This window comes from Epilithonimonas tenax DSM 16811 (assembly GCF_000428485.1).
Taxonomy (GTDB): Bacteria; Bacteroidota; Bacteroidia; order Flavobacteriales; family Weeksellaceae; genus Epilithonimonas; species Epilithonimonas tenax.
In genome coordinates this window covers 1-42,546 of the sequence record NZ_AUAA01000029.1, presented here as the reverse complement: position 1 = coordinate 42,546, position 42,546 = coordinate 1, and the positions used below count along the sequence as shown (strand labels likewise).

Here is a 42,546-nt window from a genome sequence, read left to right as displayed (position 1 = left end):
TTTACAATAGTATCCAATATTTTTAACTTCCCATCCCTCAGGAATTTCCCTTTTCAAAACCTCATTCCAAACCATTTTGCCACCACTTGATTTATAAGGCTTTCCGTTTTCATCGGGGAAATCAAATTGCACAAACCAATAATCATAAATCGTTTTTGCCATCTGCTCTAAATTATCATTTATCCGATTATTGAGCTCAATTTTATCATCTAATGCAGAAAGTACTGACGCTATTTTTTGTTGGGTTAGTAAATTTGGAAAACTAAATCTTAGGTTTCCAATTGCTTCTGGTTTTATTGACGGATAAGCAGAAACTGAATTTTCAGCAATACCTTGAAGATATTTTGTAAGAAATGGTTGTGTCAATTTATAATACAAATACTTTGGATTAATCTTATTTGAAACAATATCAATAGTCGTAAAACCGGTAGAAGCAATTAAATTATCTGCAATTTGATTTTCAATAATTCCAAAATGTTCCTGATTTGGACGAACAGTGGAATAAAGAATAGTATTAGTTTTCACTTTTCTTTTCGCCCTACTTGGAAATTCAGATTCTAAATATTGTAAAGAATCTAATTTGTTTTTAGTTAGATTGCTTGTATCTAAATAATTAATAAAATTAAAGCTATCTTTAGCTGTAATAGTACTTTTGTTAAGGTCAGCAATTTCATAAATACTTAAAACTTCACTCATTCTTCAATCTTTTTCACGTTCCTTTTTACCATATTTCATTAATCTGTAATTCTTTCTTTTTAAATTTACATCAAATTAATAATCAGAAAGTTATATAATTAAAACAAAATATTAACATTCTAAATAATATTGTTAAAAATTTTGTTTGTACATTTGCAGTGTTCTTTACCATTGGTCTGGAATCTACAAAGGTCTTAAACGTTGAACCCGATAATCAACGTTTTTTTTGTGCCTAAAAATAATCTTCTGTCTTCTCGAAATTTGGCGCACTCATAATATTTGATATATCCTCTTTCTCATAAGCAGTAACTAATTTGGCGGTAAGTTTCTTTGTAAAACGGATGATGACAACATAATTCCCTTTAACTATTGCCACTCTTCTGTCTTTGAAATATTTTTTTTGCTCTCTGTCCCAACCTTTTTTTAGTATTGCTTCTGGATCTTCGAGCGTGTCTTTTATCCAGTAAATTTTTTCTAATCTATTATACGATAATATAGATTTATCTTTGATTTTTCTATCATCGCTTTCAAAAAAAATATGATCAAACATTTCAACATAGCAGGCTACTTTTACACCATCAAAAGTTGTAATTCTATTTCTACAATATTCCGTATCCCATATTTCCCGCAATTCTGATTCTGTCATTTCTTGCGGTTTTATTTTTTTGTACCGCATTACCAACCGCCTTGTAAATTAATTTTAAAAATATTGAGCTTTTCTTCTGTTTTAGACGTTGCTTGTATGGTATTACCTATATGAGATTCTACATATTGTATCAGTTGCGATTTGGCTTCACTGGTTGTTTTATTATTAAATTTTGCGGTTACTAATCCTGTAAGTACATCGGCTAATTGGATGCCTAAACTTTGATTAGATGGTAACCCTTGCACCATTTGAACATCTGAAAAAAAATTAGCTTTGTCTAAAAATTTTTCCAATTCTTTTAATCTTCCTTTGTCTCTGTTCTTTTTTAAATCTACAAATACATCATACAAATTAAAATCATAAATCCAGGTTTTTATCATTTGATAATAGAATTTATAGAAGCTTAACTCTGCATCGCTATTATGAAACTGCACTAGGTTTACCTTATTAGACTCAACCAAAATCACCCTAAACCGCAAAAATTTTGAGTCGAAAAAATAATCTATCACTTCTTTATACAACGGTAAAAACTTTGGTGAAACTTTGTTCCATTTCAGTTCACCATGCACATTGTATTTTAATTTGATAGATTGGATGTCCGTTTTGAATTTGTCTCGCATTTCAGATGGCATCCAAATACCTCCGATTCCCGTATAAAAATGCTCGTCTTTATTATTCAATGCTTCTAAACAGCTTTCGTCGCAATATATTTCAAAATTCATAGCCTAAGAATTAAATCGTAAGGTTTTCAAATTCTCCTGTATCTTCTTTTCCAACTCCGCACTTTCTGCAAACATTGCTGTGAGATTATTTTCAAAAGTGGTCATTTTATTTTGAAATTCTTCTGCCGTGATTTCTACATATTCAATTTTTACTTCAAAATATTGCCCGGCGCTGAAGCTGTAATTCTTTTCTTTGATTTGTTCCGCTGAAATAACAACCGAAAAATCTTCTTCCTGCAATTTTAGATTCATTGCATTGATGATGCCTTCTTCCTCTTCTCTCGTTAAAACGGTTCTTTGGTTTTTACCTTCTTTGATCGTTTTCCCCAATTTCGAAGAATCTACCAAAACAATATGCTCATTATCGGCTTCTTTGTCAATAAAAATCACGGAAACATTGGTTCCTGTACTGGCAAAAATATTACTTGGCATACTTACAACACCTCGCAACCAACCACGGTTGATTAATGCTTCACGTATTTTTTTCTCAATCCCACTTTGTGCTGTGATAAAGCCTGTAGGAACAACTATTGCCGCCTTTCCCGTTGCACTCAAACTGTGCATAATATGCTGAATAAAAAGCAAATAAATAGCCATCGAATCTTTTTTCGCTTTCGGAATATTAGGAATTCCTGCAAAAAATCGGTCTTTAAAACTGTCTTTTTCCAAATCGCTTCTGAAATCAGAAAAATCTAATTTGAAAGGCGGATTGGAAACGATATAATCAAATTTTTCTTTTAAATAAGATGGTTCAGAAATCGTATTTCCTTTGATAATATTGGGGATAGAATGAGAAAGATTGTTGAGAATCAAATTCAATCTCAGCATATTGCTCGACTTTTGGGAAATGTCTTCGGAATAAATTGAACAGTTTCTTTCGCCAATTGCGTGAGCAATGTTCATCAAAAGCGTACCCGAACCCGCACTTGGATCATAGACTTTTACATTACTAACTGTATCGGTTACTAAAATGGATGCCATAATTCTGGCAACTGCGTGAGGTGTATAATATTCGGCATATTTTCCGCCACTGTCGCTATTGTAATCTTTAATTAAATATTCAAAAATAGTTGCAAAGAAATCATATTTTTCCTCGAACATTTTCTCAAAACTAAAATTCACTAATTTATTAACCAACGCTCTTGCGAAAGCATCTCTTTGTGAAGAATCTGTAATAAATTGGCTCAGGTCATCAAACATTTTATCTTTTACACCACTCGCTGTTTTAATTGAAAACAGATTGGAATTATCAAGACTGATGTTTCGCAAAGTTCCATCAAAATAAGTTTCTGCAAAGTTGGCTTTCGTAGAATTATTGAAAAGATATGAAATCAGATGTTCCGGTTGAAGTTTTGGTGCTTTGTTACCAATTCGGGCAATCAGAAATTTTCTTTCTTCGTCGGATAGTGATTCGTAAGCTTTTTGAAAGTCTTTTGCGTTTGATAATGTATCATTGATTTTCTTTGCTTCATAACTGAACTTATCGTTCATATATTTGTAAAGAAATGTTTGCGAAATAATTTTAAACTCGTTTCCGTCGTTTCCTAAACCGTAATTGGCACATACACTTTTAAGATCATCAATAAGCTTTTTTGTGTTTGATATAAATTCTAAATCTGTCATTAGTTGATATAAGATTGTTGTCTGTATTCGTTCACCACCAAATGGTTAATGTTTTGGGTGGTTTCAAAATCCAGCTTCATTTTTTTGTTGTCTATAAATTTTTGGATAATAATGCTCAAAACTTCATCATTAAAATAGTCGTTTCCTTCTTTCAAAATATTGGCATTGTTTAGAACGAGTAAATCGACCATTGTTTTGGTATCCATCAAAGCTTCGTGGATTTGTGATTCTTGGGCAAAAATACTTCCTTTTTCCATCAGCCTTTTATGGATTCTTGTAAATTTTTCGTCGTGATCGTATTTAGAATTGAGATTGGAATTTCTGTTATTAAGATCTCTGACTTGGGCATACACAGAATTAAGTAGCTGAATATTGTTTCTCATATCTTCCTGTGAAACTTCGTCTAAATTTTTCTTTTTGAAAATTCTTTCTAATTCTTCTCTAAGAGTAATAAATTCAGGATCTTTTTGGTCAATATTCCTTTGCAATTCTTCTCTGGTCTTGCGAAGATCATTTCTGAGTTGATCTGCAATAATCATTTCTTCTTCAGAAACTTTTACAAACTGAAAATAAATATCTTCCAAAGCAGCATTTAGAAGGTTGTTGTTTTCGTCTTCATTATCAAGATTTTCTACAAAATTGATACTTGCCAATCGCTCTTGCACGACTTTCAGAAGTTGGTTTAGTTTAAAGAAGTCAATTCCGTTTAGCAAGTCATCATCGCCTTGCAAACGAATGATATTTCTTAATTCTTTGGCTGTACTCAGTACATTAATAATATCCTGTAACCTTTTCTTATCGGAAATCTGAATGATTTGGTCAGAAAAATTCTCGGCATTACTAATATCGAATTGAAAAAGAAATTCTTTAATTCTTGCTTTATCTTCCTGTATTTCTTCCCGTGTTTTGAAGAGATTGCTGTAATTCTGCATTTCATCGCCCAATTCATTTTGCAACTCTTGGAAATAATTATCATTGGTGATTTTGAATTCTTTAGAAATATCCGCAAAGTCAACCACATAACCGAATTTATAATTTTTGTAAGGTCGATTAACACGAGTTAAAGTTTGCAGTAAATTTTGATGTTTTACGACTCTCGCCAAATATAATTTCTTTAATCTTTTGGCATCAAAACCAGTTAAAAGCATATTGTAAACAAAGAGAATATCAATATCACCTGCTTTGAATGATTTTACATCTTTTTTCCTGTATTCTTTATCATTAATGTCGTGCAAAATTAATGAAGCTTTCAAAGAATCATTATTGCCATATTTTGCTTTTTCTTCAGCTACATTCAGATAATCTTGGGTTTGCTTACCGTAGATTTTTTCAAACTCGGTAAAAAGAGCTTTTGCTTGGTCTGAACTGTCGCAAACCACCATTGCACCTAAAGAATCGTCTTGATGGGTTTTTCTGAAAGCCTTTAAATCCTTCAAAATATAATCCAACATTGGTTCGGCAAATTTTGGATGTGCAAAAATATCACTTTTGCTTATAGTTCCTTTCTTCAAAATCTCATCCATAATATCCTGCATTTGCAGTTTGTATTGCGTGTTAATCCCTTCACGAATCAATCGTAAAGTGTAGCCATCTGCAATAGATTTATTGTAATAATATTTATGAATGTAATCTCCGAAAATTGCCTTAGAATCATAATCTTTGGCAACTTCTTTTAAAAGCGGAGTTCCTGTTAATGCAATCTTAATGGCATTTTCATCAGATTTTAAAAGATTAAGAAGATAATTTCCTTTTGGGTTATAGCTTCTGTGCGCCTCATCAATGAAGTAAATTCTTTGGATATTCAAATCATAATCCAACTCTTTTTCTACGGTACTTTCTTCTGTAAATTTCTGAATGTTGATCACAGAAATCTCCGGCTCTCCTGTACTGTTTTGTATAGCACTAATGGTTTTTATGTCATTTAGAAATTCCGATCTGGAGTTGACTCTTTTTACAATTAATCCTCTCATTCCAAATTCGGAAGCCGCCTGATTGGCTAAATCTAAACGATCTACGACAAAATAAAATTTGGGAATGATGTTCTTCTTCTGATAAAAATCAGTCAAAAACTTAACATTATAATACGCCAAAGCCGTTTTGCCACTTCCTTGCGTATGCCAGATAATTCCTTTTTTTACGCCATTTTCTAAACTTGTTTTAATCGCTTTAGTTGCAAATATTTGAGGATAACGCATAATGTGTTTCTGAATTACATTAACTCCGTCAATCTCCTCTTCCAAATACGCTAACCCAAATTGCAGAATAAAAGCCAATCTGTCTTTTGATAAAAGTGAAGTTAAAATTCTGTTTGTTGGTTTGTTGTAATCTTTATTGGTCAGAAATTCATCTGTATTTTTTATCGCAACAATATTGTTATCCTTTAGAATAAAGTCTTCTAATTCTGTGCTTTCTGGTTTTAGTAAGTGGGTAAGATTGAGATTTTCTTCCTCTCTGAAATAATTAAAATGTAGATTTCCATTAGCAGAAGTAGCATAAAAAGCACCATAAACAGGGTCAATCACGCCATCCTCATATTCCATATTATTGGAGAAAATCATTAGTTGGGTAATATTCGAGAAAGTTTTAAAAGCTGGATTGGTAAAGCGTCTATTGATTCGGTTTCTTTCATCGATTACGCCTTGTTTATTGTTTGGCTTTTTAACTTCAATAAAAACCAATGGCATTCCATTTACTAAAACTGTGATATCCGGACGAAATTCTTCTTCCCCGTTTTTACAAGTCAATTCAGTAGTAACATGAAAAGAATTGTTATCAAAATTATCAAAGTCAACTAATTTAACTCCTGAAGTATTAATTAATTGTTTAAAAAAACCTCTTCCCAAATCGTCATCTGTTAACTTGAAACAGAGATCTTCTAAAAGAGTATCCATTTCTTTCGATGAAAGGTCAGGATTTATGCGAGATATACTTTCTTTAAAAATATCCGAAAAAATATTATTCTCTTCCAATCGGAATTGTTTGGATCTTGGAATATAAGTGTAACCCAATCGTGCCAAGTGCAATAATGCAGGAATTTTAACTCGTGAGTCTTCGATGAATTTCATAGTAAATCTTAGGTTTCTGTAAATATAACAAATTCAAATAAAGCAAAAAAAAGGATAACCGTAAAAGCACTGATGCAGAAACATCGTCTTTTCACTCAAATTCAATGTGGAACGAGCGATTCCCGCTCTTTTCAGAAATACGAACAGCTGTGAGTTTCTACGTTTTCTTGCGAGTTTATATTTTTTTTCCATTTGCTGTAACAGTTGTTTGAGCTTCGGAAGGTTTATCTGTAGTTTAATAATACGAATGATTGCTATTCCATACAAAAACATCTATTTTGATTGAAACAACGCACATTTAAAACCTTCATATGTTCAATTTCATTTCCTGCTTGCTTCATACCCATCCCTAAACCGAAGAAAATCTTCTGCTTTTTTAGGATTATTTTTTATCCATAATTGCATTACTTGAGTGTTTTCGCTCAAGATTTCAATCTCATTTTTATCATAGATTTTTTTCCCTTCACCAGCAATTTCATTTAAAATATCTTGGCGCAGTTCACTTTTTGCTTTGATGCTTTCTTTGTACCAATTTGTTGCGAAATTGATGGAAAAAATCAAAGTAAAAATCCCTAAAATCAAAGTTCCGAATCCACTCCAAATAACTTTTTCTTTCCTTTTCATTTTCTTTTCAAAATTCTCATAAAAATCAATGGTTTCTTGCGAGAGAATGGTTTCTGTTTTGGTAGGAATATTGGCAAGAAATTCATCTCTTTTAATTTGCTCCAGTTCATAAAATTTCTTGAAATTATCATACTTTGCATTCACATCGTGCAAACCAGTCTGGATATGTTTTGACGAATTGATAAAATCTTCCACAGCAAATTCAACTTTTACACATTGTTCGATGTTTGCTTCGTTTGAAGCAATGTTTTTCTTGTTCGATTGTATCACATTTTCCAGCAATTCTATTCCGTTGCTTTTCGTTTCTTCGTTTTGTTTTTGTTTTTGATTTTCCATTTTATTAATTTTTTTTATTGTTATCTCGATTTCCACTTCTTTTTCTTTAATAATTCGTCGTCGATTGCGATGTAAGTTGGTTGTAAAAATTCCTCAATTATTTTCCCAACTTCGCTGATTACCGAGTTACTTTTTTGTTCATTTCCAAAGTTTTCTTCATTTGAATTTTCATAAAAAACAGTTTCATCATCCAATTTTTTCTCTCTATTTTCATTGAGAATTGCTTTGATGTCGGAAATTTTCAACTTGCTGGTAATTTCAGACAATTTGTAACCTGTTTTATAAATTCTGTCTGTATTGGGATTTTTGTCTTTCTCAATCACAATTCGCATTCCCGAAACGCCGTCTTTCACATTCGTAGATAATTGAACTTCAAAACCTTTCATTTTCATTTTAAAAATAAGTTCATAAAAGTTTTTTGCTGTTTTTAATGTTTCCGTTAAATTTCTCAACATTTCAGCTTTTTTCTGAATTCCAATTTCCACATCGGTTAGCAATCCTTTCTCCTTACAGACTTCCCGAACAGCTTCTCCGAATCTTCTCCCGATGTCGTGTGATTTTACCATACATTTTCCCGAAATATCAATCCTGTTCACGATAAAATGAATGTGTTTTTGTTTCGTACTGTTATGAACATCCAATCGAAATTGATTCTTTTCTGTCACTCCAATTTTTTCTAAAGCTCTTGTGGCAATTTCTTCAAATTCTTTATCCGTCAACTTTCTACCAATTTCGTCGGGTTGAGAAATATAGCCCGTTAAAGCCCATTTTTTCACTTTAGAATTTCTCTCTGCAACAGTTTTCATTTCCAAAAACTGACCTTCAGAAGTTGAACTCAAAAGACAATTTGAAGCCACCATTTTCGCTGTTCCTTTATCATTTCCGTTATATTCTAAAGCAATTTTGGTGATGGTTCTTGTGGTTGCCGAATTATTCATTTTTCTGAATTTTTGAGTATAAATATTGATGAATCAAATCAACCGTAATTTCAATTTTCGTTAAAATTTCTTTCTTATTTTCAAAAACAGTCCATTCTCGATTTCGCAATAAATTAGTTATTTTTTTGAAGTTGTTTCCAAATTGAAGCAAGGTTTCATCAGTTTTAAATTCATTGATTTTTAATTCTTTTTCGAACAAAACATTTCGGATATACGTTGATAATTTGAGCGGATATTTTTCTTGTTTTTGAATCAATAATTCATATTCAGAATGGGTCATTCTTATCGAAATCACTTTATCTAATGTCTTATTTTCTTTGGTTTTCAAACCACCTTTTCTACCCAAATCTTGGAAATGTTTTTTCCTTTTTTCCTGGGCAATTTTATCTTCATTTTCTTTGGTGGCTTGGTTTATAAATTCTTGTAAAAAGTCGTTTTCCATTTCATTAAATTTTGTGTATTTAAAACATTTCTGACGATAGGAAGAAATCAAAAATCCCAATTTTGCAATCAGCGGACACGCTTATTGTAAACTTTGGGTACTTTTTGCACTAAAGACCCACCGAGTTTTTCTTCCATTTTTGTAGAAGACATCGCCCATTCATTCAAATCCTTGAAATCCGAATACAATTCCCGACAATCTTCTACGTTTTCCATTTCATTTTTCAGCATTTCAACGGCTCTGTTTCCCGCTTCGTCATTGTCAAAATAGAGGTCAATTTTTTCATAATTTTTGAGTGAGTTTTTAATTTTTGAAACCATTGAAACAGAATTTAAAATCACATAATCTGAACTTTCATTTTCTAATGATTTTTCAATATTTTTAAAGGAAAGAAAATCAAAAAAGCCTTCGAATATATTCACATTTTCAGAACGATTTTTTATCGTAGAAACATCTTTTTTGCCCAAACAAATTTTTGAATATTTATTGCGAATTTCGTAACCGCCAGAATCATTTTTAAACCCAATTCCGAAGTAATTTTTATCGTTAATTCGATAATGTATTTCTTGTAAAAATTCAAGTTGATTTTCTACTTTTCTTGTTTTTAAATATTCCATTAAAGCTGGATGTTGAATTTCTTTTACTTCAATTATTTCGTAATTTTTTGAACCATTTTCTATCTCTTGGTTTGAAAAATTTTGATTTTGAAAAGAAGAAAATTTTTGACTTTCTGCCCATTCTAAAACTTCTTTTACTGAAGCATTTAGATATTTTTTCATAAAATTGACATTGTTTCCGCCGATTCCTTCAGAGTGCAAATACCAATAGTTTAGATTTTTATTAATTTTAAAAGAGGCGTGATTTTCTTTGGCAAATGGATTGAGAAACCACGCTTCTTTTTCCGTTTGTTTTGTTGGATGGTGTCCGAGAATTTGAAGGACTTCTTCCAACGATACTGTATTAAATTGTTTGCAATTCATCTAGTTGATTTTTCGGGTATTAATTATTGTAATTTTCTGTAGAATTGTTGAGAAAACATATTAAATAATTGATTTATAAATAGTTAATTACTCAACAAAAGCTCAACAATTCAACAAACTTGAATTTTTATGCTCAACAAACATTCAACAAAAAAGTGGGTTTAAAAGTTTGTTGAGGATTTTGTAGAGAACTAATTATTTGATTTTCTTTTTGTTATGAATCAATTCAACAATTCAACATATTTTTGAAAAACAAAATCTTTTTTAACGGTAAAAAATCGTCCGACTGAATTGTTTTGATAGAAAATTCCGGCAAAATCAATGTCGTATCTGATGTAAGTTAAACCATTGTTTTGCGGATTAAGCTTCCAAGTTTCTTTTAAAATTGTTCGAATATCATTTCTCGTCCAATACGTTGGTCGAAACATTCGGTTCATCATATTGAGAATATCTTGCGGAACGACATTGATTTCTTCATCGTTGTTGCTTTCAAAAAACTCGTACAACAGCTCAATCATTTTAGATTCTAACTTATTATTGTTTTTGAAAACCAGTTTTTGAAGTGCTTTTGTTCTTATTTCATCAGCTGAAAACCACATTCTTGTTTTCTTCTCAGTCGCAAAAGGTCTCTCAATTAAAAACCGAAGAAAATGGGGTATTTCGGAGATAAGATTGTCGAGAAACTCTGTGTTTTCAACTTTTATAGGATTAATTTTGAGAATCCAAAACCGAATTTCGTTTTCATCAATTTGAATAAAATTTTCTTCGTTATTGGAACACAAAATAAACTTGGCGAAAAAATCAATTTCTTCTCGGTCTTTTCCTTTGGCTTCCAACTTATCTTTATTGGTTGTCGATAAATATTTTAATCTTTCCGTAATTTCTTTTTTATCAAAAAATACTTCATCAATGGCAACAACGAGCATTGCCGCCCAATCGGAATTGAATTGACTTCCGAAAGAATCGCCTTTAATGTAAGTCATATTTAACCCGAAAATTTCTTTCAACCATTTGATGAAAGTTGATTTTCCAGTAGCTCTTTCTTTGGAAACCAAACATAAAATTGGTAGAATTTGCGTGGGATATTGCAATAAAATTTTCAAATAATCCAAACCCATTTCCAATTGTTCACCGAAAATATGCTTTACAAAATTCAAAGAAAATGGAATATTATTTTTGAAATTTTCCTTTTCAGATGAAGGCTCAAATGGAATTTCGCTGTAAATATTATAGAAACCTCGAACGATTTGTTGATACTCTAAATGCTCCGGAATACAGCAAAATCCGTCATATTTGGGAATCGAGGAAAGAAAAGCTTTTCCGTGATCGCTAATGATTGTTTCACGATTCCAACGAACCAAAACCGAGGTTGTGTCGCCCGAAATTAGTGGTTTTTCTATGATTTTGTAGTAAGTTGTTCCGACTCGGATGTAGGTGATTTTTTGGCTCATCACAGAGAATTTTTATTAAACTCACTATTAGATTTCCTAAAATTTTTCTTGAAATTACTGTCGGCTTCAGACTGAATTTCCTGTAAGGTTTTCTTTTTTCCTTTAGAAATCCAATCCAATAATTCATCTTCAAAAAAATAGAGTTTCTTGCCATTTTTGTAACAAGGAATTTTTCGGGTTCTGACTAAAGTGTAAACCGTTGGTTTTGCCTTTCCAATTAATTGGCAAGCGGCTTCAATGTCGATCGGGATTCTTTTTTGAGGAATTGTAGTTGTTTCTTTTCTTTCTACAAGAAATTTAATTTCGGCGATTTCGCTCGCCAAATGTGCGACTGCTCGTGGCAGGTTTTCGAATGAAATTTCGTTGCTGTCCATAACTATTGTTTTTGATTGTTATGGTGCAATGATAATTTATGTTCTACGTCTGTTTGTTGTATGATTAAAAATGATTAAATCATACCGAAATAATAACGATTTTCTACTTTATATTAACTTTTATTGAAGCAGATTTTTTTCGATTTTAATTATTCCTTGCTCTTTTCTTGAGGTAAGCAATTTTTCGATTGTAATGATTTCATCTATTTCAGTAAAACTTTGAGAAAATACAGTCTTTAAGAATTTTGCAACATCTATCCTTTGATTATTTCCTCTATAATGATTCCATACATTCCAGCCAAAATGCATTAAATCAGTTGTGCCAAGAACTGTGATCTTAATTGGATTTACATTTTCAATTTTACCATCTCGAAGAAAAACTACCAGATAATCGCAAAGTTTGTATAAATCTTCATCTGTAATATATAAAGCTAATTTTTCTTTTGTGTATTGCACAATAAGATCCAATTTTTCTTGAATAAGTTCTTCCTCTCTGGCTTTGGCTCGAATTCTGATTTTATCCAGATCTGAAAGGTCTTTGGGATTTTCAATTTCCAATGATGTATCTGATATTTGATTTACAATTTCTCTGGTCGATTTATCCTCCTTTAATTTATTTTTTTCATCTTTCAAAATAGGAATAATTTCATTAAAAATCTGATCGTCATTTGACGAAGGCTGAATATCACTTTCTACAGTCTCAGCATCTTCTAAATTTTCTTCATTTTCTTTTTGTTCAGTAAAAGTGTTTATATTTTTAGCAAACCTCCCAATATTCAATTTCGGAATAATCTCATTTAAAATAACTACGATGATGGAATATAGTATAAATGCACTGCCAGAAGTAATTAAAAAGACTATGTTTCCTGAAATATTAGGATTGTTCTTCGAATAAGCTTCTTGAACGAAAACACCAATAATTGCACAGCAAATGATAACGGTAAAATATTTCAGGACAGAATCGAAGAATTTGATGTTCATAATTATATTTTGAAATTAATTTTTTAACGAATTTAATTGAATGGCTTCCGCCGCTTTATTCTTCTTGTCATCCACAACTTTTGCGTAAACCTGCGTAGTTTTTACGTTTGTATGACCAAGCATTTTACTTACTGTGTAAATATCAGTTCCGCTCGAAAGTTGAAGCGTTGCAAAAGTGTGTCTAAAATTATGAAAGGTTATTTTTTTAGTAATTCCAGCATTTTCAATCCACTTCTTGAGTGGTCGGGAAATCCAAGCCGGATTAGTCAGATTTTTAAAAATCAAATCATTTGGAAGCCCTATTTCACCACAAAGTTGTAATGCTTGTTTAGACATCGGCATATATCCTACACCTTTTGTCTTTTTTTGAGTAAAATTTATTCTGGCTTGATCGTTTTCAGTACTTATTTCCTTCCACGTAAGTTTCTGAATATCGGAATGTCGTAAACCTGTTAAAGCTGAAAAAAGTGCTGCTCGTTTAAGAACTTCAAGTTCGCAAGGCGTTTCAACTAAAGTATTAAGTTCATCAAGTGTTAAATATTCTCGTCTTGATTCCTCGTGCGGAATCGCTTTTATTTTCGCAGAAATATCAGTCGTAAAATATCCTTCAATAAAAGCTTGTTTTAATGCGGCTTTGAATACAGAAAAATAAGTTGAAGCCGTATTTTGAGAAATAATCTCTTCCTTATTGCTGCCACTTTTTGCAGTCAACAAATATGATTTAAAGTGTTCACAGAATTTTGTGTTGATCTGCGAAAACATAATTTTTTCGCCTCCAAAATCTTTTAGAAATTCTATCGAACGATACCAATTTATTTGAATAGATTCGGAATTGTTTTTATGTCTTTTATTAACCAACAAATCAAAATATCTTACAAAATTCTCCTGCGATTTTTCTTTTTGCTCTACTTGAATTTTGTCGAGTTCGCTGTAAAGTTCTATATTATCATATTCTCTCTGACGTAATTTACGCATAGAATCTGCATAGAACATTGTTTCCCGATCATTTTCGCTTTTGCAAACGATAATACCATTGTCATCTCTTTTAGGTTTAAATGAAACGGATTCTTGGGTTGTTCTTGCAGGTCTTTTCTTATCAAAATCTACGGTTGTGACGCTTCGGTTCAAATATTCCCGGATTCTCTGAACTTTATCTTTACCAGGAATCATCACAGGATAACTTTCCAAATAAATAAACCATTCTTTTCGGAATTCGGATTTTCGCAATCGTACGGTAACTTTGGTTTTCAATAACTCTTTCATTTTCCGTCAAAAATTTTATCAATTAAATTTTTAGGAACATACAAGAAACTCCCAACTTTCTTTGTCGGAATTTTGTTTCTCTTAATCAAATTAGTCACAGTTCCTGGATCCGCATAGAATTTTGAACTAATTTCGGAAATTGTGTAGCAATTACCAACTTCAAAATTGGGTTTCTCAGGAATTTCTTTCGACTTATCTGGCATTTCAACTGCTGAAAATAAGTCTTCCAAATCTGATCGCTTAACGCGAGTTAATCTTGAGCCTAGATTAATTCCAGTAATAATTCCTCGTTTTATATATCTGTGCACTGTATCTCTTGAAAGCCCAAACATAACAGTAGCTTCAGCAACTGAAATAAATTCTCTATTCTGAACTTCGGCAATCTTGTTCTTATATTTTTGTAAAAGAGTATCTTTTTCTACTTTATCTTTTTCAAGTTTCTTCCTTGCTTTTAATGCTTTATTGTTACAAGAAGTAGAGCAAAAACGACTTGTAACTGTCTTTGCTTCAAAGGGTTTTGAACACTGTTCGCATACCCTTGGTATTTTTAATTTACTAAATCCCATTCTGAAATAACATCCTGAACATTCTCTGTTTTTTGGCTTCTAAAATAAAATAAGGCGCATAAGACGCACATTACATCCAAATAGCGCGCGGTACAATTGAGATACAAAAATACAATAAAAATCGATTAAAATCAACTATTAATAAAAAATGCAAAAACAAAAAAATCGCTGTAAACATTACATTTACAGCGATTTGCTAATTTATTTTGATCGATTTTAATCGATGATAATTGCTACTTATTTGACTTCTTCAAAATCAGCATCCTGAACATCTTCTGCTCCGTTTGCTTGACCTTGAGTTTGTTGAGCGCCTGCTTCAGCACCTTGTCCTTGTGCGTACATTTCTTCTGAAGCCGCCATCCAAGCTGCATCTAGAGCTTCGGTTTTGGTTTTTACGCTGTCCATATCTTTTGCTTCGAAAGCGGTTTTCAATTCTGTATGAGCAGTTTCGATTGCTGCTTTTTTGTCTGCAGATAATTTATCACCAAATTCTTTCAGTTGCTTTTCAGTTTGGAAAATCAATCCGTCTGCTTTGTTGAAAATTTCAACTTCTTCTTTTCTTTTAGCATCAGAAGAAGCGTTTTCTTCAGCTTCACGTTTCATTCTTTGGATTTCATCATCTGAAAGTCCTGAACTTGCCTGAATTTTGATAGATTGTTCTTTTCCTGTTCCTTTATCTTTTGCAGAAACGCTCAAGATTCCGTTAGCATCAATATCGAAAGTTACTTCAATTTGTGGAACTCCTCTTTGAGCCGGTGGAATATCTGTAAGGTCGAATCTACCGATTTCTTTGTTATCGTTGAACATTGGTCTTTCACCTTGTCCTACTCTGATGCTTACTGCAGGCTGGTTGTCAGACGCTGTAGAGAATACTTCAGATTTTTTAGTTGGAATTGTAGTGTTGGCATCAATTAATTTCGTGAAAACAGAACCCATAGTTTCGATACCTAAAGAAAGTGGTGTAACGTCTAATAAAAGTACGTCTGTAACATCTCCAGTTAAAACTCCACCTTGAATTGCTGCACCGATTGCTACAACCTCATCTGGGTTAACACCTTTCGAAGGTTTTTTACCGAAGAATTTCTCAACTTCTTCCTGGATGATTGGGATTCTTGTAGAACCACCTACCAAGATTACTTCGTCGATATCGCTGATAGAAAGACCTGCATCAGAAAGCGCTTTTTTACAAGGCTCCATAGATCTTCTTACCAAGTCAGCAGATAATTGCTCGAATTTAGCTTTCGTTAAAGTCTTCACCAAGTGCTTAGGACCTGTAGCTGTAGCTGTGATATACGGAAGGTTGATTTCAGTTTGAGGAGAAGAAGACAATTCTATTTTTGCTTTTTCAGCTGCTTCTTTCAATCTTTGTAATGCGATTGCATCAGATTTTAAATCTACACCATCTTCAGCTTTAAACTCGTCTGCCATCCAGTTGATAATCACATCATCAAAGTCATCACCACCTAGGTGTGTATCTCCATTTGTAGACAATACTTCGAAAACACCGTCTCCTAAATCAAGGATAGAAACGTCAAAAGTACCACCACCTAAATCGTAAACTGCAATTTTTTGGTCTTTGTGTGCTTTATCCATACCATAAGCCAAAGCTGCTGCAGTAGGCTCGTTGATAATTCTTTCTACTGTAAGACCAGCGATTTCACCCGCTTCTTTGGTAGCTTGTCTTTGAGCGTCATTAAAGTAAGCCGGAACAGTGATTACCGCTCTTGTTACTTCTTGTCCAAGATAATCTTCAGCCGTTTTCTTCATTTTCTGAAGAATCATTGCAGAAACCTCTTGTGGTGTATATTCTCTGTCGTCAATTTTTACTTTTACAGTATCATTTGGTCCACTTACTACTTTGTAAGGTACTCTAGACACTTCAGAAGCATCATCTTTGAAATGTGTACCGATGAATCTTTTGATAGAGTATACAGTTTTTGTAGGGTTTGTTACCGCCTGTCTTTTTGCAGGATCACCTACTTTTCTTTCACCATCTTCTGTAAACGCTACGATAGAAGGCGTTGTTCTTTTTCCTTCTGCATTAGGGATTACTACAGCATCTTTACCTTCCATTACGGCAACGCAAGAGTTGGTTGTACCTAAGTCAATTCCGATTATTTTACTCATTTTTTTATATGTTATTTTTTGTTATTATCAATTGTTACAGTGACCAATTCTCAATATTTGTACCATGACAAAAAAAGTGACAAATTGTCATTTACAATATTTAAAATTTAATTGATAATGAGGAAACATCCCAGAACACTTTAAGATTGTAGTTTGGCGTACATTTTTAATTCCCATGAATTTTACTACTTTTGAGATCATCAAAAACCCAATAATGCCACAAGAATTTAATCCACGAGACGTCACCTGGCTTGGTTTCAATGCCAGAGTCCTACAGGAAGCTATGGACAAAAGTGTCCCTATCCATCTAAGAATAAGATTTTTAGGCATTTTTTCTAATAATCTGGATGAATTTTTCCGTGTGAGAGTAGCTGGACTGAAACGCGCCATGGACTTCAAACAGAAGGTTTTGAGCGAATCTTTTTATGATGCGCCTTCCAAAATTCTTCAAAAAATCAATAAGCTGGTAATCCACCAGCAGGAAGATTTTGACAGAACCTGGAAAGATGTTCAGCGCGAAATGGCAAAAGAAAAGGTTTTTATTAAAGACCATAAACACCTGACTGCTGCACAAAAGGAATTTGTAGTCAAATATTTTGACGAAGAAGTGGAGTCCAATGTGATCCCAATCCTTCTTCACGACAACAAACCAATGCCTTACATCCGTGAAAAAAGTCTTTTTATAGGTGTTGCAATGCGCAGGAAAGAATGGCAGTACGAAAGCCAATACGCGATCATTGAGGTTCCTGTGACGGCCAACGGAAGATTTGTCCTACTTCCTACAGAAGATCCGCAACAGAAAGATGTGATGCTGCTGGAAGATGTCATCATTTATAACCTGCCGCATATCTTCTCCTATTTTGGATATGATGAGTTTACAGCACACTGTTTCAAGGTGACAAAAGATGCAGAATTCGATTTGGATAATGACATCAAAACGACCTTGGCAGACAAAATCGAAAAAGGGATCAAAAGCAGACGGAAAGGCAAACCCACGCGTTTCGTATTTGATAAAGAAATAGACAAAGCCTTGCTAGAGTTTCTGATCAAAAAGCTAAATCTCACCAAAAAAGACAGCATCATACCGGGGCAGAAGATCCACAACTTCAGGCACTTTATGGATTTTCCTGAGGTGTTCAAAGCTTATGAAAAACCTGTAGAGCGTACATCCTTTATCCATCCGGAATTTGCGAACAAACAGAGAGTGACTGATGTGATCATCAAAAAAGATGTGTTACTCACTTTCCCATACCATTCATACGATTCCGTCATAGATCTACTAAGAGAAGCCGCAATGGATCCTGATGTAAAATCGATCCAAATCACCGCTTACAGACTGGCATCTAGTTCCAAGATCGTCAATGCCCTGATCAATGCGGTAAGAAACGGAAAAGAAGTGACCATCATGTTGGAACTCCGCGCAAGATTTGACGAAGAGTCCAACCTGATGTGGAAAGACAAGCTGGAAATGGAAGGCGTAAAAGTTCTTCTAGGGATTCCCAACAGAAAAGTACACGCCAAATTGTGCGTCATCAAAAAACGTGTTCATAATAAAACGATCCAATACGGATTTGTCAGCACCGGGAACTTCAACGAAAAAACAGCCAAGATCTATGGAGATCATCTTGTGATGACTTCAAACAGAGCAATAATGGCAGATATTAATAAAATATTTTCCGCACTCAACAAACCGAAAGTTGACCCTACGATCACGTTGAAAAGCTGTAAAAGTCTGATGGTCTGTCCAGAGTTTATGCGGGAGAAAATCATCGCTCACATCGACAAAGAAATTGAGGAAGCCAAAGCCGGACGCAAGGCTGAAATGATTATCAAAGTCAATTCTCTCAGCGACAAAACTTTGATCCTAAAACTTTACGAAGCTGCACAAGCTGGCGTAACGGTGAAAATGATTGTTCGTGGCATCTATTGTGCTATCAATCAGAAAGAATTCAAGAAAAAGATCTACGCCATCAGTATTGTGGATGAATATCTGGAACATGCCAGGGTGATGTATTTCTATAACAAAGGCGTAGAGAATATGTACATCTCTTCCGCAGACTGGATGACGAGAAACCTGGATTACAGAATAGAAGCCGCAACGCCTATCTTACAAAAGAATCTGAAAAAGGAACTGAAAACACTTCTGGATATTCAGCTGGATGACAATGTGAAAGCACGGATCCTCGACAAGAATATAAGAAACGAATATGTGGAAACAGACAAAACCGATCAAAAAAGATCACAAATAGAAACCTATCATTATCTCAAAAACCAGAAATACTAAAATTTAGTTTAAATTTAATCTTTAATTACGCCAAATCAATGATAATCGCCGCTATAGACATAGGAAGTAATGCCGCCCGTTTGCTCATCAACGAAGTAAAGAAAACGAACGACAAAACAGAATTCACGAAACTGAATCTTCTAAGAATCCCACTTAGACTGGGTTTTGATGTTTTCAGCAATGGTGAGATTGGCGCAGAAAGAAAGCAGATGGTCATCAACACAATGAAGATCTTCAGCCAGTTGATGACGATGTACAAAGTGGAACATTACCGCGCCTGCGCAACCAGTGCCATGCGTGACGCAAAAAACGGACAGGAAATCATTGACATTGTAAAAGAACAGGCTGACATCAATATAGAGATCATTACTGGTGACGAAGAAGCCACCCTCATCTACGAAAACCACGTAGCCGAAGGACTGGACAAAGACTTCGCTTACCTTTATGTGGATGTGGGCGGCGGTTCTACGGAACTTACTTTCTATGAAAACAGTGAGATGCAGTACGAGCACTCATTCAACATTGGTACCATCCGCTTGCTTAACGGATTGGTAACACCTACCATTTGGGATGAGATGAAAGATGAGATCAAAGACAAGATCAAAAGCAAAAAAACGATAGTTGCCATTGGTTCTGGCGGGAATATCAATAAGATCTTCTCTATGAGCAAAACCAAAGATGGCAAACCAATGCCGGTTTCTGTGATCAAGAAATACCTCAAGGAAATGGAAAGGCTTTCTGTAGAAGAAAGGATGCAGGAGTACCACATCCGGGAAGACCGCGCAGATGTAATCGTTCCAGCTTTGACGATCTTTAATAACGTGATGACATGGGCAGACATCAAACACATCTATGTCCCAAAGATCTCTGTGGCAGATGGTTTGATCCACAGCATTTATACCCAAGTTACAGATCACCATTAAGGACTTGCAAGATGCGTACATTACAGGCCCAAATCAACTATTTTAAAAATAACCGCTGATCTGCTTTCGCTTCAAATCTTCTGAAAAAGCTTGTTATAAAAAGTTTTATTAAACATTAACCTATCATCAAAGAACTATCGACAGATATTGCTAATTACCCTACATCAATGTCAATAAAATTTGCAACCTGTAAATTTGTTGTATCAAAAAAAATACGACAATTATGGAATTAGGAATAGGCATGTTCGGAGACGTTTCTCTAGACACAAAAACCGGAAAATACAGAGACGCCAGCGTAAAACTAAACGAGATCTTGGAGCAGGTAAAACTGATGGATCAAGTTGGCCTGGATGTTTTCGCTATGGGCGAGCACCACCGTGAAGATTACGCCGTGTCATCTCCAGAAATTCTTTTGGCAGCAGCAGCAAGCGTTACTCAAAATATAAAATTGGCAAGCGGTGTAACGGTACTAAGTTCATCAGAACCAGTGAAAGTCTACCAGGACTTCTCTATGATCGATCTGATCTCAAAAGGAAGAGCCGAGATCATCGTAGGCAGAGGAAGTTTCATAGAATCTTTTCCTTTGTTGGGTTATGACCTATCAGATTACAGTCAACTCTTTGAGGAGAAACTTGACCTGTTGTTAAAAATCAATAATGGGGAAAATGTAAGCTGGAGCGGCAAACTACGCGCACCTATGCAAAACCAGACCGCCTACCCAAGAGCTTACAACGGAGGCAAATTGCCAATCTGGATTGCTGTGGGCGGTACACCGGAATCTGTGCTGAGAGCTGCAAAACTGGGCTTACCTTTAATAGTTGCCATCATTGGAGGAATGCCGAAACAGTTCAAAAACCTCATCGATTTTTACAAGCAGGAATATCTGAAAGCAGGCCACGACGAGGACACAATGCAGATCGCAATCCATTCCCACACTTTTGTGAGTGATGACCAAAAAGACATTGATCAATACTTCTTCAATTACAAATCTCAAATGGACAGAATCGGCAGAAGCCGCGGATGGGCGCCGTACAGTAAAGACCAATACGAAGGTGGAAGAAGCAAAGACGGCGCACTCTTCATCGGAAACGCCAATGAAGTAGCAGATAAAATTTCTGAAATGAAAGAATTGTTCGGTTTAACGAGATTTATCGGACATATGGACGTGGGCGATCCTGCGCACCATGTGATGATGAAATCTATAGAATTATTCGGAGAGGGAGTAGCACCGATTGTGAAATAATGATCCGAGATTACACATTAGAGATTAGAAGTTAGCATTTGATGGCACTTCATAGAACTCAGTTTAAGTTTTACTAAAATCATTAAAAAAGAAATCCTGAACCAAGACATTCAGGATTTCTTTTTGTTTTTATTCCAATGACTGTCCTCTGGTAAGTCTCATGAATAAAGCGTTTGCAGTGAGGAATGAAAAGCAGCGTGCGTTTTCATAAAAACATCACGGATTTTTTTCAGAAGGTGATATCAGCAAGCAACAACATTTTGTCAGGAGCAGCTTGCAGATCATTTCAAATGATATTTTGTACCTTCAAAAACAAAAGCATCGGCATCATCTGGATAATATTTGATTTCGTAATTTGAAATCCGTCTTGAAACCAAGTAAGGATTGACCACAAAATCTATCATTTTTTCCTGATTCCTTTGTTCCTTCAGCCAGAAAACAATTTGGTCCTTGTTTTTTACACTGATGATCTTCTCTTTGTAAAAATGATGCACCAGAACTTCACTTTTCTCATAGTTATAAATATTAAAACCGATTCTCAATCCAAAAAACAGCAAAAGACAAACGCTGAGACGAAGCACATATTTGATATTAAAAAAATCCTTGATTAAGAACTTCAAGAAATAAATTCCTAAAAGCAACACGCCAACTTCTAAAATACTTAACGGGATGTTTTTATTCATCAACGATTCAAAGCTGGAAAACCAGTGAATGGCTTTCAACACGTAAAGAATAAACGCATCAAACACCTGAAAAACCAAAAGATATTTCATTCCAAAAGCAATAGCAATCACCATTATCAAAGACGAAACAATCATAATTTCTGAAAGTGGAATGATTAATAAATTCGCGAAAATTGACACCAACGAAAACTGATGAAAATAATAAATAGCCAATGGCAACGTCGCAATCTGCGCAGAAAATGTCATTGCAGTGATGCTGTAAATGAAATCTTCCAACCAATATTTTGGTTTTCGTAATAACTTCTTAATCGGCTCTGACAGCCACCAAATACCCAAAACCGCGACATAACTCAATTGAAATCCAACGTCGAAAAACTGATTAGAATCTACAATCAGAAGAATAAAAGCCGATAACGACAAAGAATGCAACAAATCTGATTTCCGCTGCAACAAAACCATCACATAATAACAAGAAATCATCAGACAGCTCCGCATCACAGAACTGCCATAATCTATAAAAACAGCGAAAATCCAAATTAAAATAAGACTTAAAACAATTGCTATTTTCCGAAATCTGACTGGCGTCATTTGATTAAAAACAAACAAAGTGATCCAGAAAATAATGACCATATGAGATCCGGAAATCGCCAGTAAATGCACCAATCCGGTTTGATTGAAATCCTTCACCGTATCCTTGTCCATATCGGTTCTGTCGGATAAAATAATGCCTTTCAGAAATTCCTGAATCTTTGGCGAAAGTGACGTTTGATTGATCTGGTTGAGAATCTCAAGGCGTTTTTGCCGAATTTGGTCCGAGAAAGAAACTTCTGTTTTTACAGTTTTTAGAATGCCATTCGGTAAATAAGCCTGTAAGAAAACCTGTTGTCTTGCAAGGTATTTTTTGTAATCAAACTGGAAATCATGATGAATGCTTTCCGGCTGATGGATATATACTTCTGCATCATAAAAATGATTGAAGTCCAATAATCCCTGATCTTTCGGCATACTCAGAACCGTTTTGATTGGGGAAAAAAGTTGGGATTCATTGGATGGGATGGCTAAAATCTCCACGATATAACGTCTGTTCTTATCATTAGAATTCAGTTTTTTATCGAGTTGGAAGACCACATTTTCTTTTGATTTTAACGTGGGAAGTGCTGATTTTTCAGAATGCTGAGAATGAACAAATAAACCAATTGAGAAGAAGAAAAATCCTAATACATAATATTTGATTCTCTGAAAAAAAACCTTTCTCATCAAGATCGTGAATAGAAAAGCGCCGGACAAAATCACAAGCCCGAATCCGATTATCTTGCTAAAAAGCACATACTCGCGCAAGACAATACCGAGTACGAAGCATAGCAACAATATGAGTAAAGGCTGTTTTTTCATTGGTGTTCATTTGTGTTAAGTATTGATCTCTCGCAGATTTTAGTAGTTGATCAGATCTTTTTTTCTAACTTCGGTTTTCGGGTTGATTTGCAATTCTTGTTATTGAATCTAAAATATGATCAGTATTAAAATTAACCAAAATTCCTCATTTTTTGTCTGCCCATTTTAAGTAAATTAAACTTTGTTTGAACGGCACACTCTCCAGCTCTTTTACAGATTTCAGCTCAAACTTCCTTCCTATTTCTTCAGTTGTTTTGTGTTTTTAAAATTACAATGCACAAAAAAAACCTATTAGATTTGCAGAATCTCCGATAGGTGATAGGCGTTGCAACTATTATTTCAAAATATCATCTGCAATTTTCAGATGATGATTGGTATGAAGCCCCAAGAACTTCAAGCTTGTTTTTTTATCAAAATCACCCAAAAAAGGATGCGTGATAAAGGATTTTTCAGGAAGATTTTTGACAGCTTCAAGTCTTTCTTTTGCCAGATTCGACAGTTTCAAAATACTTTCCTGAGTCGGGATTTCTACCGGGAAGAACTGTTTCGGCGCCTTGACCTTACCTCTTGGAATTAATCCGAAATTCAGGAATACAAACTTCTTCAGACTGAATTTCGGTTTGTAATCTTTCGGATCTGTCAAAGACAGACCTTTCAGAGTGCTATTTATAATCAAGAGAGCGTGTTCCAGATGCCATCCGACAGACGCTTTGGAAACTTGCTCATTCGTCACATCAATATGGAGTAATAGTGATTCTATTTTTTGTAATTGATCTTGTATATGTTTCATTATTTTGAGTTGACTATAATTTCTGCCGCAGTATCACTGGCACCACTTCCGCCTAATTTTGACCTCAATATGTCGTAATCCTTTAAAACCTGATCTCTCTTTTCTGTATGAAGGATTTTATGAAGTTCTTTGACCAGATTGTTCGTATCCAAATCATTTTGAATCAGTTCTGTCACGACTTCTTTGTCCATAATGAGATTGACGAGGGAAATATATTTGATATTCTTGATCAGTCGTTTTCCAATTTCATAGGAGATCCTGCTGCCTTTGTAGCAGACCACTTCCGGAATATTGAGCAAAGCCGTTTCCAAAGTTGCCGTTCCGGACGTTACCAAAGCGGCTTTGGCACATCTGAGTAAGTCATAGGTTTTGTTGGATACAAAATGAACATCAGCGTCCACAAATTGCTCATAAAAATCTCTTTCCAGACTTGGCGCACCAGCAATGACGAATTGATAATCAGAGAAATGACTTCTGACAGACAGCATAAGCTCCAGCATTTTGGTAACTTCCTGTTTTCTTGAGCCAGGCAGCAGAGCAATGATTTCTTTTTCATTCAGTTTGTTTTCTGATTTGAATGTTTGAACATCCACAGGCTGCAAACCTTCTATCGCATCTAGCAATGGATGACCTACAAAATGGGCTTCCATGTCGTGCTTCTTATAAAAATCCTTTTCAAATGGGAGAATAACAAGCATTTCATCTACATACATCCTGATGGTTTCCACACGCCCTTCTTTCCACGCCCAGAGTTGGGGCGAAATATAATAGATCACTTTGATACCCAGTTCTTGAGCAAATTTGGCAATTCTTAGATTAAATCCCGGATAATCCACCAGAATCAGCATATCTGGTTTGTAGTCCTGGATGTCTTTTTTACAGATCCTGATATTATTAAGGATGGTTTTCAAATTCTGAATCACTTCCAGAAATCCCATAAAGGCGAGATCGCGGTAATGTTTGACCAAAGTTCCGCCCTGTTTCTGCATCAGATCGCCGCCCCAGAATCGGAATTCTGCGTTTTGGTCTTTCTGTTTGAGGGCTTTCATCAGGTTGGAAGCATGCAGATCGCCGGAAGCTTCGCCTGCTATGATGTAATATTTCAAGCTGTGTATTTTAGATGATGAGAGTTAGGATGATCGATTTTTAAAATTAAGTTTTTTCTGTGAAATCATTAACTTTGAACAAAAATAAATCATTTTGGTTTATGGTGTTTGGGAAAGTTGGTTTTAGAGAAAAATTCTTCTGACTGACAAAAACCATAGCCCCGATAGTAGCGGCATCCTTTTTTGTCTTTCTGATCACCTCTTGTGATGACCAAGCACCAATGACAAAAAAGATACAGCGGATAGCGGGAAACAGCTCCCGAGAAAAATAAGATCACAGTTGAACACAGCTGGTGATCTGCTAAAAATTGTTTAAATTTAGAACATGGAAGAGATCGTAAATAAAGTTGCAGAAAGCGGATTGTTGAATTTTGACATTTCTGATCTGGTACCAAAAGGAAAAAGAATCGGGATCGACATCAAGGATTATCTTTGGGAAGGTCTGATTTTAAAGGAGAAAGATTTCCGTGAGAAAATAAAAAATATAGATGTAGAAGTTTATCAGGACGCTTACGTGTACATCTACTGTTCTGAGGATGTGATCATTCCGCTTTGGGCCTATTTCCTGATTACTTCAAAAGTAACTGGGCATGCAAAAAAGGTGGTTTTCGGCAACCGGGAAGATTTGGAAGTCCTGTTGATGCACAACGCGATCCAAACTTACGACTTTTCCGAAATGAGAGACAAACGTGTTTTGGTAAAGGGCTGCAGTGATGAGTTCATCCCCAACAACGCTTACGTAGAATTGGTAGAACAACTCAAACCGCTTGTGAAATCCCTGATGTTTGGAGAAGCGTGCAGCAATGTTCCGATTTTTAAAAATTAGTTTGAATGGCGAAAAAAACGATAAGCTTTTTAATTTTTCTAACTTTTTTCATCATTTATGACGCAGGTAGTTTTTCCAAAATATCATTTGGAGACGGTATTGGATTTGTGCTGGACGTAGAAAAACGCGACTTTCTCCTTGATTTTACGCCTTTGACTCACTTCCTTTACATCAATACGGCCGTCTTTTTTTCAAAATTTTTAGGCATGGACAGCGTTGCAGTAATGCGATTGATGTCTGTGATTCCTGCTGCAATCACCGTAAGTCTTGTTTTTGTTTTGATCAAAGAATTGATTGAAGAAAACTGGATCGCCGTGATGTCGACGTTCGTCTTTGGATTTTCTTTTACGTTTTGGCGCAGTGCAGAAACGGTAGAGGTGTATGCGTTCAATGCCCTTTGGGTCATTCTGTTTGTACTGTACGCCATCAAATCTTTGAGACACGATTCACAGAACTATATGGTGACAGTTGGTGTCTTATTAGGCATAAGTCTTTGGGTTCATATTCAGAACATTATGTTGCTTCCTGCTTATCTGTTTTTGCTCTATCAAGTAAAATCTGACCGGCGAAATACGGCAATATCACTTTTGTCTTTCGTTATTATTTTTTCATTGATGTTTTATGTCAATCATCTTCAGCATATTGAAATGAAATATGTATTTGCTTCAAAAAATGGACACTGGATACAGTCTACTTTTGACCAGAGTTTGATGGATCTGGTGAAAGATGTCGTGAAGGCTGTTTCATTTTTAGTTTATAATTTCAACGTGTTTATATTGTTCAGCATGAGTGGCATTGTGCATCTGTACAAAAACTTCAAAACCGAATCTCTTTTTCTGTTCACCGCTTCTGTCTTCACCGTAGGCTTTGCTACTTTTTACGCAGTTTCCGACAACTACGTTTTCTTCATTCCTTTCTACATTATTTTGACGCTGTTTATCGCTTTAGGTATCAAGACATTAAGTTCAAAATACGCGTTGAGAAAACTAAGATTTGCCCCCTTTTTAACACCCTTATTTTATCTGTGTAGCCTTTATGTAGTCTCATCAACGCCTCAGGGGAAAAAATTCCATCAGGAAAAGATGTACAAAAACGGACTGACCTACTATATGCTCCCTTGGCTTCATGACAATATCGGTTGTATAGAGTTCACTTTAAGAGATGCGCAGACAGAGGATCCGATGATCGTTTTAAAAAAAACAGCAAGAGAATTCATCCAACTTCGGAAGAAATATCAATCAATGGAAGAAATTCGCAAACTTTAAAAATTTAATGATAAATCTCTGTCATTTTTTTTATCTTTGATTCAAACAAAGACATAAATTATGAGTTTATTAGACCTTATTACAGGAAGTACTGGCAACCAGGTTGCAGAACAGGCTGAGAACAAATTCGGGATCAGCAAAAATCAGATTATCGGACTTTTAATCGTTGCTGCACCTTTGGTAATCAGCTATCTGAAGAAAAAATCAGAAAATTCTGACGAAGCAGATAAACTGAACGCCGCGCTAGACAAAGACCACGACGGAAGCATTTTGAATAATCCTGCACAAGCACTCGACAGAGGCCAGGAAGGCGATTCTATACTAAGCCATATTTTCGGTGGCGAAAAAGCAAGCGTAGAAAACCAACTTTCTCAGAATACAGGAATTTCTATGGACAAGATAGGACCAATTATGGCGATGCTAGCACCAGTCATTATGGGTTACATTGGCCAGCAAAAACAAGCCAACAATGTCACTTCTGGCGGTGGACTCGGAGATCTGCTTGGTGGAATCCTTGGTAATTCTGCTCAAGAATCTCAGGCATCCAACAATCCTTTGAGTGATATTTTGGGAAGCGTACTTGGGGGCGCAGCGCAATCTTCAGGAGGCGGATTAGGCGATATCCTAGGCAGCGTTTTGGGCGGCGGCAACCAGCAACAATCTCAACAAGGCGGTCTTGGCGGTCTTTTAGGAGGACTTTTCGGAAAATAGACAATTACATCATCTACAAAAATCGGGTCCGTAAAATTTACGGACCCGATTTTTTATTTTTCTTCAGACTCACTTGCTTTTTCAGCCTTTGGCTTGGTGGCTTTCGGCTTCGTTTCTGCCCTGTCCTTAACGGGCCCTTGAGCCTCTACTGCAGGTTTCGAGCTTTTTCTAAGTCGGGATTTCCCATAACTTCCTCGCGCGATTTTTCCTTTGGTAGATTTTTGATCTCCTCTTCCCATAATAATTAAATATTTGATTTCCACTAATTTACAATAATTTTCCGAGACTACCAAGAATCAGGGCGTGTCCCTCGCATTGGCGTGTCATCCTGAGGTTCTCGAAGGGCAACCGCTCGGGCCGGGCTATCCGTTACTATCTTTTTTTCCATCCGCTAAATCCTTCCGCCAAAAAAGGATATCCACTACTATCCCTCACGCGCTTCGCCAAGATTGAAGATTTTCACAGTCCATCAAAACACTACAAAAACATAAACTTATTTACATATTAGTCGTGTATTTTTTCATATATCCATATCTTTGCACTCGGAAATTGGATAAGCAAATGTCTAATATCTAAAGTCTAACATCTAACATCTAAAAAAATGTTCCGTACACACAACAACGGCGAACTGACGCTGAAAAATCTGAATGAAAAAGTAACACTTTCCGGCTGGGTACAAACCATCCGTGACAAAGGTTTTATGATTTGGATCGATTTGCGAGACCGTTACGGCATCACACAATTGGTTTTGGACGAGGACAGAACATCCAAAGAACTTTTGGAAACCGCTAAGAAACTCGGACGTGAGTTTGTGATAAAAATAGAAGGAACCGTTATCGAACGTACTTCCAAAAACCCAAAAATTCCAACAGGAGAAATTGAAATTTTAGTTGAAAAATTAGAAGTTCTTAATGAATCTCAACTGCCTCCTTTCACCATTGAAGACGAAACCGACGGTGGCGAAGAACTGAGAATGAAATACCGATACCTGGATATCAGAAGAGCTCCCGTAAGAGATAAATTGATTTTCCGTCACAAAATGGCGCAGAAAGTAAGAAATTATCTTTCAGACGAAGGTTTTATTGAGGTTGAAACTCCCGTTTTAATCAAATCTACACCGGAAGGTGCAAGAGATTTCGTGGTTCCAAGTAGAATGAATCCTGGACAGTTTTATGCACTTCCACAATCGCCACAAACTTTCAAACAATTGTTGATGGTTGGCGGAATGGACAAATATTTCCAAATCGTAAAATGTTTCCGTGATGAAGATTTAAGAGCCGACAGACAGCCGGAATTTACTCAAATCGATTGCGAAATGGCGTTTGTAGAGCAGGAAGATATTATGAATGTTTTCGAAGGAATGACAAAAGTTCTTTTGAAAGACATCACAGGAAATGATTTCCAAGATTTTCCAAGAATGACTTTCGCCGATGCAATACAAAAATATGGAAACGACAAACCGGACATCCGTTTCGGAATGGAATTCCACGAACTAAATGACTTAACTAAAGGAAAAGACTTCAAAATATTCGACGAAGCAGAATTGGTTGTCGGAATCAACGTTGAAGGAATTGCAGATTACACCAGAAAGCAAATCGACGAATTGGTGGATTGGGTAAAACGCCCACAGATAGGCGCAACTGGATTGGTTTGGATTAAATTCCAAAACGATGGTGTTGTAACTTCGTCTGTCAATAAATTCTATTCTGAAGACGATTTAAAGAAAATTACAGAAAAATTCGGCGCAAAAGCTGGAGATTTAATTTTCGTAATGAGCGGAAATGCTGACAAAGTGAGAACCCAACTTTCAGCGTTAAGAATGGAACTCGGAAACCGTCTTGGCTTAAGAAAAGGAAACGAATTTGCACCACTTTGGGTTGTAGATTTCCCTCTATTAGAATTTGATGAAGAAAGCGGACGTTACCACGCGATGCACCACCCTTTCACGTCTCCGAAAACCGAAGATTTCCACCTTTTGGAAACCGACCCCGGAAAAGCCAGAGCCAACGCTTATGATTTGGTGTTAAACGGAAACGAAATTGGTGGCGGTTCTATCAGAATTTTTGACAGAGATTTGCAATCGAAAATGTTTGACCTTTTAGGATTCTCAAAAGAAGAAGCAGAAGCGCAGTTCGGATTTTTGATGAATGCCTTCAAATACGGCGCTCCGCCACACGGTGGTTTGGCTTTCGGATTTGACCGATTGGTCGCAATTCTTGATGGAAACGAAGTGATCAGAGATTACATTGCTTTCCCGAAAAATAACTCTGGCCGAGATGTGATGATTGATGCACCGGCTTCGATTGCCAATGAACAATTGGATGAACTGGAATTGAAATTGAATTTAAAATCATAAATTAAAAGCGAGAATTTTTTTCTCGCTTTTTTTACATCAATAATATTCAACAATTTTACCATAAGTAAATTTGGATACATACCAAACCTTGGTATATTTAATTTTAGAAAGTAAACTCTAAAGTTATGGCTAAGAATACATCGATTTTATTGTGAGATTATTTCGACAATTTTATCAACTCTCAAATTAAAACAAGAAAATATTCTTCTGCAAGTGAAGTTGTAAGAGCTGCTTTACGAACGTTTAAACAAGAAGAAACCCAGAAATTTGAATTGATTAAAGAACTAAAAAAAGGAGAAAAATCTGGGTTTTCTGTCAATTTTAATCGTGAAAAATTTAAAGAAAATCTGCATCAAAAATAGGTTGCCTAAAAATGAATAGACAGGTCGCTCCCCTGGAGTTTTGCTTCTTGGTCATTTCATTTTTCTATTAACAGTACATCCCGATGGGATATTTTAAAGCTCCATTAGAAGCAAACTGTTAATAGAAAATAGTTGTTTTTAAAATTAAAGCTTCATAGGAGCGACCTATTAATACTATGCAAAAAAAATGTCAATTATTTTTAATCAAGATTAAATTCTAGAATTTATAATAAAACCTCATAGTTTTCAACAATTATGAGTTTTTCTTTCATTTAAAATCAAACATAAAAATAATTAAAATGTCTTATTTTTACTACCACACAAATTCTATGAAATCACCTTTAGAAATATTACAGCAATATTTTGGTTACAACAATTTCCGACTAGAGCAAGCAAACGCATTTGAAAATGTAATTTCAGAATACACATCAAAATATTCCAGCTAGGAAATTTAATTAGTATAGTATTAATTACTGTATTTTAGATAATTAATATCTTTACATTACAACTTTTGATATTATTGTCATTTTAGACAAAAAATAATCTAAAAAAAAGGAAATCCCTTGAGCGTAAATATGATTTTAAAGAAATTTAACCCCGAAAAAAATCAATTCTAAAAATTACTATGACAAAAACGGAATCTAATAACTCTTTAAAAATCTTAGAAATGAAAAACCTTAAACATTACAACCAACTAGACGGAGTACGTGCTATTGCCGTTATTATGGTAATGTTTTATCATTTTTTTCAAGATTTTAATTCTACCAATGAGAGTGTTCTACTTCTGAAAAAACTCTCGCTCTTTGGAAAAACCGGAGTTTCACTTTTCTTTGTTTTATCCGGATTTCTCATCACCAGAATATTGCTGAATACTAAAGATCAACCATCATATTTCAAAAATTTCTACATCAGAAGAGCCCTAAGAATTTTTCCTTTGTATTATTTTTTCCTGATTATCTACTATTTTTTTATCCCTCTAATTACCAAAAATGCTTTTCCCCATTTTTCGGATCAAATTTATTACTGGACGTTCCTGCAAAATTTCGCATCTACTTTTGAATGGCAAAATATCGGGCCAAGCCATTATTGGTCTCTTTCCGTTGAAGAACATTTCTATTTATTCTGGCCATTCATCATCTATTTTTTACCATTAAAAAATATAAAATGGGGCATTGTAACTCTCTTTATTATTTCTGTAATCACAAGAATTGTACTCATAAAAAATAACCTCGAAGAATCTCAGTTTACCTTCGCAAGGTTTGACGAACTTGCCATCGGAGCATTACTTTCGGTACTGGAAATTGAGCAAAAACTCATCTCCAAAAACAGCACTATTTTTTTTGTACTATTTCTACTCTCTACTATTCCTTTGGGATATGTTTCATTTAAAAACGGAGATTATTCTTTGTTTGATAAAATTTCAAGGCACATTATTCTTGCAATTTTCTATGGCAGTTTTGTTTCTCTTGTAATAATTGCAAAAAACACAAGCATAATCAGCAAAATTCTGAGCACTGATTTCCTCAGATTTACTGGGAAAATCAGTTTCGGATTGTATGTTTATCATCCGCTTTGTTTTACCTTAATTTTATATTACTTACATCTCAACATCATCGGAAATTTTTTGGCGAGTTTTACTTTTGCGTATCTGATTTCCATACTTAGCTATAATCTAATAGAAAAGAAATTTCTTACTTTTAAAAGAAAATTTGCCTGAAATAAAACTGGCATTTTACTGTACGATTGATAATTTAATTTAAAACCAAAGACAAAAATTTTGGTTGTTTTCTATGACTAGATTCCAATATTCTTTCTTTTTAATAAAAAGTAAAATCAAAACTTACTATTTTTACTTAAACACAAATTTTAAATGATGAAATCACCTTTAGAAATATTACAGCAATTTTTCGGCTACAACAATTTCCGACTAGAGCAAGCAAACGCAGTTGAAAATGTAATTTCGAAAAAAGATACTTTTGTTTTGATGCCTACTGGTGGCGGAAAATCACTTTGCTATCAAGTTCCGGCATTGGTTTTGGAAGGAACTGCCATCGTTATTTCACCATTAATTGCTTTGATGAAAGACCAAGTTGATGCCTTGCGCGTGAACGGAATTCCTGCTGCATACATCAATTCTTCGATGTCGGCTTATGAACAAAACGAGACTTTAAATCAATTAAAAAACCGAAAACTTAAACTTTTATATGTTGCTCCCGAAAAATTGAGCGCAGATAATGGTGCATTTTTAAAACTTTTGAATGACATCCATATTTCCCTGTTTGCGGTAGATGAGGCGCATTGTGTTTCGCATTGGGGACACGATTTTCGTCCGGATTATTTATTTCTGAATGGAATTAAAAATCAGTTTCCTAAAATCCCAATTATTGCATTAACGGCAAGTGCGGATGAAATCACGAGGAAAGATATCATCAAACAATTGAATCTCAATGAACCTTTGGTTTTGGTTTCTTCTTTTGATAGAGCCAACATCAAATATTTTGTTCAGCCAAAGCAATCTGTTCTTCAGAATATTATTCAATATCTCAATGAACATCCGAACGACTCAGGGATTGTCTACTGTTTGTCTAGAAAAGGAACGGAAGAAATGTCTAATAAATTGAAAGAAAATGGCATCAGTTCGGCTTTTTATCACGCCGGAATTTTGTCTGTAGATAGAGCTAAAGTTCAGGAAGACTTTTTGAAGGACAAAATTCGGGTAATAGTGGCAACGATTGCATTTGGAATGGGAATAGACAAGAGCAATGTGCGTTTTGTGATGCACGCAGACTTGCCAAAAAACATCGAAAGTTATTACCAGGAAACGGGAAGAGCCGGAAGAGATGGTTTGCCAAGTGAAGCCATTTTATTTTATTCTAATGCTGATGTGACGAAATTGAGAAGATTTGCAATGATAGAAGGTAATGAGGAACAATCTGAACTGATGTTGCGAAAGCTTCAGCAAATGTCTGACTTTGCAGAAATGCAAAAATGCCGAAGACAATATCTTATGGAATATTTCGGCGAAAAGCACGATGGCAATTGCAATTCCTGCGATTATTGTCTTAGTAATTTCGAGAATTGGGACGCAACGGTTGATGCTCAAAAATTACTGAGTGCTGTTTTCAGACTTAAAGAACGATACGGAAAAAATCTTATAATTGATTTTCTGAGAGGCTCCAAAAGTGTGAAAATTACAGATTTTATGCGCAGTTTGCCTACTTACGGCATTGGAAATAATCAAGATAAAAATTATTGGCAAAATCTTTTAAGACAATTGCTCATCAATGGTTTTCTAAGTGAATCGAATGAGGAGTTTTCTGTTTTAAAATTAAATGAAGAGAGCAAATTAATATTATTTAAAAATAAAAAAGTCATCTTCCAAAAAGTAAAGGAACAAGCCAAAGCCGTGACTGTCGCTGAAATAGAGACTGATTACTCAACACCCAATATCAACGCCAATGAAGATTTGCTTGCAGAACTAAGGATCTTGAGACGAGAAATCGCCGAAAGTGAAAATGTTCCTCCTTATGTTATTTTCTCCGATGCAACTTTGCTGGAGTTGTCAACTTATCTTCCCAATTCAAAAGAAGAATTGAATGAGATAAGTGGTTTCGGAGCTTTTAAAATTGAAAAATATGGTGAGATTTTTCTTCCCACGATTATTGAATTTTGCCAGAATAATAATTTGAGCAGTAAAATTTCAGAGAAAAAACCTAAGAAGAAAACGCCTTCCAAAAGCACCAAAAAGTACGAAGCTGGAACTTTTACCATCACTTTTCAAATGTTTAAAGCTGGAAATAGTGTAGAAGAAATCGCTAAAACGAGAAATCTCTCTATCAACACCATCCAAAATCATTTGGTAAATTTTGTAGCAGTGGGAACAATAAAGCCAAATGAATTGATGGATGTTAACAAAATAGAACCCATAATAGAACTTGCAAAAACACAATCAATTCCTTCATTAAAATCTATAAAAGATGAATTAGGTGATGATTTTTCTTATTTTGAAATTCATATTGCAATAGCTTATCATCAATCTCAGCAATAAAAAAAATATTAATATCGGATATCATTAATCTATATAATATACGATATTAAAATAAAGTTGTAATTTTGTGGAATGAAATGGCAAGAATATCCATATCACTTTGAAGGTTTAGAAAAACAACTTGAAAGAATTCTGCAGAAAAAAGCAGAGTTAGACAAGTTGCGCCCAATTCCGACTTATGCATTGAAAAGCATTAAAGAAAGTTTGATGATAGAATGGACCTACAATTCTAACAGTATCGAGGGGAATACTTTAACACTGCAAGAAACAAAAATGGTGATAGAAGAAGGATTCACCATTAAAGGAAAATCTTTGCGAGAACATTTCGAAGCTGTAAATCACCAAGAGGCGATTGAATTGGTAGAAAGCTTAGTATCGGATAGCTATATTTTGAAAGAAACCGATATTTTGAACATCCACGAACTGGTTCTCCAAAAAATTGAAAAAGATTTTGCCGGACGATTCAGAACATCGGGAGTAAGGATTTCCGGAGCCAATTTCGTTCCGCCTAACGCCTTGAAAATAGATGATTATATTACAGAATTAACAGATTGGGCAAACAGTTCTGACCTAAATATCGTCTTGAAATCTGCCATTTTTCACCATCGTTTTGTTTGGATTCATCCTTTTTTTGATGGGAATGGAAGAACGGCAAGGCTGTTATTTAATTTGTTGCTTATGAAAGAAGGTTTTCCGCCTGCCATCATCCTGAAAAACGACCGTAAAAAATATTATGACGCTTTGAATTCTGCTAATAATGGGAATTATGCAAAATTGGTATTGCTCATTTTACAAGCTTTGGAAAGGAGTTTAAATATCTATTTAGGAAGTCTTAATAACACTTATGATAATTACCGCTCAATTTCAGACATTGTGGAAGAGGAAAAGCTCCCTTACGGCCAGGAATATGTGAGCCTCTTGGCAAGAAAAGGAAAAATAGACGCTTTCAAAGAAGGCCGAAATTGGATGACGACGAAAGAAGCCGTTTTAGATTATATTGATAATCGCGATCGAAAAAGGATTTTGAAAAAACACTAGATACAGAAAGCGAGGATTTTATCTTCGCTTATCTATTTAGGGCAATTTCGCTACCAAAAATTCTGGTGACAATTTTAAAATCCAGTAGATGATCTTCCATTTCCAATTGGGAACGATTGTGAAGGAGTTTCCTGCATTCACAATATGGCTTGCAACATAATCTGGCTCCATTAAAAGGTTTTTATTGAGTTCCAAACCATCGTTTATTTTTGTGTTGATATATCCACTGACCAATACATTGACCGTAATATTCCTATGCGACAATTCTTGTCTTAAGCCGGCCAAATAAGTTGTAAAAGCAGCCTTTGTACTTCCGTAAACGAAGTTGCTTTTTCTTCCTCTCACTCCGGAAAGTGAAGATAAACCGATGATTCTTTCTAAATTTTTGTTAGACTTGTCCATTGCCACAATATTCAGAATAGAAACTCCTCCTATGTAGTTCACCTGCATCATTTGCTGAGTTCCTTTAAAATCATTTAAAGCGTCTGAATTTTCTACTAAAAATCCTGCAGCGTAAACAACAATATGAGGTTTTATAGGAAGCTGATCATAAAATTTCTGGTGTGAATCAAAATTTGCTGCATCGAAATACAAAACAGTCATTTTTGATGGATTTATATTTTTTACTTTAATAAAATCTTCAAGTGATTTCGTATTTCTAGAAGCTGCAATGATTGAAAATCCTTTTTCAATATATTGAATGATGCATTGTTTGGCAACATCCGAGTTTGCACCGAGAATAAGAACGGTTTTGTTTGAATTCATTTTGTAAAAATAAATATTACAAGTCAGATTTTAGATATCAGTACATTTTAAAATACGTAAATTTGTTGTTATTATAGAAATTACATCCGTTAGATTATTTTTTTCATGATCAATCTAACCTCTAATTTCTCATATCTAACTTCTATTTATGTTTAATGTTTTAGGAAATTTTTTGACGCTTTCTTCGTTCGGCGAAAGTCACGGGGAAGCTTACGGCGGAATTATTACTAATTTTCCAGCTGGTGTGAAAATCGACATAGAGAAAGTTCAGCTTGAGCTGGATCGTAGAAAACCGGGACAATCTGCGATTGTTACACAAAGAAAGGAAGGCGATAAAGTACGTTTTCTGTCTGGTATTTTTGATGGCACATCTACGGGAACACCTATTGGATTCATTGTAGAAAATGAAAACCAACGTTCCAAGGATTACGATCATATTGCACAGGCTTATCGTCCCAGTCACGCAGATTATACTTACGATCAAAAATTCGGGATCCGTGATTACCGCGGTGGTGGAAAATCGTCTGCACGCGAAACCTTAAATTGGGTCGTTGCAGGTGCTTTGGCCAAACAGCTTCTTCCCGAGATGGAGATCAATGCTTATGTTTCCTCCGTTGGTGAAATCTTCTGTGAGAAAGCATACCAGGATTTGGATTTTTCTAAAACAGAAAGCAATATCGTACGTTGCCCAGATGAGAAAACGGCCGAAAAAATGATTGAAAGAATCAAAGAAATCAAGAAAGAAGGCAACACCATTGGGGGAACGGTCACTTGTGTTATCAGCAACGTTACGGTTGGATTAGGCGAACCCATCTTCAATAAACTGCACGCTGAATTGGGAAAAGCAATGCTGAACATCAATGCATGCAAAGGTTTCGAATATGGAAGTGGTTTCTGTGGCGCCAAGATGACGGGAAGTGAACACAATGACCTTTTCAATGAAGATGGAACTACACAATCCAATCTTTCTGGTGGCATCCAAGGTGGCATTTCCAACGGAATGGACATCTATTTCCGAGCAGCTTTCAAACCGGTTGCTACGATTCTTCGCCCGCAGGAAAGCATCAACAAAGATGGCGAAACCGTGACGGTAGAAGGTAAAGGAAGACACGACCCTTGCGTGGTTCCGAGAGCTGTCCCAATTGTCGAAAGTCTTGCTGCATTTGTTTTGGCAGATATGTATCTAATTAATAAAACCAGAAAAATATAATGGATATAAAACAATTTTGGGACAACGCAGTTTCCTACACAGACTATCTTCACGAAGCTGGAGAAAGGTTGGGAAATCCAAAAAATTCTCAGGAAGCAGACTATGCAGAATATTACAGATTGGGAATCCAAAGGATGAACAGAATGTGGGAAAAATACCTTCCGAATTCTGAACAGGTGGCGACTTTGGCTCAGAAGCATTTTAATGGGAAAATATTGATTATTTCTGAGGCTTGGTGCGGTGACGCGAGTCAGGTAATTCCGGTGATTGTCAAGTTTTTTGAGCAATTTGAAATCAGGATTTCTTACCGTGACCAGCAACCAAGTTTGATTGATGATTATTTGGTAAATGGCGGAAAGTCTATTCCGATTGTGATTTTTCTTGATGAAAACTTCAACGAGCTGGCACACTGGGGACCGAGACCAAAGCACGGTACCGAACTTTTTAAAAAATACAAAGCCAATCCGGAGGAATTTACAAGAGACCAATTCTATGTTGAATTGCAAACTTATTATGCTAAAAACAGAGGTTTTGACACGGTAGAGGAATTGCTAGAACTGTTGTAAATTTCTTTTGAATACGATTTCTGCGTAAGGGATAGTAACGGATATCCTTCTGCTTGCCTTGCCAGGCAAGTAGAAGATAGTAGTGGATAGCCCGACCCGAGCGGCTGGACAAGCGCTGGCTGGGGATACGCCCACATTTTTAATATGACTGATATGAATTTTCTAAAAAAAAATATAGTTTATTTGGTTTTCTTGATTGTGCTGTTGGCATTGATGGCCATCAAGCCACTTCGCGATTTTGTGTCGGAACAGATGGCCATGAGCCCGACGGTTTCTAAAATCAATAATGAGACTTTACTATCTGATGATGTTTTGAATATCGATTTGAAGGGCATCAACACGAGCAGCACCAATCTGAAAAATCTGCGAGGAAAGGTTTTGTTCCTTAATTTCTGGGGAACGTGGTGTCCGCCGTGCAGAACGGAATGGCCGACGATACAAAAGCTTTACGAATTGAGAGAAGATAAACTGGAATTTGCACTGATTGCAATGCAGGATCAGGAAGAAGATGTGAAAAAATTCCTGAAAGAGAATAATTACACCGTTCCTGTTTACATTGCGGAAAGTCCCTTGGATCCGAAAGTTTTACCAGTCGCTTTTCCGACTACTTATCTCATTGGGAAAGACGGAAGAATTCTGAAAAAAGAAGACAGTTCTATGGACTGGAGCAAGGATTCGGTTTTGGAGTTCATTGATAATGTAACAAAATAAGCATTGGCTTTTGGCTGTATCTTTATTTTTTTAATCATCAAAAAAAAGGCGCAGAATGAGATCATTCTGCGCCTTTTTATATTAAGAAAAAATTCTTATTTCTTCACTTCTCCGAAAGTTTCTGGGAATCTTGCCGCTGTGAAATCCTTAGAAATCGCCGCTTTTTCGAATTTCAGTTTCCCACTAAGGGTTTCGATCACTACGCCATCATCTCCAATACTGAAGATCTTGCCGTGCATTCCCGAAGTGGTTACAACTCTTGCACCTGGCTTGAGTGCTTCCTGAAAATTCTTTTCCTGCTTTTGTTTTTTCATCTGAGGACGAATCATCAAAAAGTAAAACCCAACGACCATCAATCCGATCATTATCAATGTCGGCGTCATAGATTGTGCTGGAGCAGCTGCCTGTAAAAATAGGGTAAGCATCATGATATTATTGCGTAATGTTAGCTGAGAATGTAATTTTTACCGGCGCTTTTTCTACGTTGACAAAAACGTCTGCCGCTTTATTTACTGCGCCATCGAAGTTGGTAGAATCAAAGTGTAAAGTGATCTTTCCTTTTTTACCTGGCAAGATTGGTTCTTTGGTGTAATCCGGAACTGTACAGCCGCAACCAGGCTTCACGTTGGAAATGATCAAGGGATTGGTTCCTGTATTTGTCACTTCATAAATATGTTCTACTTTTTCACCCTTTTTGATATCGCCGAAGTTGTGTTCAGTTTCGCTGAAAGCAATGCTTGTCAGTGGTTTGCTTTGCGCCTCTTTCAACATTTCTGATTCCTCTGGAGCCTGCTCCTGAGAAAGTGAGTCTACCACGGTACTTGCCTGCGCAGTATCAACTCCCGGGATGTGGTCTAGCGTTGTTTCTTCTTTTTTCTTACAAGAGAAAGCAAGCGTGCAAAGAGCAGCAATTGCTATAATTTTGATTGATTTCATATAAGTTATTTTGAAATTATACTCGGTTTGTATCTTTTGTGTATTTGTCGAGAACACCGTTGATAAAGATATTGGATTTTTCGGTTCCGTAGACTTTTGAGATATCAATATATTCATTAATGATAATTCTCGAAGCGGTGAGTGGGAAATGGTCAAGTTCTGTGATGGCCGCAATAAGGACAATTCTGTCTAAAAGCGAAATCCTGTCTAGCTCCCAGTTTACAAGACGTTCCTGCAATTTTTTCTCGGATTCTTCCCAATTGTTAAGAGAAGATCTTAGAAGTTTTCTTGCAAAATCTTCGTCTTCGTCATCTTTCAACATTTTGATAAGTGTGTGAGAGGCTTCGTCTTCCTTCATAAAACCAATGGTTTTCTGAATCATAGAGTTTGAAATATGCAGATCATCTGCCCAGGACATTTCTTTCTCTTCAAATCGATCGTGCAAATCGCTATTTTCGGCAACATATCTTAGAAAAAGTTTCCCAATGAATTTTTGATCATCCTCGAAAGAGATCTCGGCATCTGCCATATAATCCTGATAACGTTTTCCTGCTTTTATACGTTGGAAAGTCTTGACCAAAATAGGATCATTCGAGTCCCATATCAGGTCTTTATGTTTGCTGGAGAAACTTCTTCTTTCCTCGTTATTTTCTAACTGGATAAGAATCTGGTTTCTAACTAGCTTCTGGTTCGGATTTTCGTTTTCAGTAGTTTTTATGTATTTATTTTTCCCAATTTCTATTTGATCTTCTGTCAAACTCTTCAGGCCCACCATAAAGTTGAGCGTGTAGATGTAGAGATTATAGATTTTGTTGATTTCTGAGAACATATTTTTCTCAACAACTTCAAACCTGATCGGGTTTTGATAATAAGAATAGAGCGATTCTACTACTTTTTCACGGATTTGTCTTCTTCCCAGCATTTCAAAGATCTTTTATGGGTGCAAAGATAAGCAAAATGTAGCAAATGGTAATCTAATGATAAACAATGCTCTATGACATTTATGATCCCTTTTGCGAATCTATTTCCTCTAGTTGCGTCAGGTTTTTGGAAAGTCTCTTCAATAAGATCCCGTACGCCAATTGGTAATAAAGCAAAATCAGGATAATGCAAATCAACAGGCTCAAAATAACACCCGTAATCAATCCCCATAAAGTTGGATGATCGATATGAATATTTTGTCTCTTAATCGTGAACACAATAAAACTAGTAAAGCTACCTATGAAAAGTACCAGCAAAAATATATTACCGAATATAAACAGATTCACCGTTTTTTTAAATTGAATAATGTGCGTGATAAATTTTTTAAGATTGGACTCTACATTGATCTTATGATAATTGACATAAAAAATCACTACAAAGACGCCGGTGATAATTAAGCTGAAGATCTTCATCCAATAATAGATCCTGTCCAAACCAATTTCTACTTCATGCTGATTTTTGATCTGAAGTTTGTTGAGAATGCTTGTAAAATCTGTATGAAAATTGGAGGAAAATAAGGCCAAAAAATTGATCAATCCAAAAACTACAAATTCAGCAATACTGATCCACAGAATATACTTGACGTAGTTCCTGGATTTTATATTAAGCATAGACTCGATCTCGTTCTGGTCATAGCCATCCGTGATGACCTGCTCTTGCCAGTTTTTTTTAAGAGAATCGATATCAAAATCTTCTGGGTTAGCCATGCTTTATCATTAATTCTTTTAGTACTTTTTTTAATCTATTCATTTTAACGCGGGCGTTCACTTCCGTAATTCCCAAAGTTTCAGCAATTTCTTTGTATGGTTCATCGTCTAAGTACATCATAACGATAGCCCTCTCCACATCCGGGAGAAGTTTGATCACTTTGTAGAGGAGAGAAATTTGCTGCTGTTTTTCATCATTGTCATCCAAAAAATCCTTGCTGTGAAATTCCTGCAATTCATCCGTCTGCGGTTGTCTGGTTTTCTTTCGGAATAATGTGATCGCCGTATTCAATGCAACACGGTACATCCACGTCGAGATCTTAGAATTACCTTGGAATGAGTCGTAAGATTTCCAAAGTTGTAACACAATTTCCTGAAAAAGATCTTCTTGATCTTCCAGAGAATGGGTATAAAGGCGCGAGACTTTGATGATCAGTCCTTGGTTATCCTTTATTAATTTAGAAAATGTTTTCTGTTTGTTCTCCATTCCGGAAACGAAGATAAGAATTTAAAAAATTATGAGCCTGTTTAAAAATTAAATTAGAAAAATTTGTAAGGAGTGGATCTGTAAAAAAATAATTTAAAAAATTGATTGTCAGTTGTTTATGTAGATTATTTTTCGTAACTTGTTGGTAACTAATCAATTAAGCTACGGTGAAAAATTACTCTACAAACATTTCTGACAATCAATGGCAATTTATAAAAAAGACTTTAAACTTCAATAACAGAAAACGAAAATATGATTTAAGAACCATTTGGGATGCCATTATGTATTTAGTTAAAACAGGCTGCCAATGGCGGATGTTGCC

At 35.3% G+C, this 42,546-nt stretch carries 40 protein-coding genes and 1 pseudogene; 16 read left to right on the top strand and 25 right to left on the bottom strand.

Going from position 1 to position 42,546, the window contains the following annotated elements; genetic code table 11:
* From F564_RS0113195 to dnaK, 15 genes are all read right to left on the bottom strand, one after another.
* The coding region (locus F564_RS0113195) for a restriction endonuclease subunit S (protein ID WP_028123068.1) at nt 1-696 on the bottom strand (696 nt) is incomplete at its 3' end.
* Nucleotides 697-928: 232 nt separating this feature from the next.
* Nucleotides 929-1,342, bottom strand: a complete 414-nt coding sequence (locus tag F564_RS0113190; RefSeq protein ID WP_154656874.1) for a hypothetical protein — start codon at nt 1,340-1,342, stop codon at nt 929-931.
* Nucleotides 1,343-1,371: 29 nt separating this feature from the next.
* Complete coding sequence (locus F564_RS0113185; protein WP_028123066.1) at nt 1,372-2,064, bottom strand: DUF3800 domain-containing protein; 693 nt, start codon at nt 2,062-2,064, stop codon at nt 1,372-1,374.
* 3 nt (nt 2,065-2,067) lie between these two features.
* Complete coding sequence (locus F564_RS0113180; protein WP_028123065.1) at nt 2,068-3,687, bottom strand: HsdM family class I SAM-dependent methyltransferase; 1,620 nt, start codon at nt 3,685-3,687, stop codon at nt 2,068-2,070.
* Entirely contained in the window at nt 3,687-6,752 is a 3,066-nt protein-coding gene (locus F564_RS0113175; RefSeq protein WP_028123064.1) for a type I restriction endonuclease subunit R, read from the bottom strand. The genes F564_RS0113180 and F564_RS0113175 overlap by 1 nt, the downstream gene beginning before the upstream one ends.
* Nucleotides 6,753-7,073: 321 nt before the next feature.
* A complete protein-coding gene (locus tag F564_RS19975; protein WP_154656873.1) occupies nt 7,074-7,712 on the bottom strand; it encodes a hypothetical protein in 639 nt (212 codons plus the stop codon).
* Between the two features lie 20 nt (nt 7,713-7,732).
* Nucleotides 7,733-8,650, bottom strand: coding sequence for a relaxase/mobilization nuclease domain-containing protein (locus F564_RS0113160; RefSeq protein WP_028123062.1), 918 nt, complete (start codon nt 8,648-8,650; stop codon nt 7,733-7,735).
* Nucleotides 8,643-9,152: a plasmid mobilization protein gene (locus F564_RS0113155; RefSeq protein WP_228373906.1), complete on the bottom strand. Its 510-nt coding sequence runs from the start codon at nt 9,150-9,152 to the stop codon at nt 8,643-8,645. Before F564_RS0113155 ends, F564_RS0113160 begins: the two co-directional genes overlap by 8 nt.
* A gap of 8 nt (nt 9,153-9,160) precedes the next feature.
* On the bottom strand, nt 9,161-9,871 hold the full coding sequence (locus F564_RS19250; RefSeq protein WP_228373905.1) for a toprim domain-containing protein: 711 nt from the start codon (nt 9,869-9,871) through the stop codon (nt 9,161-9,163).
* Between the two features lie 422 nt (nt 9,872-10,293).
* On the bottom strand, nt 10,294-11,523 hold the full coding sequence (locus tag F564_RS0113145) for a primase-helicase family protein (protein ID WP_028123060.1): 1,230 nt from the start codon (nt 11,521-11,523) through the stop codon (nt 10,294-10,296).
* Nucleotides 11,523-11,897 (bottom strand): helix-turn-helix domain-containing protein, encoded by a 375-nt coding sequence (locus F564_RS0113140; RefSeq protein ID WP_028123059.1) that lies wholly within the window; start codon nt 11,895-11,897, stop codon nt 11,523-11,525. The genes F564_RS0113145 and F564_RS0113140 overlap by 1 nt, the downstream gene beginning before the upstream one ends.
* A 120-nt stretch (nt 11,898-12,017) precedes the next feature.
* Complete coding sequence (locus F564_RS0113135) at nt 12,018-12,878, bottom strand: hypothetical protein (RefSeq protein WP_028123058.1); 861 nt, start codon at nt 12,876-12,878, stop codon at nt 12,018-12,020.
* 15 nt (nt 12,879-12,893) lie between these two features.
* Nucleotides 12,894-14,141 carry a site-specific integrase gene (locus F564_RS0113130; protein WP_028123057.1) on the bottom strand — a complete coding sequence of 416 codons (1,248 nt, stop codon included), beginning with the start codon at nt 14,139-14,141 and terminating at the stop codon, nt 12,894-12,896.
* Nucleotides 14,138-14,707, bottom strand: a complete 570-nt coding sequence (locus F564_RS0113125; protein WP_028123056.1) for a helix-turn-helix transcriptional regulator — start codon at nt 14,705-14,707, stop codon at nt 14,138-14,140. Before F564_RS0113125 ends, F564_RS0113130 begins: the two co-directional genes overlap by 4 nt.
* 237 nt (nt 14,708-14,944) lie before the next feature.
* Nucleotides 14,945-16,834 carry a molecular chaperone DnaK gene (dnaK, locus tag F564_RS0113120; protein WP_028123055.1) on the bottom strand — a complete coding sequence of 630 codons (1,890 nt, stop codon included), beginning with the start codon at nt 16,832-16,834 and terminating at the stop codon, nt 14,945-14,947.
* 214 nt (nt 16,835-17,048) lie between these two features.
* Between dnaK and ppk1 the strand changes: the two genes are divergently transcribed.
* From ppk1 to F564_RS0113105, 3 genes are all read left to right on the top strand, one after another.
* On the top strand, nt 17,049-19,118 hold the full coding sequence (gene ppk1, locus F564_RS0113115) for a polyphosphate kinase 1 (RefSeq protein ID WP_028123054.1): 2,070 nt from the start codon (nt 17,049-17,051) through the stop codon (nt 19,116-19,118).
* 38 nt (nt 19,119-19,156) lie between these two features.
* Nucleotides 19,157-20,041 (top strand): Ppx/GppA phosphatase family protein, encoded by an 885-nt coding sequence (locus F564_RS0113110; RefSeq protein ID WP_028123053.1) that lies wholly within the window; start codon nt 19,157-19,159, stop codon nt 20,039-20,041.
* Nucleotides 20,042-20,264: 223 nt separating this feature from the next.
* Nucleotides 20,265-21,284, top strand: a complete 1,020-nt coding sequence (locus F564_RS0113105) for an LLM class flavin-dependent oxidoreductase (RefSeq protein ID WP_028123052.1) — start codon at nt 20,265-20,267, stop codon at nt 21,282-21,284.
* A gap of 281 nt (nt 21,285-21,565) precedes the next feature.
* Here F564_RS0113105 and F564_RS0113100 read toward each other — a convergent pair whose 3' ends face one another.
* From F564_RS0113100 to lpxB, 3 genes are all read right to left on the bottom strand, one after another.
* Nucleotides 21,566-23,359, bottom strand: coding sequence for a ComEC/Rec2 family competence protein (locus F564_RS0113100; protein WP_028123051.1), 1,794 nt, complete (start codon nt 23,357-23,359; stop codon nt 21,566-21,568).
* Between the two features lie 334 nt (nt 23,360-23,693).
* Entirely contained in the window at nt 23,694-24,149 is a 456-nt protein-coding gene (locus tag F564_RS0113095; RefSeq protein ID WP_028123050.1) for a hypothetical protein, read from the bottom strand.
* A complete protein-coding gene (gene lpxB / locus F564_RS0113090; RefSeq protein WP_028123049.1) occupies nt 24,149-25,255 on the bottom strand; it encodes a lipid-A-disaccharide synthase in 1,107 nt (368 codons plus the stop codon). Before lpxB ends, F564_RS0113095 begins: the two co-directional genes overlap by 1 nt.
* Nucleotides 25,256-25,580: 325 nt before the next feature.
* Here lpxB and F564_RS0113080 point away from each other — a divergent pair, with 325 nt between their 5' ends.
* From F564_RS0113080 to F564_RS0113070, 3 genes are read left to right on the top strand one after another with little or no spacing between them, the layout of a single operon-like run.
* Nucleotides 25,581-26,081, top strand: a complete 501-nt coding sequence (locus F564_RS0113080; protein WP_028123048.1) for a DUF2480 family protein — start codon at nt 25,581-25,583, stop codon at nt 26,079-26,081.
* Between the two features lie 5 nt (nt 26,082-26,086).
* Nucleotides 26,087-27,346: a protein O-mannosyl-transferase family gene (locus tag F564_RS0113075; protein ID WP_028123047.1), complete on the top strand. Its 1,260-nt coding sequence runs from the start codon at nt 26,087-26,089 to the stop codon at nt 27,344-27,346.
* A gap of 60 nt (nt 27,347-27,406) precedes the next feature.
* Nucleotides 27,407-28,057 (top strand): DUF937 domain-containing protein, encoded by a 651-nt coding sequence (locus F564_RS0113070; protein WP_028123046.1) that lies wholly within the window; start codon nt 27,407-27,409, stop codon nt 28,055-28,057.
* A gap of 53 nt (nt 28,058-28,110) precedes the next feature.
* Here the strand turns inward: F564_RS0113070 and F564_RS0113065 are convergent, their stop codons facing one another.
* Nucleotides 28,111-28,296: a 30S ribosomal protein THX gene (locus F564_RS0113065; RefSeq protein ID WP_028123045.1), complete on the bottom strand. Its 186-nt coding sequence runs from the start codon at nt 28,294-28,296 to the stop codon at nt 28,111-28,113.
* A 362-nt stretch (nt 28,297-28,658) separates the two neighbouring features.
* On the opposite strand from F564_RS0113065, the gene aspS reads away from it, so the two are divergent.
* The 6 genes and pseudogenes from aspS to F564_RS0113035 all read left to right on the top strand — a co-directional run bounded on the left by aspS (nt 28,659) and on the right by F564_RS0113035 (nt 35,861).
* The gene (aspS, locus tag F564_RS0113060; RefSeq protein ID WP_028123044.1) at nt 28,659-30,413 is read left to right on the top strand and encodes an aspartate--tRNA ligase; all 1,755 of its coding nucleotides are present in this window, start codon (nt 28,659-28,661) and stop codon (nt 30,411-30,413) included.
* A gap of 167 nt (nt 30,414-30,580) precedes the next feature.
* A pseudogene (locus F564_RS20275) lies at nt 30,581-30,775 on the top strand (type II toxin-antitoxin system ParD family antitoxin); the annotation flags it as partial.
* A 299-nt stretch (nt 30,776-31,074) separates the two neighbouring features.
* Nucleotides 31,075-31,221, top strand: a complete 147-nt coding sequence (locus F564_RS20660) for a hypothetical protein (RefSeq protein WP_154656872.1) — start codon at nt 31,075-31,077, stop codon at nt 31,219-31,221.
* Between the two features lie 221 nt (nt 31,222-31,442).
* Complete coding sequence (locus tag F564_RS0113045) at nt 31,443-32,492, top strand: acyltransferase family protein (protein WP_161625941.1); 1,050 nt, start codon at nt 31,443-31,445, stop codon at nt 32,490-32,492.
* 153 nt (nt 32,493-32,645) lie between these two features.
* Nucleotides 32,646-34,823, top strand: a complete 2,178-nt coding sequence (gene recQ, locus F564_RS0113040; RefSeq protein ID WP_051259670.1) for a DNA helicase RecQ — start codon at nt 32,646-32,648, stop codon at nt 34,821-34,823.
* 72 nt (nt 34,824-34,895) lie between these two features.
* Nucleotides 34,896-35,861 (top strand): Fic family protein, encoded by a 966-nt coding sequence (locus F564_RS0113035; RefSeq protein ID WP_028123041.1) that lies wholly within the window; start codon nt 34,896-34,898, stop codon nt 35,859-35,861.
* Between the two features lie 36 nt (nt 35,862-35,897).
* On the opposite strand, the gene F564_RS0113030 is transcribed toward F564_RS0113035, so the two are convergent.
* On the bottom strand, nt 35,898-36,626 hold the full coding sequence (locus tag F564_RS0113030; RefSeq protein WP_034981576.1) for an SDR family NAD(P)-dependent oxidoreductase: 729 nt from the start codon (nt 36,624-36,626) through the stop codon (nt 35,898-35,900).
* Between the two features lie 148 nt (nt 36,627-36,774).
* On the opposite strand from F564_RS0113030, the gene aroC reads away from it, so the two are divergent.
* From aroC to F564_RS0113015, 3 genes are all read left to right on the top strand, one after another.
* On the top strand, nt 36,775-37,836 hold the full coding sequence (gene aroC / locus F564_RS0113025) for a chorismate synthase (protein WP_028123039.1): 1,062 nt from the start codon (nt 36,775-36,777) through the stop codon (nt 37,834-37,836).
* On the top strand, nt 37,836-38,402 hold the full coding sequence (locus F564_RS0113020) for a thioredoxin family protein (protein ID WP_034981573.1): 567 nt from the start codon (nt 37,836-37,838) through the stop codon (nt 38,400-38,402). The genes aroC and F564_RS0113020 overlap by 1 nt, the downstream gene beginning before the upstream one ends.
* A gap of 153 nt (nt 38,403-38,555) precedes the next feature.
* Nucleotides 38,556-39,113, top strand: coding sequence for a TlpA family protein disulfide reductase (locus F564_RS0113015; RefSeq protein ID WP_028123037.1), 558 nt, complete (start codon nt 38,556-38,558; stop codon nt 39,111-39,113).
* Between the two features lie 95 nt (nt 39,114-39,208).
* Here F564_RS0113015 and yajC read toward each other — a convergent pair whose 3' ends face one another.
* The 5 genes from yajC to F564_RS0112990 all read right to left on the bottom strand — a co-directional run bounded on the left by yajC (nt 39,209) and on the right by F564_RS0112990 (nt 42,224).
* Nucleotides 39,209-39,541 carry a preprotein translocase subunit YajC gene (gene yajC / locus F564_RS0113010; RefSeq protein WP_028123036.1) on the bottom strand — a complete coding sequence of 111 codons (333 nt, stop codon included), beginning with the start codon at nt 39,539-39,541 and terminating at the stop codon, nt 39,209-39,211.
* A 4-nt stretch (nt 39,542-39,545) separates the two neighbouring features.
* A complete protein-coding gene (locus F564_RS0113005; RefSeq protein ID WP_028123035.1) occupies nt 39,546-40,049 on the bottom strand; it encodes a DUF1573 domain-containing protein in 504 nt (167 codons plus the stop codon).
* Between the two features lie 16 nt (nt 40,050-40,065).
* Nucleotides 40,066-40,971: a transcription antitermination protein NusB gene (locus tag F564_RS0113000; protein WP_028123034.1), complete on the bottom strand. Its 906-nt coding sequence runs from the start codon at nt 40,969-40,971 to the stop codon at nt 40,066-40,068.
* A gap of 79 nt (nt 40,972-41,050) precedes the next feature.
* Nucleotides 41,051-41,737, bottom strand: a complete 687-nt coding sequence (locus F564_RS0112995; protein ID WP_028123033.1) for a hypothetical protein — start codon at nt 41,735-41,737, stop codon at nt 41,051-41,053.
* Nucleotides 41,730-42,224, bottom strand: a complete 495-nt coding sequence (locus F564_RS0112990; protein ID WP_028123032.1) for an RNA polymerase sigma factor — start codon at nt 42,222-42,224, stop codon at nt 41,730-41,732. The genes F564_RS0112995 and F564_RS0112990 overlap by 8 nt, the downstream gene beginning before the upstream one ends.
* Nucleotides 42,225-42,391: 167 nt before the next feature.
* On the opposite strand from F564_RS0112990, the gene F564_RS20270 reads away from it, so the two are divergent.
* Nucleotides 42,392-42,546, top strand: a 155-nt coding sequence (locus F564_RS20270; RefSeq protein ID WP_154656871.1) for a transposase, incomplete at its 3' end; no start/stop codon positions are given.

Bases quoted from the DNA above. Each gene is read 5' to 3' on its own strand.
- F564_RS20660 (WP_154656872.1), top strand. From the start codon at position 31,075: ATGTCTTATTTTTACTACCACACAAATTCTATGAAATCACCTTTAGAA.
- F564_RS0113190 (WP_154656874.1), bottom strand. From the start codon at position 1,342: ATGACAGAATCAGAATTGCGGGAAATATGGGATACGGAATATTGTAGA.
- F564_RS0113135 (WP_028123058.1), bottom strand. From the start codon at position 12,878: ATGAACATCAAATTCTTCGATTCTGTCCTGAAATATTTTACCGTTATC.
- F564_RS0113080 (WP_028123048.1), top strand. From the start codon at position 25,581: ATGGAAGAGATCGTAAATAAAGTTGCAGAAAGCGGATTGTTGAATTTT.
- F564_RS0113180 (WP_028123065.1), bottom strand. From the start codon at position 3,687: ATGACAGATTTAGAATTTATATCAAACACAAAAAAGCTTATTGATGAT.
- F564_RS0112990 (WP_028123032.1), bottom strand. From the start codon at position 42,224: ATGGAGAACAAACAGAAAACATTTTCTAAATTAATAAAGGATAACCAA.
- F564_RS0113065 (WP_028123045.1), bottom strand. From the start codon at position 28,296: ATGGGAAGAGGAGATCAAAAATCTACCAAAGGAAAAATCGCGCGAGGA.
- F564_RS0113105 (WP_028123052.1), top strand. From the start codon at position 20,265: ATGGAATTAGGAATAGGCATGTTCGGAGACGTTTCTCTAGACACAAAA.
- F564_RS0113030 (WP_034981576.1), bottom strand. From the start codon at position 36,626: ATGAATTCAAACAAAACCGTTCTTATTCTCGGTGCAAACTCGGATGTT.
- F564_RS0113035 (WP_028123041.1), top strand. From the start codon at position 34,896: ATGAAATGGCAAGAATATCCATATCACTTTGAAGGTTTAGAAAAACAA.
- F564_RS0113160 (WP_028123062.1), bottom strand. From the start codon at position 8,650: ATGAATAATTCGGCAACCACAAGAACCATCACCAAAATTGCTTTAGAA.
- aroC (WP_028123039.1), top strand. From the start codon at position 36,775: ATGTTTAATGTTTTAGGAAATTTTTTGACGCTTTCTTCGTTCGGCGAA.
- F564_RS0113125 (WP_028123056.1), bottom strand. From the start codon at position 14,707: ATGGGATTTAGTAAATTAAAAATACCAAGGGTATGCGAACAGTGTTCA.
- recQ (WP_051259670.1), top strand. From the start codon at position 32,646: ATGATGAAATCACCTTTAGAAATATTACAGCAATTTTTCGGCTACAAC.
- F564_RS19975 (WP_154656873.1), bottom strand. From the start codon at position 7,712: ATGGAAAATCAAAAACAAAAACAAAACGAAGAAACGAAAAGCAACGGA.
- aspS (WP_028123044.1), top strand. From the start codon at position 28,659: ATGTTCCGTACACACAACAACGGCGAACTGACGCTGAAAAATCTGAAT.
- F564_RS0113185 (WP_028123066.1), bottom strand. From the start codon at position 2,064: ATGAATTTTGAAATATATTGCGACGAAAGCTGTTTAGAAGCATTGAAT.
- F564_RS0113020 (WP_034981573.1), top strand. From the start codon at position 37,836: ATGGATATAAAACAATTTTGGGACAACGCAGTTTCCTACACAGACTAT.
- dnaK (WP_028123055.1), bottom strand. From the start codon at position 16,834: ATGAGTAAAATAATCGGAATTGACTTAGGTACAACCAACTCTTGCGTT.
- F564_RS0113075 (WP_028123047.1), top strand. From the start codon at position 26,087: ATGGCGAAAAAAACGATAAGCTTTTTAATTTTTCTAACTTTTTTCATC.
- ppk1 (WP_028123054.1), top strand. From the start codon at position 17,049: ATGCCACAAGAATTTAATCCACGAGACGTCACCTGGCTTGGTTTCAAT.
- F564_RS0112995 (WP_028123033.1), bottom strand. From the start codon at position 41,737: ATGGCTAACCCAGAAGATTTTGATATCGATTCTCTTAAAAAAAACTGG.
- F564_RS0113145 (WP_028123060.1), bottom strand. From the start codon at position 11,523: ATGAGCCAAAAAATCACCTACATCCGAGTCGGAACAACTTACTACAAA.
- F564_RS0113000 (WP_028123034.1), bottom strand. From the start codon at position 40,971: ATGCTGGGAAGAAGACAAATCCGTGAAAAAGTAGTAGAATCGCTCTAT.
- F564_RS0113045 (WP_161625941.1), top strand. From the start codon at position 31,443: ATGAAAAACCTTAAACATTACAACCAACTAGACGGAGTACGTGCTATT.
- F564_RS0113175 (WP_028123064.1), bottom strand. From the start codon at position 6,752: ATGAAATTCATCGAAGACTCACGAGTTAAAATTCCTGCATTATTGCAC.
- yajC (WP_028123036.1), bottom strand. From the start codon at position 39,541: ATGATGCTTACCCTATTTTTACAGGCAGCTGCTCCAGCACAATCTATG.
- F564_RS0113070 (WP_028123046.1), top strand. From the start codon at position 27,407: ATGAGTTTATTAGACCTTATTACAGGAAGTACTGGCAACCAGGTTGCA.
- F564_RS0113110 (WP_028123053.1), top strand. From the start codon at position 19,157: ATGATAATCGCCGCTATAGACATAGGAAGTAATGCCGCCCGTTTGCTC.
- F564_RS0113005 (WP_028123035.1), bottom strand. From the start codon at position 40,049: ATGAAATCAATCAAAATTATAGCAATTGCTGCTCTTTGCACGCTTGCT.
- F564_RS0113130 (WP_028123057.1), bottom strand. From the start codon at position 14,141: ATGAAAGAGTTATTGAAAACCAAAGTTACCGTACGATTGCGAAAATCC.
- F564_RS19250 (WP_228373905.1), bottom strand. From the start codon at position 9,871: ATGAAAAAATATCTAAATGCTTCAGTAAAAGAAGTTTTAGAATGGGCA.
- F564_RS0113100 (WP_028123051.1), bottom strand. From the start codon at position 23,359: ATGAAAAAACAGCCTTTACTCATATTGTTGCTATGCTTCGTACTCGGT.
- F564_RS0113015 (WP_028123037.1), top strand. From the start codon at position 38,556: ATGAATTTTCTAAAAAAAAATATAGTTTATTTGGTTTTCTTGATTGTG.
- F564_RS0113140 (WP_028123059.1), bottom strand. From the start codon at position 11,897: ATGGACAGCAACGAAATTTCATTCGAAAACCTGCCACGAGCAGTCGCA.
- F564_RS0113095 (WP_028123050.1), bottom strand. From the start codon at position 24,149: ATGAAACATATACAAGATCAATTACAAAAAATAGAATCACTATTACTC.